57 protein-coding genes (1 of these 57 cut by a window edge) are annotated in these 56,026 nt (G+C 73.2%); 19 read left to right on the forward strand and 38 right to left on the reverse strand.

Annotated elements, in window-relative coordinates; translation table 11 throughout:
* Nucleotides 1-174: 174 nt before the first annotated feature.
* From ACFPFQ_RS28320 to ACFPFQ_RS28330, 3 genes are all read right to left on the reverse strand, one after another.
* A complete protein-coding gene (locus tag ACFPFQ_RS28320; protein ID WP_379624177.1) occupies nucleotides 175-1,764 on the reverse strand; it encodes a molybdopterin-dependent oxidoreductase in 1,590 nt (529 codons plus the stop codon).
* An 82-nt stretch (nucleotides 1,765-1,846) separates the two neighbouring features.
* A complete protein-coding gene (locus ACFPFQ_RS28325) occupies nucleotides 1,847-2,086 on the reverse strand; it encodes a glutaredoxin family protein (RefSeq protein WP_379624179.1) in 240 nt (79 codons plus the stop codon).
* Nucleotides 2,083-3,657, reverse strand: coding sequence for an AMP-binding protein (locus ACFPFQ_RS28330; protein ID WP_379624181.1), 1,575 nt, complete (start codon nucleotides 3,655-3,657; stop codon nucleotides 2,083-2,085). Before ACFPFQ_RS28330 ends, ACFPFQ_RS28325 begins: the two co-directional genes overlap by 4 nt.
* 710 nt (nucleotides 3,658-4,367) lie before the next feature.
* Between ACFPFQ_RS28330 and ACFPFQ_RS28335 the strand changes: the two genes are divergently transcribed.
* From ACFPFQ_RS28335 to ACFPFQ_RS28345, 3 genes are all read left to right on the forward strand, one after another.
* Nucleotides 4,368-4,958, forward strand: coding sequence for a sigma-70 family RNA polymerase sigma factor (locus ACFPFQ_RS28335; protein ID WP_379624365.1), 591 nt, complete (start codon nucleotides 4,368-4,370; stop codon nucleotides 4,956-4,958).
* A gap of 196 nt (nucleotides 4,959-5,154) precedes the next feature.
* Nucleotides 5,155-6,639: a DUF5667 domain-containing protein gene (locus tag ACFPFQ_RS28340; RefSeq protein ID WP_379624183.1), complete on the forward strand. Its 1,485-nt coding sequence runs from the start codon at nucleotides 5,155-5,157 to the stop codon at nucleotides 6,637-6,639.
* 159 nt (nucleotides 6,640-6,798) lie between these two features.
* Nucleotides 6,799-7,728, forward strand: coding sequence for an HAD family hydrolase (locus ACFPFQ_RS28345; RefSeq protein WP_379624185.1), 930 nt, complete (start codon nucleotides 6,799-6,801; stop codon nucleotides 7,726-7,728).
* A 91-nt stretch (nucleotides 7,729-7,819) separates the two neighbouring features.
* On the opposite strand, the gene ACFPFQ_RS28350 is transcribed toward ACFPFQ_RS28345, so the two are convergent.
* Nucleotides 7,820-8,827: a lysophospholipid acyltransferase family protein gene (locus tag ACFPFQ_RS28350; RefSeq protein WP_379624187.1), complete on the reverse strand. Its 1,008-nt coding sequence runs from the start codon at nucleotides 8,825-8,827 to the stop codon at nucleotides 7,820-7,822.
* Here ACFPFQ_RS28350 and ACFPFQ_RS28355 point away from each other — a divergent pair.
* Nucleotides 8,808-8,999 carry a hypothetical protein gene (locus ACFPFQ_RS28355; protein ID WP_379624189.1) on the forward strand — a complete coding sequence of 64 codons (192 nt, stop codon included), beginning with the start codon at nucleotides 8,808-8,810 and terminating at the stop codon, nucleotides 8,997-8,999. The genes ACFPFQ_RS28350 and ACFPFQ_RS28355 overlap by 20 nt on opposite strands.
* On the opposite strand, the gene ACFPFQ_RS28360 is transcribed toward ACFPFQ_RS28355, so the two are convergent.
* From ACFPFQ_RS28360 to ACFPFQ_RS28420, 13 genes are all read right to left on the reverse strand, one after another.
* On the reverse strand, nucleotides 8,974-10,011 hold the full coding sequence (locus ACFPFQ_RS28360) for an NAD-dependent epimerase/dehydratase family protein (protein WP_379624191.1): 1,038 nt from the start codon (nucleotides 10,009-10,011) through the stop codon (nucleotides 8,974-8,976). The genes ACFPFQ_RS28355 and ACFPFQ_RS28360 overlap by 26 nt on opposite strands.
* Before the next feature lie 176 nt (nucleotides 10,012-10,187).
* A complete protein-coding gene (locus ACFPFQ_RS28365) occupies nucleotides 10,188-10,289 on the reverse strand; it encodes a 30S ribosomal protein bS22 (protein ID WP_010241351.1) in 102 nt (33 codons plus the stop codon).
* A 179-nt stretch (nucleotides 10,290-10,468) separates the two neighbouring features.
* Nucleotides 10,469-10,678 carry a helix-turn-helix domain-containing protein gene (locus ACFPFQ_RS28370; protein ID WP_379624193.1) on the reverse strand — a complete coding sequence of 70 codons (210 nt, stop codon included), beginning with the start codon at nucleotides 10,676-10,678 and terminating at the stop codon, nucleotides 10,469-10,471.
* A 160-nt stretch (nucleotides 10,679-10,838) separates the two neighbouring features.
* Nucleotides 10,839-11,651 (reverse strand): pyrroline-5-carboxylate reductase, encoded by an 813-nt coding sequence (gene proC, locus ACFPFQ_RS28375; protein WP_379624195.1) that lies wholly within the window; start codon nucleotides 11,649-11,651, stop codon nucleotides 10,839-10,841.
* A gap of 178 nt (nucleotides 11,652-11,829) precedes the next feature.
* A complete protein-coding gene (locus ACFPFQ_RS28380) occupies nucleotides 11,830-12,663 on the reverse strand; it encodes a thioesterase family protein (RefSeq protein WP_379624197.1) in 834 nt (277 codons plus the stop codon).
* 89 nt (nucleotides 12,664-12,752) lie between these two features.
* Complete coding sequence (locus tag ACFPFQ_RS28385) at nucleotides 12,753-13,607, reverse strand: sugar phosphate isomerase/epimerase family protein (protein WP_379624199.1); 855 nt, start codon at nucleotides 13,605-13,607, stop codon at nucleotides 12,753-12,755.
* Nucleotides 13,604-15,136: a hypothetical protein gene (locus tag ACFPFQ_RS28390; RefSeq protein ID WP_379624201.1), complete on the reverse strand. Its 1,533-nt coding sequence runs from the start codon at nucleotides 15,134-15,136 to the stop codon at nucleotides 13,604-13,606. The genes ACFPFQ_RS28385 and ACFPFQ_RS28390 overlap by 4 nt, the downstream gene beginning before the upstream one ends.
* Nucleotides 15,133-16,143, reverse strand: coding sequence for a hypothetical protein (locus ACFPFQ_RS28395; RefSeq protein WP_379624203.1), 1,011 nt, complete (start codon nucleotides 16,141-16,143; stop codon nucleotides 15,133-15,135). The genes ACFPFQ_RS28390 and ACFPFQ_RS28395 overlap by 4 nt, the downstream gene beginning before the upstream one ends.
* 172 nt (nucleotides 16,144-16,315) lie before the next feature.
* A complete protein-coding gene (locus ACFPFQ_RS28400; protein WP_379624205.1) occupies nucleotides 16,316-17,005 on the reverse strand; it encodes a response regulator transcription factor in 690 nt (229 codons plus the stop codon).
* Between the two features lie 29 nt (nucleotides 17,006-17,034).
* Nucleotides 17,035-18,285, reverse strand: a complete 1,251-nt coding sequence (locus ACFPFQ_RS28405; RefSeq protein WP_379624207.1) for a sensor histidine kinase — start codon at nucleotides 18,283-18,285, stop codon at nucleotides 17,035-17,037.
* Between the two features lie 133 nt (nucleotides 18,286-18,418).
* Entirely contained in the window at nucleotides 18,419-19,168 is a 750-nt protein-coding gene (locus ACFPFQ_RS28410) for a phosphoglyceromutase (RefSeq protein ID WP_379624209.1), read from the reverse strand.
* A gap of 29 nt (nucleotides 19,169-19,197) precedes the next feature.
* Entirely contained in the window at nucleotides 19,198-19,791 is a 594-nt protein-coding gene (locus tag ACFPFQ_RS28415; RefSeq protein ID WP_379624211.1) for a hypothetical protein, read from the reverse strand.
* A gap of 39 nt (nucleotides 19,792-19,830) precedes the next feature.
* On the reverse strand, nucleotides 19,831-20,349 hold the full coding sequence (locus ACFPFQ_RS28420) for a MarR family winged helix-turn-helix transcriptional regulator (protein ID WP_379624213.1): 519 nt from the start codon (nucleotides 20,347-20,349) through the stop codon (nucleotides 19,831-19,833).
* 77 nt (nucleotides 20,350-20,426) lie between these two features.
* Here ACFPFQ_RS28420 and ACFPFQ_RS28425 point away from each other — a divergent pair, with 77 nt between their 5' ends.
* Nucleotides 20,427-20,933 (forward strand): VOC family protein, encoded by a 507-nt coding sequence (locus ACFPFQ_RS28425; RefSeq protein ID WP_379624215.1) that lies wholly within the window; start codon nucleotides 20,427-20,429, stop codon nucleotides 20,931-20,933.
* A gap of 15 nt (nucleotides 20,934-20,948) precedes the next feature.
* Here the strand turns inward: ACFPFQ_RS28425 and ACFPFQ_RS28430 are convergent, their stop codons facing one another.
* From ACFPFQ_RS28430 to mshA, 7 genes are all read right to left on the reverse strand, one after another.
* Entirely contained in the window at nucleotides 20,949-21,707 is a 759-nt protein-coding gene (locus ACFPFQ_RS28430; protein WP_379624216.1) for a GntR family transcriptional regulator, read from the reverse strand.
* A gap of 75 nt (nucleotides 21,708-21,782) precedes the next feature.
* Nucleotides 21,783-22,229: a MarR family winged helix-turn-helix transcriptional regulator gene (locus ACFPFQ_RS28435; RefSeq protein WP_379624218.1), complete on the reverse strand. Its 447-nt coding sequence runs from the start codon at nucleotides 22,227-22,229 to the stop codon at nucleotides 21,783-21,785.
* Nucleotides 22,230-22,429: 200 nt separating this feature from the next.
* On the reverse strand, nucleotides 22,430-22,918 hold the full coding sequence (locus ACFPFQ_RS28440) for a GNAT family N-acetyltransferase (RefSeq protein WP_379624367.1): 489 nt from the start codon (nucleotides 22,916-22,918) through the stop codon (nucleotides 22,430-22,432).
* Nucleotides 22,915-24,489: an AMP-binding protein gene (locus ACFPFQ_RS28445; protein WP_379624220.1), complete on the reverse strand. Its 1,575-nt coding sequence runs from the start codon at nucleotides 24,487-24,489 to the stop codon at nucleotides 22,915-22,917. The genes ACFPFQ_RS28440 and ACFPFQ_RS28445 overlap by 4 nt, the downstream gene beginning before the upstream one ends.
* Nucleotides 24,490-24,837: 348 nt before the next feature.
* Nucleotides 24,838-25,827 carry a DUF4349 domain-containing protein gene (locus tag ACFPFQ_RS28450; protein ID WP_379624222.1) on the reverse strand — a complete coding sequence of 330 codons (990 nt, stop codon included), beginning with the start codon at nucleotides 25,825-25,827 and terminating at the stop codon, nucleotides 24,838-24,840.
* 140 nt (nucleotides 25,828-25,967) lie between these two features.
* Entirely contained in the window at nucleotides 25,968-26,456 is a 489-nt protein-coding gene (locus ACFPFQ_RS28455) for a YbjN domain-containing protein (RefSeq protein WP_379624224.1), read from the reverse strand.
* Complete coding sequence (gene mshA / locus ACFPFQ_RS28460) at nucleotides 26,453-27,781, reverse strand: D-inositol-3-phosphate glycosyltransferase (RefSeq protein WP_379624226.1); 1,329 nt, start codon at nucleotides 27,779-27,781, stop codon at nucleotides 26,453-26,455. The genes ACFPFQ_RS28455 and mshA overlap by 4 nt, the downstream gene beginning before the upstream one ends.
* 64 nt (nucleotides 27,782-27,845) lie before the next feature.
* Between mshA and ACFPFQ_RS28465 the strand changes: the two genes are divergently transcribed.
* Nucleotides 27,846-28,697: an alkaline phosphatase family protein gene (locus tag ACFPFQ_RS28465; RefSeq protein ID WP_379624228.1), complete on the forward strand. Its 852-nt coding sequence runs from the start codon at nucleotides 27,846-27,848 to the stop codon at nucleotides 28,695-28,697.
* A 41-nt stretch (nucleotides 28,698-28,738) separates the two neighbouring features.
* Here ACFPFQ_RS28465 and ACFPFQ_RS28470 read toward each other — a convergent pair whose 3' ends face one another.
* Both ACFPFQ_RS28470 and ACFPFQ_RS28475 read right to left on the reverse strand, forming a co-directional pair.
* Nucleotides 28,739-31,606: a sacsin N-terminal ATP-binding-like domain-containing protein gene (locus ACFPFQ_RS28470; RefSeq protein ID WP_379624230.1), complete on the reverse strand. Its 2,868-nt coding sequence runs from the start codon at nucleotides 31,604-31,606 to the stop codon at nucleotides 28,739-28,741.
* Nucleotides 31,607-31,651: 45 nt separating this feature from the next.
* The gene (locus ACFPFQ_RS28475; RefSeq protein ID WP_379624232.1) at nucleotides 31,652-32,425 is read right to left on the reverse strand and encodes a DUF3027 domain-containing protein; all 774 of its coding nucleotides are present in this window, start codon (nucleotides 32,423-32,425) and stop codon (nucleotides 31,652-31,654) included.
* A gap of 27 nt (nucleotides 32,426-32,452) precedes the next feature.
* On the opposite strand from ACFPFQ_RS28475, the gene ACFPFQ_RS28480 reads away from it, so the two are divergent.
* From ACFPFQ_RS28480 to ACFPFQ_RS28490, 3 genes are all read left to right on the forward strand, one after another.
* Complete coding sequence (locus ACFPFQ_RS28480) at nucleotides 32,453-33,232, forward strand: glutaminyl-peptide cyclotransferase (RefSeq protein WP_379624234.1); 780 nt, start codon at nucleotides 32,453-32,455, stop codon at nucleotides 33,230-33,232.
* 77 nt (nucleotides 33,233-33,309) lie between these two features.
* Nucleotides 33,310-35,085, forward strand: a complete 1,776-nt coding sequence (locus ACFPFQ_RS28485) for an MFS transporter (protein WP_379624236.1) — start codon at nucleotides 33,310-33,312, stop codon at nucleotides 35,083-35,085.
* 24 nt (nucleotides 35,086-35,109) lie between these two features.
* Nucleotides 35,110-35,586: a DUF2771 family protein gene (locus ACFPFQ_RS28490; protein ID WP_379624238.1), complete on the forward strand. Its 477-nt coding sequence runs from the start codon at nucleotides 35,110-35,112 to the stop codon at nucleotides 35,584-35,586.
* A 27-nt stretch (nucleotides 35,587-35,613) separates the two neighbouring features.
* Here ACFPFQ_RS28490 and ACFPFQ_RS28495 read toward each other — a convergent pair whose 3' ends face one another.
* Together ACFPFQ_RS28495 and ACFPFQ_RS28500 are read right to left on the reverse strand one after the other, a co-directional pair.
* Nucleotides 35,614-36,000 (reverse strand): cold-shock protein, encoded by a 387-nt coding sequence (locus ACFPFQ_RS28495; protein ID WP_379624369.1) that lies wholly within the window; start codon nucleotides 35,998-36,000, stop codon nucleotides 35,614-35,616.
* 200 nt (nucleotides 36,001-36,200) lie between these two features.
* Nucleotides 36,201-37,856, reverse strand: a complete 1,656-nt coding sequence (locus tag ACFPFQ_RS28500; protein WP_379624240.1) for an AMP-binding protein — start codon at nucleotides 37,854-37,856, stop codon at nucleotides 36,201-36,203.
* A 121-nt stretch (nucleotides 37,857-37,977) separates the two neighbouring features.
* Here ACFPFQ_RS28500 and serS point away from each other — a divergent pair, with 121 nt between their 5' ends.
* Entirely contained in the window at nucleotides 37,978-39,246 is a 1,269-nt protein-coding gene (gene serS / locus ACFPFQ_RS28505) for a serine--tRNA ligase (RefSeq protein ID WP_379624242.1), read from the forward strand.
* A 78-nt stretch (nucleotides 39,247-39,324) separates the two neighbouring features.
* Here the strand turns inward: serS and ACFPFQ_RS28510 are convergent, their stop codons facing one another.
* From ACFPFQ_RS28510 to ACFPFQ_RS28530, 5 genes are all read right to left on the reverse strand, one after another.
* Nucleotides 39,325-40,497: a S8 family peptidase gene (locus tag ACFPFQ_RS28510; protein WP_379624244.1), complete on the reverse strand. Its 1,173-nt coding sequence runs from the start codon at nucleotides 40,495-40,497 to the stop codon at nucleotides 39,325-39,327.
* A gap of 279 nt (nucleotides 40,498-40,776) precedes the next feature.
* Nucleotides 40,777-41,874 carry a sulfate/molybdate ABC transporter ATP-binding protein gene (locus ACFPFQ_RS28515; protein WP_379624246.1) on the reverse strand — a complete coding sequence of 366 codons (1,098 nt, stop codon included), beginning with the start codon at nucleotides 41,872-41,874 and terminating at the stop codon, nucleotides 40,777-40,779.
* Nucleotides 41,871-42,644 (reverse strand): ABC transporter permease, encoded by a 774-nt coding sequence (locus ACFPFQ_RS28520; protein WP_379624371.1) that lies wholly within the window; start codon nucleotides 42,642-42,644, stop codon nucleotides 41,871-41,873. Before ACFPFQ_RS28520 ends, ACFPFQ_RS28515 begins: the two co-directional genes overlap by 4 nt.
* Before the next feature lie 79 nt (nucleotides 42,645-42,723).
* On the reverse strand, nucleotides 42,724-43,512 hold the full coding sequence (gene modA / locus ACFPFQ_RS28525) for a molybdate ABC transporter substrate-binding protein (RefSeq protein ID WP_379624247.1): 789 nt from the start codon (nucleotides 43,510-43,512) through the stop codon (nucleotides 42,724-42,726).
* The gene (locus tag ACFPFQ_RS28530; protein ID WP_379624249.1) at nucleotides 43,509-43,913 is read right to left on the reverse strand and encodes a TOBE domain-containing protein; all 405 of its coding nucleotides are present in this window, start codon (nucleotides 43,911-43,913) and stop codon (nucleotides 43,509-43,511) included. Before ACFPFQ_RS28530 ends, modA begins: the two co-directional genes overlap by 4 nt.
* Before the next feature lie 363 nt (nucleotides 43,914-44,276).
* Between ACFPFQ_RS28530 and moaA the strand changes: the two genes are divergently transcribed.
* Nucleotides 44,277-45,338: a GTP 3',8-cyclase MoaA gene (moaA, locus tag ACFPFQ_RS28535; RefSeq protein ID WP_379624251.1), complete on the forward strand. Its 1,062-nt coding sequence runs from the start codon at nucleotides 44,277-44,279 to the stop codon at nucleotides 45,336-45,338.
* A 13-nt stretch (nucleotides 45,339-45,351) separates the two neighbouring features.
* Nucleotides 45,352-45,630 carry a MoaD/ThiS family protein gene (locus ACFPFQ_RS28540; protein ID WP_379624253.1) on the forward strand — a complete coding sequence of 93 codons (279 nt, stop codon included), beginning with the start codon at nucleotides 45,352-45,354 and terminating at the stop codon, nucleotides 45,628-45,630.
* Between the two features lie 76 nt (nucleotides 45,631-45,706).
* Here the strand turns inward: ACFPFQ_RS28540 and ACFPFQ_RS28545 are convergent, their stop codons facing one another.
* Nucleotides 45,707-46,714 carry a P1 family peptidase gene (locus ACFPFQ_RS28545; protein WP_379624255.1) on the reverse strand — a complete coding sequence of 336 codons (1,008 nt, stop codon included), beginning with the start codon at nucleotides 46,712-46,714 and terminating at the stop codon, nucleotides 45,707-45,709.
* 74 nt (nucleotides 46,715-46,788) lie between these two features.
* On the opposite strand from ACFPFQ_RS28545, the gene ACFPFQ_RS28550 reads away from it, so the two are divergent.
* The gene (locus ACFPFQ_RS28550; RefSeq protein ID WP_379624256.1) at nucleotides 46,789-47,502 is read left to right on the forward strand and encodes a 2OG-Fe(II) oxygenase; all 714 of its coding nucleotides are present in this window, start codon (nucleotides 46,789-46,791) and stop codon (nucleotides 47,500-47,502) included.
* 108 nt (nucleotides 47,503-47,610) lie between these two features.
* On the opposite strand, the gene ACFPFQ_RS28555 is transcribed toward ACFPFQ_RS28550, so the two are convergent.
* Both ACFPFQ_RS28555 and ACFPFQ_RS28560 read right to left on the reverse strand, forming a co-directional pair.
* Entirely contained in the window at nucleotides 47,611-48,612 is a 1,002-nt protein-coding gene (locus ACFPFQ_RS28555; protein ID WP_379624258.1) for a pyridoxal-phosphate dependent enzyme, read from the reverse strand.
* Nucleotides 48,609-49,742, reverse strand: coding sequence for a M20/M25/M40 family metallo-hydrolase (locus ACFPFQ_RS28560; protein WP_379624260.1), 1,134 nt, complete (start codon nucleotides 49,740-49,742; stop codon nucleotides 48,609-48,611). The genes ACFPFQ_RS28555 and ACFPFQ_RS28560 overlap by 4 nt, the downstream gene beginning before the upstream one ends.
* A 38-nt stretch (nucleotides 49,743-49,780) precedes the next feature.
* Between ACFPFQ_RS28560 and ACFPFQ_RS28565 the strand changes: the two genes are divergently transcribed.
* Nucleotides 49,781-50,710, forward strand: a complete 930-nt coding sequence (locus ACFPFQ_RS28565) for a LysR family transcriptional regulator (RefSeq protein ID WP_379624262.1) — start codon at nucleotides 49,781-49,783, stop codon at nucleotides 50,708-50,710.
* Between the two features lie 3 nt (nucleotides 50,711-50,713).
* Here the strand turns inward: ACFPFQ_RS28565 and ACFPFQ_RS28570 are convergent, their stop codons facing one another.
* Entirely contained in the window at nucleotides 50,714-51,196 is a 483-nt protein-coding gene (locus tag ACFPFQ_RS28570; RefSeq protein ID WP_379624264.1) for a hypothetical protein, read from the reverse strand.
* 112 nt (nucleotides 51,197-51,308) lie between these two features.
* On the opposite strand from ACFPFQ_RS28570, the gene ACFPFQ_RS28575 reads away from it, so the two are divergent.
* The 3 genes from ACFPFQ_RS28575 to ACFPFQ_RS28585 are packed head-to-tail and all read left to right on the forward strand — an operon-like array spanning nucleotide 51,309 to nucleotide 53,843.
* Nucleotides 51,309-51,992: a response regulator transcription factor gene (locus ACFPFQ_RS28575; protein ID WP_379624266.1), complete on the forward strand. Its 684-nt coding sequence runs from the start codon at nucleotides 51,309-51,311 to the stop codon at nucleotides 51,990-51,992.
* A gap of 6 nt (nucleotides 51,993-51,998) precedes the next feature.
* Nucleotides 51,999-53,297 carry a sensor histidine kinase gene (locus tag ACFPFQ_RS28580; RefSeq protein ID WP_379624268.1) on the forward strand — a complete coding sequence of 433 codons (1,299 nt, stop codon included), beginning with the start codon at nucleotides 51,999-52,001 and terminating at the stop codon, nucleotides 53,295-53,297.
* Nucleotides 53,298-53,354: 57 nt separating this feature from the next.
* Nucleotides 53,355-53,843 carry a PepSY domain-containing protein gene (locus ACFPFQ_RS28585; RefSeq protein WP_379624269.1) on the forward strand — a complete coding sequence of 163 codons (489 nt, stop codon included), beginning with the start codon at nucleotides 53,355-53,357 and terminating at the stop codon, nucleotides 53,841-53,843.
* Between the two features lie 5 nt (nucleotides 53,844-53,848).
* On the opposite strand, the gene ACFPFQ_RS28590 is transcribed toward ACFPFQ_RS28585, so the two are convergent.
* Entirely contained in the window at nucleotides 53,849-55,003 is a 1,155-nt protein-coding gene (locus tag ACFPFQ_RS28590) for a cytochrome P450 (RefSeq protein WP_379624271.1), read from the reverse strand.
* 26 nt (nucleotides 55,004-55,029) lie between these two features.
* Here ACFPFQ_RS28590 and ACFPFQ_RS28595 point away from each other — a divergent pair, with 26 nt between their 5' ends.
* The gene (locus ACFPFQ_RS28595; protein ID WP_379624273.1) at nucleotides 55,030-55,683 is read left to right on the forward strand and encodes an alpha-ketoglutarate-dependent dioxygenase AlkB family protein; all 654 of its coding nucleotides are present in this window, start codon (nucleotides 55,030-55,032) and stop codon (nucleotides 55,681-55,683) included.
* Nucleotides 55,684-55,830: 147 nt separating this feature from the next.
* Nucleotides 55,831-56,026 carry the 5' end (the start) of a CGNR zinc finger domain-containing protein gene (locus ACFPFQ_RS28600; protein ID WP_379624275.1) on the forward strand. The gene runs 344 nt beyond the window's last position, so only the first 196 of its 540 coding nucleotides appear in the window; its start codon is at nucleotides 55,831-55,833; its stop codon lies off the right edge, out of view.

The following is a 56,026-nucleotide window of genomic DNA, read 5'->3' on the forward strand; positions in this document are numbered from 1 at the left end:
GCCGCTGCAGGCGCTGAGTGCGACGGTCAGGGCGGCCATGGCACCGACGGCGGCGAGTCGCTGGATCTTTCGCACGGGTGTTCCTCCTCGAGTGAGCCCGGCAGATCCGGACCAGTCACCGGAACCTTCGCCCGCCACGGCCGAACGGTTCGATCAGATGGAGGAACGGCGTGATCAGGCGACGGTGAAGAGGGTGGCAGGCCAGCCGGTGGCACCGTCGGGCACCACGTCGGCGGCCTCCTCGGTCTGGGTCACACCCTTGTGGTCGGTGGCGCGGGTCTGCACGGTGTGGCTGCCGGGCGCGAGGGTGAACTCGCGGCGCCACATCCGCCACGTCGACGTGCTGACCTCGGTGGACAGGTCAGCGACCTGCCACGGGCCGCCGTCCATCCGGACCTCGACCTTGCTGATGCCGGTGGGCTGCGACCAGGCGATGCCGGCCACCGTGACCCGGCCCGCCGGCACGGTGGCCCGGTCCGATGGCAGGTCGATCCGCGCCTCGGTCTTGACCGGGCCCCGCGCCGACCAGCCGCGGTCGATCCAGTAGCCGCTCCTCGCGGCGAACGTCGTGAGCTCCATGTCGGTGATCCACTTGGTGCCCGAGACGTAGCCGTAGAGACCGGGCACCACCATCCGGACCGGGAAGCCGTGCTCGGGTGGGAGCGCCTCCCCGTTCATGCCGACCACGAGCAGCGCACCACGCCCCGGCTCCATGACGACGTCGGTGGGCGTGCCCGCCGTCCAGCCGTCGACGCTCGTGGTGAGGATCTGGTCGGCCCCCGGCCGGACGCCCGCCTCCAGCAGGATGTCGCGCAGCTCGACGCCGATGAAGTTGGCCGTGGAGATCAGGTCGCCGCCGACGGGGTTGGACACGCAGGTCATCGTGATCGGCCGCTCCACGAGCCGGCGGGCCAGCAGGTCGTCGAACGTGAGCGAGATCTCCTTGCCGACCATGCCGTGGATCCGCAGCTTCCACGACTCCGCTGCCTGGCTCGGGATCCGCAGCGCGACGTCGATCCGGTAGAAGTCCGCGTTCGCCGTGAGGAACGTCGGCGTGCCCGACTCGGGGAACGCCGCGCCCGCCGGGAGCGCCGGGGCCCGCTCCGCGAGCGGCAGCTGGGCCAGTCGGGCGGTGACGGCGGCCCGCGAGTCGACGAGCCCGCGGCCGAGCAGCTCCCCGGCGGCCCCGGCCCCGAGGCCCAGCACGCCGACCGCGGCCGAGGAGGACAGCAGCACCGTGCGCCGGGACACCCCGCCCGCCGCCGGTGCCCCCGGTCCCTCGACGTGGACGGCCAGCGCCCTGCGGTGCAGCTGACGGAAGGCCAGCACGCCGGCGCCGAGCGCCACAGCGGGCGCGATGAGGTCGAGCGGGCTGAACGTGGGGGCGAGCACCACGGCGAGGAACCCGATCACGCCGAGCCCCATGATGATCCGCGTCGCCGGCTCGGGGCGGTGCCTGCCGAGGATCCCCGCGACGGCCGCGACCACGACGAGCACGACCGCGACACCGATCTTGAGCAGCAGCTTGTCCCATACCGGGCCGAGCGACTTGCCGAACTCGGTGAGCCACGACGGCGACAGCCGCACCACCGCGTCGGCCACCGAGATGAAGGGTGACGACCCGGGCGAGACGATCCCGGCCACCAGGTGCGCCACGCCGAGTGCCGCGCCCACCGACAGCAAGCCGAGTCCGGCGGCGACCGCCCAGTGGATGCCGGATCGACGGGGGGCGGTCGGACGGGGCGGTGCGACGGTGGTGCTCACGGCGCCAGCGTCGTCCTGCGGTGCCGGGCTCGCCAACTGCCGTCCCGAGTTCGTAAGACTCCGTCGAGGGCGTGGCGACACCTCAGCGGGCGAGCGCGGCGCGGAAGCGCTCCTCCTCGACCCGGAAGAAGCCGTGCTGCCTGTCGTCGATCATGATGACCGGCACCTGGTCGCCGTACTCCGCACGCAGCTCCGGGTCGGAGTCGACGTCGACGGCCGTCCAGGTCTCACCCAGCTCACCGCAGATCCGGGCCACCACGTCCTCGGCCTTGGTGCACAGCGAGCAGTTGACGCGCGTGTAGACCGTGACGCGGGCACTCATTCGGGGGCCTGCCCGGCCAGCTGGCGGCGCGCGACCTTGCCGGTGGGGGTGCGCGGCAGCACGTCCACGAACTCGAACACCGCGGGCACCTTGAACCGGGCCAGCCGGATGACGCAGTGCTCGCGCACCTGCTCCTCGGTCAGCTCGGCGCCAGCGGCCCGCACCAGCACCGCCTTGACCGCCTCGCCCGCCCGCTCGTCGGGCACCCCGACGACGGCGGCCTCCGCGATCCCCGGCAGCTCGGCGAGCACCTGCTCCACCTCGCGCGGGTAGACGTTGAAACCGTTCACGATGACCAGGTCCGAGGACCGGTCCACCAGGTGCAGGTCGCCGTCGGCATCGAGGAAGCCGACATCGGCCGTGCGGAACCAGCCGTCGGCGTCCGGGCCGCCCGCACCGTCGGGCCAGTACCCGGAGAACAGGTTGGGGCCGCGCACCGAGACGAGCCCGGTGTCGTGGGCCGGATCGGAGACGTACTCGTCGATGTCGTCGGGGTCCGGATCGGCGCCCGCGTCGAGGGGGCGGCCGTCGGCGTCCACCAGCCGCAGCTCGACCCCCGGCAGTGGCCTGCCGACCGAGCCCGGCTTCGGTTCGCTGCCGTACGGGTTGGTGGTGAGCACCGGGCCGCATTCGGTGAGCCCGTATCCCTCGAAGACCGACAGCCCGGTGGCCTCCCGGAACCCCGCGAGCCACTGCCGGGGCAGCGGCGCCCCGCCCGAGGTGCACAGCCGCACGCCCGCGGTGGCCTCGCGCAGCCTCGCGGCCGGCAGGTCGAGCAACGACCGGAACATCGTCGGCACCCCGGCCAGCCCGCTCACCCGGTGCTCGACGAGCACGTCGGCGATGTGGTCGGCGTCGAACCGGTCGGTGAGCACGACGGTGGCGCCCGCCCAGCACACCTGCAGGAACCCGGCGGCCAGCCCGAAGACGTGGAACAGCGGCAGCGACAACAGCACCCGGTCGACCGGCGTGATCGGCGCCGGCCGGAGCGCGGCCGTCTGCTCGCGGTTGGCCAGCACCGCCCGGTGCGAGAGGCGCACGCCGCGCGGGGTGCCCGTGGTGCCGGAGGTGTAGACGAGCAGAGCGATGTCCTCCGGGTCACCCGTCGGGGTGATCGTCGCCGCGTCCGGGGCGCCGGCCGTGACGTCCGGCGAGGTCAGCACGGTCGCCCCGGCAGCGGCCGCGGCCTCCACCGCCGCCCGGTCACCCTCCGCAGCCACCACGACCGACGGGGCGCAGTCGGCGAACACGATCTGCAGCTCACGCAGCACGGCGATCGGCCCGTACGGGACGGCGACGGCTCCGGCCCGCAGCGCACCCAGCACGGCCACGCAGAACGCGGCCCCGTTGGCCAGCCTGATCACCACTCGATCACCGTTGACAACGCCTGCGGAACGCAGCCGTGCGACCTCCGCGGAGACCGCCCCGTCGAGCATCGCCCACGTGAGCGTGTTTCCGCTGGTCACGTCCACGATTGCGGGGTGCTCCGGGATGCGGGTGGCGGCCCGCGTCACAAGATCGGCCACGTGCGACGGCGGCCGTTCCGCGGGGCGGATGGTCGAGCTGTCCACGGCACTCCTGGGTCTGATCGACGGGCGGGGGCCTCGATGCCTGAGTTTGGCATGGACCGAGCGGCGCGAGCGCCACGACGCTCAGCGCGCCCGCCACGGTGTCAGCGCGCTGACACGCCCGATCCCATGACGTTGACCGCGCGTAGTCAGCCGCTCACCGGAACGAACCGACGCCGAGCGGCGGTGCGTGCTTCGACACACCTCCGCGGTCGTATGCTCCGCCGCTACAGCCAACTCAACGCGTCACCGCACATGTTCGTCGCGAGACTCACCCAAGGGAGTGGCATGCAGCCTGTTGACAGCGCACCGCGGGCCGTCCCGCGGCGAGGTGTCCGACACGGTGCAACGGCCAGCCCGAACCGATGACCCGCCCGATGCGATCGCCCCGGTTGCTCCGCACCGACACCGCCCGTTCCCCAGCGGGTGGGGAGGTTTCGATGCCCCCGACGTCCGCTCCCCCGGTCGGAGCGCCCCCAGGTAGCCCTCCGGGCAGCCACCAGGGCAGCACCGGCCTGCAGGCACCCGACACCGACGCGGCGGTCCCCCGGCCGCGCCAGCAGAGCGCTGCCGAGTCGGCCCGCGCCGGATCCGCTTCCGCCGGGCCGGCCCAGGTCGGATCGGCCCAGGTCGGCCACATCGACCATCCGGCCGGGGCACCTGCGCCGGTCCCCCACGACAGCCGCGCACCGCACGCCGGCCCGGACGAGGCATTGACAGCAACGACCGTTACCGCGCAGATCGGCGACCACGAGGACGAGACCGGCGCATGGGCGCTGGTGAAGTCCGCGCAGGCCGGGGACATGTCCGCGTTCGGCGAGCTCTTCGACCGGTACTACGACGTGGTGTTCCGCTACGTGCTCTTCCGCATGGGCGATCGCACCCTGGCCGAGGACATCACCCAGGAGACGTTCGTCCGGGCGCTGCGTCGGATCACGTCGGTGAGCTACCAGGGTCGCGACATCGGGGCGTGGTTCGTCACGATCGCCCGCAACCTGATCTTCGACCACGTGAAGTCGAGCCGCTACCGGCTCGAGCAGACCACGAGCGAGATCGCCGACCACTCGCCGATCACCAACGGCCCCGAGCAGCAGGTGCTCGACGGCGCCACCAACGACGAGCTGATCCGGTGCGTCCGCAAGCTCAACCCCGACCAGCAGGAGTGCATCCAGCTCCGGTTCCTGCAGGGCCTGTCCGTCGCGGAGACCGCGCGGATCATGGACCGGAACGAGGGCGCCGTGAAGGCGCTCCAGCACCGCGCGGTGCGCAGGCTGGCCCAGCTGCTCCCGGAGGGCCTCCGATGAGTGCGCGACTTATCGGCGGTTGCCCCCCGAGCGTTACGGGTGCGACGAATGAACGACTCGATGCGGTGAACGGTCTCCGACCCGTAACTCGGCGCTCCACGGCTCGTTGTGTGGGTGAACGTCGAAAGAGCAGTGCCCTGTGCGAGCAGGACACGACGACTTCGTACAGCGCAGGGATGCAGTGAGGACGGCCAACATGCCCGCCGAACAGGGCAAGGACGCAGAGCGGTTCGCCGCGGCTGTGGAACAGGGGCGAACCCCCGGTTCCACCGACGCCGAGCTGCAGCGGGACCTGGAGATCGTGGCGATGCTGCGATCCCGGACTGCGGAGTTCGCGCCGCACCCGGACGCCAAGGCACGCGCCAAGCAACGGCTGATGGCCGTGCTGGCCGCCGAGCAGGCCGGACCAGGTACCGGCAACCGGCCGCCGTCGGGTCCGCCTGCCGTCCCCCATGCCCTGTCCTCCCGCGCCATGTTCGCCCGGCCCACCGTCGAGGAGCAGACGGCCCCGATGGGTCGGCTGGCAGGCGGCCCCGTCCCGGCCGACGCCAACTCCGTCACCACGCAGATGCCGGCGGTGCCGGTCGTCACCAACGAGCTCGGCTCCGAGCCGGAGGCTCCCGACGGCGAGGGCGGCATCACGATCGTCCGCTCCGGACGACGCGGGCGCCACACCATGCCCAACCGGCCGGCACGCGGTGGCGGCAGCCAGCGCCCGGCCCGACCGAGCATCCGCAGGCGTGCGGTGCTCGTCGGTTCGGCCGCGCTGGTGATGCTCGTCGCACTCACCGGCGGCGGGATCTTCGCCAGCCGCAACGCGTTGCCCGGCGACAGCCTCTACGGCGTCAAGCGCGCCGCCGAGTCGGCAGGCCTCGCCCTCACCTTCGACGATGCCGCCAAGGCGCGCCGCCAGCTCGAGCTCGCCACCACGCGCCTCGACGAGATCGAGAAGATGTCGGCCGCGAAGCCGCAGACCGCAGCCGACCCGGCGCTCTACCGGTCGGCGATCGAGGACTTCGACGCCGCCACCGGTGAGGGCTCGCGCATGCTGCTCGCCATCAACAACGACGGCAGCGCCAACGCGCTCGGCGACCTGCGCAAGTGGGCGGCCGAGCAGTCCGCCCGACTCTCCTCGCTCAGTGCGGCCCTGCCGTCCGGTGCCGGCGCCAAGGACTCGATCCAGCTGCTGGACCGGCTGCTCGGCCGGGCCAAGGCGCTGCAGGCCCGTGCGGACTGCACCGAGATCACCTCGGGCGCCGTCGACGACCTCGGACCGCTTCCCGCCGAGGGTGCCTGCACGCCGCGCCCGATCGACCCGGGCGCGGTGCCCGGCCTCGCGGGCGGCAAGACCAACAGCGGTTCCGGCAAGACCGGCCAGACCCCGGGCACCACGCAGCCGGACTCCATCTCCGGTTCGGGCTCGCCCGACGCCGGTCCGGGCACCACCACGCCGGAGGGCGAGCCGACGACGGGTGGCAACGGGCTGCTGCCGGGCATCGACACCCCGGATCTGGGACTGCCCGACAAGGTCGGTACCAGCGCCGACGCGGGGACCCCGACGAGCTCCACGGCCCCCACCGGCGGGCCGGGCAACGTCTCCATCCCGTTGCCGCTGCCCCTGCTGCCGCCGATCACGCTGCCGCCGCTGCTCCCCGGGCTGCCCGGCATCACCATCGGCTGACACCTGCCGCACGTCGACCCCACCGAGGCCGTCGCGGGATTCCCGCGGCGGCCTCGGTGTCGTTGGACCCATCGGCGGGATCGTCGGCAGTCTCGTCGGCATCCGCCAGTAGGCTGCACGGACAAGACCCCTGACCGGAGGCCGCGCGTGCTTGGAGATGTGGACCCCGCCACGGACGGGAACCACGAGCCCGTCGCAACCGTCGACACGGCAACCGTCGACACGGCAACCACCGATACAGCCGACACCGGCGCGGCCGACACCGAGCTGGTGGCGGGTGCCGCCATCGACATCGACGCAGGCCCGGCCGATGCGCCGGAGGTCGATCTGACGGCCGCCGCGTTCTTCGACGTCGACAACACGATGATGGTCGGCGCGTCGATCTTCCACTTCGCCCGCGGGCTCGCCGCCCGCAAGTTCTTCACCACCGCCGATCTCGCCGGGTTCGCCTGGCAGCAGTTCAAGTTCCGGATCGGCGGGCGGGAGACGAAGTACTCCACCACCACCGGCCGCGACACGGCGCTGTCGTTCGTCGCGGGCCGCCCGGTCGCCGAGATCAACGCGCTCGGCGAGGAGATCTACGACGAGCTGATGGCCGACCGGATCTGGGCGGGCACCCGCGCGCTCGCCCAGATGCACCTCGACGCCGGCCAGCGGGTCTGGCTGGTCACCGCCACGCCCGTGGAGCTGGCGCTGATCATCGCGCGCCGGCTGGGGCTCACCGGGGCGCTCGGCACGGTCGCGGAGAGCGTCGACGGCCACTACACCGGCCGGCTCGTCGGCGAGATCCTGCACGGGCCCGCCAAGGCCCACGCCGTGCGTCAGCTCGCCGTGTCCGAGGGGCTCGACCTGCGCCGCTGCACGGCCTACTCCGACTCCGTCAACGACGTGCCGATGCTCTCGGCCGTGGGCACTGCGGTGGCCGTCAATCCCGATGCCGAGCTGCGCGACGTCGCCAAGGAGCGCGGCTGGCAGATCCGCGACTTCCGCACCGGGCGCAAGGCCGCACGCATCGGTGTACCCACGGTGCTGGGCGCGGGGGCGCTGGCCGGTGCCGTCGCCGCCGGGGTGGCGTACCGCAAGCGCTGACGCACTTCGCACACCGTCACCAGTCCTCGCACACGTTCCACGGTGTGCGACAACGGGAGAACCTGTGCGACGTCGGGATGGTGGTGCTAGGTCAGCCCAGGAACGCGTTGCGGCGCTGGCTGAGCAGCCGGTAGAGGGTGTGCTGGATGGTCTCGCGCACCTGGTCGGTCAGGTTGAACACCGTCATGGGGTCCTCGGCCTCCGACGCGCCGAGCTGGTCGGTGCGGATCGGCTCGCCGAACTCGATGTACCACTTCGACGGCAGCGGGACGAGTCCCAGCGGCCCCAGCAGCGGGAACGTGGGCGTGACGGGGAAGTAGGGCGCCCCGAACAGGCGGGCGAGCGGCTTGATGTCGCCGATCTTGGGGTAGATCTCCTCGGCGCCCACGATCGAGCACGGGACGATCGGCACCCCGGTGCGCAGCGCCGCCGAGACGAACCCGCCCCGGCCGAACCGCTGCAGCTTGTAGCGATCGCGGAACGGCTTGCCGATGCCCTTGAACCCCTCCGGCCACACGCCGACCAGCTCGCCGGAGGTCATCAGGCGCTCCGCATCCGGCGTGCAGGCCAGCGTGCTGCCCTGCTTGCGCGCGAGCGCGCCCACCCCCGGCAGCCGGAACATCAGGTCGGCGCCGAGCATGCGCAGGTGGCGCTGGGCCGGGTGGTCGTCGTGCAGTGCGACGGCCGTCATCAGCGAGTCCAGCGGCAGCGTGCCGGAGTGGTTGGCGACGATCAGCGCGCCGCCCTCTGACGGCACGTTGTGCATGCCGATCGTCTCGGTGCGGAACCACTTCCCGTAGAGCGGGCGCAGCACCGGGAGGATGACGTTGTCGGTGAGATCGACGTCGAAGCCGAAGTCGTCGACCGCGTACTCGCCTTCCAGCCTGCGGCGCACGAACGCCAGCGTCTGTGCCAGCGTCTCCTCCCAGGCGGCCGCGGACTGCTCGGCGCCCGGCTCGGCATCGGCGGGCCGGTCGAGGTCCGTGGGGGGCTCGGGGGCGGCCGGAGCGGGCTCCGGCGAGACGGACGGACCGAGGCGCCACTTCGTTCGGGCCCCGGTGCCGTCGGCGTGCAGCGGGATGACACGGGCTTCCGGCACGGCGGCTCCCTTCCTCGCGCTCGCGTTGTCGGCGGCGCCCGATCCGGCGGGCACCGCCCTCGTCCGAGCAGCGCCGGTCCGCGTCGTCCGGCGCAGCTCGCGTGGTGCGGGGGCGGCTGCCACCCGCCGCGGTGTCTTCGGCGGCGTCATCGCAGCGCCCGCGCCGCAGTGAGCACACCGCGCTCCACCTGCGCGATCCGTTCCGAGGGCACCACCCGGTGCAGCGCCGTGCCCCGCACGTAGTCGTCGAAGGCCTGCGTGGTGGTCCAGCGCGGCGTGAACCCGAACTGGCGGCGCAACCTGCCGTTGTCGACCACCCGGCCGAAGTTGAGCAGGCGCATCTGCTCCGGGGAGAAGTCGACGATCCGGGCGCTGCGGAACAGCCTGCCGACCGGGCCGACGGCCATCTGCGGCACCGGCAGCGTCAACCGGCCGGCGCGGCGGATGGCCTGCGACAGCATCAGCACGCCGTCGGCCGCCACGTTGAACGTGCCGGGGATGTCGTGGCTGGCCGCGCGTTCGAGCACCGCCAACGCGTCCTCCTCGTGCAGCAGCTGCACGCGGGCGTCATAGCCGAGGACGGTGGGCACCACCGGCAGCGCGAAGTAGCGGGTGAAGATGGAGTCGATGCGCGGGCCGATGAAGTTGGCGAAGCGCAGCACCGTGACCGAGACGTCCGGGCGGCGCCGGGCGAACCCGCGCAGGTAGCCCTCGATCTCGGCGGCGTCCTTCGCGTAGCCGCCGGAAGGCAGCTCCTTCGGCATCATCGTCTCGTCGAACAGCGCCGGATCGCGGGGGCTGGCGCCGTACACGACGGTGGTGGACTTGAGCACCACGCGCCGCACGGTCGGTGCCTTCTGGCACGCCGCGAGCAGCTGCATCGTGCCGATGACGTTCATCTCCTTCGTCGCCGCGCGGTTGCCCGAGTTACCGGGATTGGCCGACAGCGAGGCGTGGACGACGGTGTCGACCGACGCCTGGGAGATGACCTTGGCGATGAGCGGGTTGCGGATGTCGGCGCGCACGAACTCGGCACGACCCATCCGGCGCAGCAGATCACGCGGCGGGGGCACGGTGTCGACCCCGAGCACCCGCTCGATGTCCGGGTTGGCGGCGAGGCGAGCGGCCAGGTGACCCCCGAGGAACCCGCTGACACCGGTCACGAGCACAACGGACGGGGTCACGGCACAACCTCTGCGGATACGTGTGGATGCGGCGGGTGACGATGCTAGCCCGCGTTGCCGACGCGTGGGGCCAGGCACGGCACATCGTGAGCGGACGCACCCCCGCACGTGTCGAAAGGCGGCGAAACGGCAACGGCCGGCGAGATACTCGCCGGCCGTTGCTCGAGCTTCGACTACTACTTACCCAACTTGCGACGCTGCACGCGGGTCTTGCGAAGCAGCTTGCGGTGCTTCTTCTTCGACATCCGCTTGCGGCGCTTCTTGATGACTGAGCCCATGCGTCGGCCCTTCCTGATCGTGGCGCGACCACGAGGGCCGCAGGGTGCGGTGGAGAGGCCCGACCGTACGTCCGGCAATCGGCGACGGAGCGTCGACTGCGGGCGTAGTCAGGCACGACCGATTGCCCATCCTACCGGCGGCTTCGCAGACCGACCGCGCGGGAGTGCGCCCGCGGGCGTCAGCCTGCGTCGAAGTAGGCGCTGCGGAGGTAGTCCTCCACGGCGCGCTTGGGTACGCGGAACGATCGACCCACGCGAGCGGCCGGCAGATCACCGCCGTGGACGAGGCGGTACACCGTCATCTTCGACACGCGCATCATCGCCGCGACCTCGGCCACCGTCAGGAACTGCACCTGGGCGAGGTGGATCTCGGGCTGCTCGGTAGCCATCCGATCACCGCTTTCGTTCCTCCACCGGATGCCGGCCCCACGGACGGTCCTGGTGTACCTGGTGAGCTTAGCGGTGCCGGTGTGACGACTTCGACACCCCACTGCACTCATGTGTGGAATTGAGGTTCGCGTCAGGGTGAGAGTGAGTAGTCCGATCGGGTCAAAGCTGTTCGGCCAGCCGTCCCAGTTCCACCGAACGGTCGCGGGCGGCCTCGATCGCGGCGATCAGCGCGGCGCGCACGCCGTGCTTCTCCAGCTCGCGCACCGCGGCGATCGTCGTGCCGGCGGGTGAGGTGACGGCCTCCCGCAGGATGACGGGGTGGTCACCGGACTCCTGCATCATCCGGGCCGCACCGAAGGCCGACTGCACGATCAGGTCGGCCGCGACCGTGCGCGGCAGCCCGAGCAGGATGCCGGCGTCGATCATCGCCTCGACCAGGAAGAAGAAGTAGGCCGGCCCGGATCCCGACAGCGCGGTGACCGCGTCCTGCTGCGACTCCGGCACCCGCACGACCCGACCGACGGAGGCCAGCAGCTTCTCGACGGTCCCGAGCTGGTCGTCGGTGGCGTGGGTGCCGGGCGAGATGGCGCTCATGGCCTCCCCGACGAGCATCGGGGTGTTGGGCATGACCCGCACCACCGCCGTGCCGGCGGGCAGCGCCTTCTCGAACAGCGACGTGGGCAACCCCGCGCACAGCGAGACCACGAGCGTGCCGGTGCGCAGCACCGGCGCGAGCTCGGCCAGCACCGGCCGGATGTCCTGGGGCTTCACGGCCACCACGATGATGTCGCCGTGCGCCGCGGCGGCCGCGACGTCCACCGCGGCGACGCCGTGGCGCGCGGTCAGCTCGGCGGCCCGTCCCTCGTGGCGTTCGGTGAAGACCAGCTCGTCGGCGGGCCAGCCGGCAGCCAGCAGCCCGGCCAGCAGGGCCTCGCCGATCTTCCCGGCGCCGAGCACCGCGATCCGTGTCATGCGGGAGACGGTAGCCGCCGCGGTGGGCCGCGCGCCTCCCCCTTTGCCGCTACCCGCCCGGCCCGCCCCCGCCGACCTGCAGCATGGTGGCCATCCAAGCGTTGGATCGCAGGATGGCCACCATGCTGCGATCCGGGACGGCAGCGGGACGGCAGCGGGACGGCAGCGTGGGCAGCTGTCAGGGGCGCTTCGTCGGCGCCAGTGCCAGCTGGCGGGCCTGGCAGATCAACCGGCCGGCGGCGTCGATCACCGTGACGTCCTCGTCGAACCAGCCGCCCCCGATCATCGTCGAGCGGGACTCCAGCCGCAGCCAGCCGGGGGCGGGCCGTCCGCGCAGCAGCGCCGTGAGCTGCACGGTGGGCGCCCAGCCGAAACGGCCGCTCAGGTTGAAGACCGTGGGGGGCAGCGCATCACCCGCCAGCAGCGCGAACAGGACGTCCACGGGCTCGTCACGGGGCCGTACCCAGCCCTGCAGCACCGGCGGACCCTGCTCGCCACGCGAGAACGCGAACGTCTCCGGGTCGCAGCGCAGCTCGCAGGCCTTCGCGAGGCCGAAGGTCGCGGCGCCCACGCCGGGGTCGACGGCGTCCGGGGTCGGCTCGGCCGGCATGTTCGGCAGATCGGCGTAGAGCGGCTCGTCGTCGGCGAGCCGGCCCGCCGTGATCGTCGCGGTGATCATCAGCTTGCCGCCCTGCTCCATCCGCGTGGAGACGACCGACGCGGTGCGACCCAGCTTGAGCACCTCGGTACTGATCTCCACGCTGCCGAGGTCGGGCGCGCGCAGGAAGTCGGCCGAGACGGCCAGTGGATCGGGGGCGGCACCAGGGGCATCGGCATCGAGGCGGGCGAGCCCGGCCTTCGCCAGCAGCACGAGCAGTAGCCCGCCGTGCGCCTTGGGCCCGACGGCCCACAGCGGGCCCAGCTCGGCGCGGTAACGGCCCTCGCCGAGCGGGTGGACCTCGATCGCGGCGCTGAACGGGGGCACGGTCGCCGGGACGACCCCCGCTGTCATCGGACGGCCCGTGCCGGAGCGGGGCGACAAGTTCGCATTCCTCACCTTTATCACCGTGAGACGCGGCGCCCTAACGCATGTGACGCGGTCTACTGGGCAGTAGCCGCAACGTGCGGCTGCCGGTCGCCCGGCCCCGCGGTGGGCTGCAGGTGCAGGCGCGCGAACAGGAGCGACTCCGCCAGCAGCGCGACCCGCTCGTAGCGGGTGCGGCACCGCCGGGTGCTGATCTCGATGACCACGACGCCGGAGTAGTTGCTGTCGGCCAGTCGCTCGCACACCTCGGCGCAGGGCTGGTTGCCCCGTCCCGGCACCAGGTGCTCGTCGCGGGGTGCACCGCTGCCGTCGGTGAGGTGGACGTGGGCCAGCCCGTCGCCCATCCGGTCGAGCATCGCGAGCGCGTCGGAACCCGCGGCGGCGGTGTGGGACAGGTCGAGCGTGTAGTGCGCGTGGCCGACCTCGGTGGGGTCGATGCCGGGGCTGTAGGGCACCGTGCGCACCCCGCCGCGCACCACCGGGAACATGTTCTCCACCGCGAGCGCGACACCGGCGTGCTCACCGGCGCGGGCCACCTCGGCGGCGAACTCGGCCGCGTAGCGGCGCTGCCAGCGAAACGGCGGGTGCAGGACGACGGTACGGGCGCCGAGGTCGGCTGCAGCGGTGACGGAGCGGCGGATGCGACCGATCGGATCGGCACCCCAGACGCGCTGGGTGACGGCGAGGCAGGGCGCGTGGACGGCGAGCACCGGCACCCCGTAGCGCTCGGCCAGCCGCGAGACGGCGCTGACGTTCTGGCTCACCGGGTCGGTCCACACCATCAGCTCGACGCCGTCGTAGCCCAGCTCGGCGGCCAGCTCGAAGGCCGCACGGGCGGGCTCGGGGTACACCGAAGCCGTGGAGAGCGCCACGAGGGGCGCCGGCCGGATCTCCGGCTGCACGCGTGTCATCTCCCCAGGAGTACCAGAATCGCGGGTGACACGGTCAGGAGCAGCCCGACGCCCACCGCGAACAGCGTGGTGCGCATGTCGTTGTTGCGCAGCAGTGCCCGCACGACCACCACGAGCCCGATGGTGACCAGCACTGCAGCGGCCAGCGCCACCACCGGGAGCTCGCGCCACAGGAAGCGGAAGCCGACCCAGAGCGCGGCGCCACCGATCGCGCCGATGATCCACTGTGCGACGACGGCGGCCCAGGCCTGCCCCGGGGACGACTCGCCGGCCCCGCGGCCCAGCCGGCGCCGCTGCGGCGCGTCGAGCTCGTCGTCGTCGTACTCGTCGTCGTCGAGATCGGAACCCAGCCCGGCCGGGTGGTCGAAGTCCATCGGCGTGGACGCCTGCGTGGGCGGGCCCCCCTCGTCGTCGGCATTGGCGCGCCGTCCCGTGCGCTTGCGGTGCCACGACTCCGCGCCGGTCGGTGCGGCGCCGACCATCGTGGCCGGGCCGCCGTCGGCGTCGGCCGCCCACTCGCCACCGTCGTCGAGATCCTGACGACCGGCCTCGCGGGCCTTCTCGGCACGCGCGGACTCGGCCCATTCCGACGCCGGACCGGCCGGTGCCGGAGCGGAGGCGGCGGGTGAGAGTCGCTGGACATCGATCGGCCCGGTGAGCCCGGGATCGATGGTGCCGCCACGGGCGCCCTCGCGGGCACCGTCGCGGACGCGCGGCAGCTGCTCGGTGGCGTGATCGACGGCGGGCCGCTCGGCCGGGGGCGCATAGGCCTCGGCCGGGCTGCCGGTCACGGGCACGCCGCTGGTGGGCACGCCGTTCGCGGGAGCGCCGTTCGTCGGAGCACCGTTCGGGGGAGCACCGTTCGGGGAAGCTCCGATGAGCGGGCCACCGTTGACCGGAGCACCGTTGAGCGGGCTGCTGGTGAGCGGGCTGCCGTTGGCCGGAGCGCCGTTGGCCGGGCCCCCGTTCGACGGCGGCGGCCCGTAACCCCGGTCGAGTGCCTGGCTGCCCGTGGCCTGCTGCGGCGGGAACTGGCCGGTGGGCTGCGCGTAGGGACGCTCGGCCCGGTCCCGCCGATCGACGCGGCGGGCGGGCGGCGGCGCAACCGGGCGCGGCGCGTCGAGCACCGGCTCGGGCGCCATCGCGCGCTGCTGCGGCGGGGCGGGCTCGTGTGGCACCGGCTCGCGGAGCACGGCCCGGTCGGGAACCGGCTCGCGCGGCACCGGTTCACGCAGGACCGCGCGGTCGGGACCGCCCGGCGGGGCAGCGCGACGGCCCGGCGCGGCGTTGCCGCCGAAGCCACCATCACGCGTGGCCGCGTCCTTGAACGACGCGGCGCCGAAGGTGTCCTCGGTGATGAGGTCACCACCGAACGCGGGGCCGCCTGCTTGCTCGGGGGGTGAACCACCGTCGTCAGGGGCCTCGGGCGCGCGCCGGCGATGCCGGCGACCGGTTGCACCGGTTTCGCCGTGCGCAGCCAGCAGCTCAGCGACCGTGCGCTGGCGGGGGTGGTCGGTCTCGGAACTCATCCCGTACACCGTGCCTCGTACGTCGTCAAGCGTCCAAGACCACCCGGCGAGTCCTGCGCCGAGCGGTCTATCTGGGCCGTCCCATCGAGCGTGTCGAGCCTCCGGAGGATCACTCCTTCGCGCAATGCCCATGGGCAGATCTCGAGCTGCGTGACCCGCAGCGCCCGCATCGCGGCCTCCGCGACGAGCGCTCCGGCCACGAGCTGGTGCGATCGGCTGGCGCTGACGCCCTCGAGTTCTGCGAGGTCGTCGGACGACATCCGGGTGATGAAGGCGGCGAGCTGGCGCAGCCCCACATCGGTGAGCCGGCGACGGGTGCGGGGCCCCGCGCTCGACGGGGCGGCGCCGGTGAGGCGCGCGAGCGAGCGGAACGTCTTGGACGTGCCGACGGCGAGCTCCGGCGTGCCGACGCGGCGCAGCCTGCGGCCGACGGGCTCCAGCACGGTGTCGAGGTGCTCGCGCAGGCCTTCGATCTCGCGCCGCGACGGTGGGTCGGACTTGAACCACTCGCGGGTGAGCCGACCGGCGCCGAGCGGGAGCGACGCGGCTGCGGCCGGGTGCTCGTCGTGTCCGGCGGCGAGCTCGAGGGAGCCACCGCCGATGTCGAGCACCAGCAACCGGCCTGCCGACCAGCCGTACCAGCGGCGGACGGCGAGGAACGTGTAGCGGGCCTCGTCCTCACCGGGCAGTACCTGCAGACCGACGCCGGTCTCGTCGCGCACGCGGGCGAGCACGGCTGCCGAGTTGGTGGCGTCGCGCAGTGCGGACGTGGCGAAGGCCAGCAGGTCGGTGCAGCCGGCAGCGGCGGCGGACGCGTTGGCCTTGACGACCGTGCGGACCAGCGCATCGGCGCCCGCGGCGGTGAGCGCGCCGCTCTTGTCGAGGTTCTCGGCGAGGCGCAGCTCGGCCTTCTCCGACGTCATCGGCGTCGGGTGCCCGCCACGGTGCGCGTCCACCACGAGGAGGTGGACGGTGTTGGATCCGACGTCGAGGACACCCAGCCGCACGGGGCAAGGCTACGCGACCCCGTCATGGGGTCGTGACCGATCGCGTCACAGACAGCGACGACGCCGATCCGTTCCGCTCTTCACGGCGCCCCGCTCCGGTTGCAGGAAGGCCACCTTCCCGCAAGATTCCTGCGGGAAGGTGGCCTTCCTGACCACGGTGCGGGGCCTGTTGTCAGCCTTCGAACTTGTAGCCGAGACCACGGACCGTGACGAGGTGCTTGGGCACGCTCGGGTCGTTCTCCACCTTCGAGCGCAGCCGCTTGACGTGCACGTCGAGGGTCTTGGTGTCGCCGACGTAGTCGGCGCCCCACACCCGGTCGATGAGCTGTCCGCGGGTGAGCACCCGGCCGACGTTGCGCAGCAGGTACTCCAGCAGGTCGAACTCCTTGAGCGGGAGCGCGACATCAGCCCCGTTGACGCTCACGACGTGCCGTTCGACGTCCATCCGCACGGGTCCGGCCTCGAGCACGCCCGGGACGCCGTCGATGTCCGACCCACCCTCGCCGCCGCGCCGCAACACCGCGCGCACCCGCGCGATCAGCTCGCGGGCCGAGTACGGCTTGGTGACGTAGTCGTCGGCGCCGAGCTCCAGCCCGACGACCTTGTCGATCTCGCTGTCCCGGGCGGTCACCATGATCACCGGCACGGCGGAGCGCGTGCGCAGCGCCTTGCAGACGTCGGTACCGCTCATCCCGGGCAGCATCAGGTCGAGCAGGACGATGTCGGCGCCGTTGCGGTCGAACTCCTCCAGCGCGTCCTGGCCGGTGCCCGCGATGGCCGTGGTGAAGCCCTCCTTGCGCAGCAGGAACGCCAGCGGGTCGGCGAAGGACTCCTCGTCCTCCACGATCAGCACCCTGGTCATGTCACGTCCTCCATGGATTGGCCTGCTGCTCACCCGACGCGGTCGGGCAGCTCGCCGGCACGTCGGCTGATGGCGGCGGCGGGCGCCGCACCGGCCATCGCGGTGTGGTCGGTCTCGGCGGGGTCGCTCTCGGCGGGGTCGCTCTCGGCGGGGTCGATCTCGGTGGGCTGCACCGGCAGCCGCACGGTGAAGGTGGAACCGGTGCCCGGGCTGCTCCACAGCCGGACCTCACCACCGTGGTTGACCAGCACGTGCTTGACGATCGCCAGCCCGAGGCCGGTGCCGCCGGTGGCCCGCGAGCGGGCCGGGTCGACCCGGAAGAACCGCTCGAATACCCGCTTCTGGTGCTCGGGGGCGATCCCGATGCCGCGATCGGTCACGGCGATCTCCACCCAGTCACCTGCTCGCCGGCGCGAGACCGAGACCGACGCCTCGGCGGGCGAGTACGCGATCGCGTTCTCGATGAGGTTGGACAGCGCGGTGACCAGCAGCGTCAGGTCGCCCTCCACCTCGAGCCCGGTGGGACGGTCGACGATGATCTCGATGTTCGCCGCCTCCGCGGACAGGCGCGAGCGCGACATCGCCTCGCTGACCATCTCGTCGACGTCGACGATGGTCATCTCCGGCAGGCGCTCGGCGCCGGTGAGCCGCGACAGCGCGATCAGCTCGGTGACGAGGTTGCCCAGCCGGGTGGCCTCGTTGAGGATCTTGGTGCTGAACCGGCGGACCTCGACGGGATCGTCGGCCGCGTCGAGGACGGCCTCCGCGAGCAGGCCAACCGCGCCCACGGGCGTCTTCAGCTCGTGGCTGACGTTGGCCACGAAGTCGCGACGGGTGGCCTCCAGGCGCACGGCGTCGGACGTGTCGTCCGCCTCGACCATCGTGTACCCGTCGCCGAGCGGGCTGACGTGGGCGAGCACGGCAGCGGGCTGCCGTCCCCGATGATCGAGCGGCGAAAGGTCCACCGAGGTGGGCGCGCCGGTGCGCAGCACCTTCTGGCACGCCGCGGCGGCGCGGGCGTCCGGACGGCCAGCCCGCACCACGCCCAGCTCCTCGGCGCGTGCGTTGAACAGCTCGACGTCGCCCGCGCGGTTGAGGACGACCAGCCCCTCGTCGGTCGAGAGGAACACCCGCTGCAGCAGATCGGCCTTCGGCGGAGCGCTGGGCGGCGCGATCGGCACCGGGACGGTGGTGGTGCGCCGGCTACCCAGCCGGTGCCCCACCACGAATCCCAGCACCAGTGTCCCGGCTGCGATCAGCGCCCAGACCAGTGTGGTCATGCGCGCATCGTAGGCAGGTGCACCGCCCTCAGTGCCAGCTCACAGGCTCCCGCGTGATGCTGGCGACGTCACGGAACGGCACATTTCCGCCGCCGTTCACGTCGCGTTCACCCTGCCGGGCAAATGCGACCGCTCAACGTCCCTGTGCGGCAACCGCGGCGACGGCCTCGGCTGCCGCATCCGGGTCGAGGTACGTGCCCCCGGGGTTCTTCGGGCGCAGGTCGTCGTCGAGGTCGTAGCGCAGCGGGATTCCGGTGGGGATGTTGAGCCCGGCGATGTCGGCGTCGGAGATCCCGTCGAGGTGCTTGACGAGAGCGCGCAGCGAGTTGCCGTGCGCCGCGAGCAGCACGACCTTGCCGGCCCGCAGGTCCGGCACCACGGCCGACTCCCAGTACGGCAGGAACCGGGCGACGACGTCGGCGAGGCACTCGGTGAGCGGGGTGGCGGCGCCGAGGTCCGCGTAGCGCGGGTCGGCGTCCTGGGAGAACTCCGAGCCGGGCTCGATGGGCGGCGGAGGCACGTCGTAGGAGCGGCGCCAGAGCATGAACTGCTCCTCGCCGAACTCCTCGAGCGTCTGCTTCTTGTTCTTGCCCTGCAGCGCCCCGTAGTGGCGCTCGTTGAGCCGCCAGTCGCGGCGGACCGGGATCCAGTGCCGATCACAGGCGTCCAGCGCCAGGTTGGCCGTGGAGATCGCGCGTCGCATCAGGGACGTGTGCACGACGTCGGGCAGCAGGCCCTCGGCGCGCAGCAGCTCCCCGCCCCGGCGGGCTTCCTGCTCCCCGGTCTCCGACAGCGGGACGTCCACCCAGCCGGTGAACAGATTCTCGGCGTTCCACACGCTCTGGCCGTGTCGCAGCAGCACCAGGGTTCCCATGGCTGCCACTGTGCCAGCCGCCCTGCGCGGCGCTCGGATCAGGGCGTGACGGCGAGCGTGCGCAGGGACGCGTCGAACGTGTTGCCGTAGTCGTCCCAGCCGTCGGCGAGCGCGGTGCCGGCGACGGCGACCGCCATGCCGCCGTGGACGGTGAACAGCTGCAGGTTGCGCAGCTCCAGCCCGGACGCCGGATCGGTGAACGTGCCGCCGAGCTGGTGGGCGGGCGTGCCGTCGGACAGGACGACGTCGAGGTCACTGTCCCGGTGGTAGGCGTTGACGGCCGCCATGTCCTGCCGGGCGCCCGCAACGGTGGTGGCCAGGTCGTCGGGTGAGGCCACCACGTACACGTTGATGTTGGGGCTGAACGGGCCGGCCGCCGAGGCCTGGGGCCGCGGGGCCCGGAACCGCACCGTGATCCCCGTCCCCGGCGTGGGATCGGCCGTCCACCCGACGGGCGGTCTCAGCCGGAACCGGGACTGCGGATCGGTGTACCGGTCGGCGAGCGGCGCCGCGGGGGCTCCGGCGGGCGCGACTGCCGGCACCGGGGCCGGGGTGCCGGCAACGGGCGACGCACAGCCGGCGAGCGCGACCGTGGCCACCCCCAGTGCCAGCGCGGCGGTGGCCATGCGCATCGCGGGTCCCCTCCCTGTGCTCGGGCCCGCAATGATCGCCTACGGCTGAGCGGCGCGACCCGTCGGCCGCACGTCAGGGCCTGGGCAGGGGGCCGCGTCACCGCGCAGGCCCTCGAGCATGGCGCCGCAGATCGCACGCAGCTGCGCCACCTGCTCGCAGGTGAGCCGATCGAACATCCGGCCCCGGACCTCGTCGACATGGCCGGGAGCGGCGCTCTCGAGCGCGCGGAAGCCGGCGTCGGTGAGCCGGGCGAAGGTGCTGCGGCGGTCGTCGGGGCACGGTTCGCGACGGACCCAGCCGTTGCGCTCGAGGCGGCTCACGGCATGGGACAGGCGGCTCTGTGAGCTCTGCGTGATGGCGGCGAGGTCACTCATCCGCAGCGTGCGGCCCGGAACCTCGGAGAGCATGGCCAGTATCTGGTAGTAGGCGTGCGGCATGCCGGAGTCGCGCTGGAGCTGGCGATCGAGCGCGGCTTCCAGCAGGGTGGACGCGGCGACGTAGGCCAGCCACGCGTCCAGCTCGCCGGAGCTGAGCCACCTGTTGTTCGCTTCGTCCACATCCGACAGAGTACGTGAAGACAGTTGAACTTTCATGTACGCTTGTGGTTGAACTTTAAACTATCTGGAGGAACGCCATGCCGATCCAGCGCCTGAACCACGCCGTCCTCTACGTCCGCGACGTCGACCGCGCCGTCGAGTTCTACTCCGCTGCGCTGGGCTTCCGCACCGTCGCCGGCATGCCGGGCCGGGCCGCGTTCCTGCAGGCCGAAGGCTCCAGCAACGACCACGACCTCGGCCTGTTCGCGATGGGCCCCGACGCCGCCCCCTCGGGCGCCGGACGCACGACCGTGGGCCTCTACCACCTGGCGTGGGAGGTGGACACGCTCAGCGAGCTGCAGCGCATCCGCGACGTGCTCACCGCCCGCGGCGCGCTCGTCGGGGCGTCGGATCACGGCTCCACCAAGGCCCTCTACGCGAAGGACCCCGACGGCATCGAGTTCGAGGTCAGCTGGCTGGTGCCGGCCGCGCTGCTCACCCCCGACATCACGATGCAGACCGCACCGCTGGACATCGACGCCACGATCGCCCGCTACGGCGCGCAGACCCGCGGCGGCGTCGGCGTCTCGGTTCCGGTGGGCTGACCGCTCCCGGGAGCCTCAGGCGCTCCCGTCGAGCCGGTAGCCGTCGCGTGCCGACATGCGGGCCGTCACGCTGAACCGGTCTGCCCGCACCAGCGTCTGGCGCCACTCGACGGGCCGGTCACCCGCGCACCCGAGCCGGTCGATCGCGAACGCCGCCACGTCCGGTCCGATGCCCAGCAGCCTGCGCTCGGACTCGCCCGGCACGACCGCGCGGATCCGCTCGCTGCCACCGGTGACGCGCACGCCGCAGCGCTCCGCGTACACCGTGTAGAGCCCGGTCCGGCTGAAGTCGACGTCCAGCAGCGGCGCGGCGAGCTTCTCGGGCAACCAGACGCGGTCGACGGCCAGCGGATCCGCATCGGCGAGCCGCAGGCGCTCCAGGTGCACCAGCGGCGTGGACTCCTCGAGCCCGAGCCGGGCCGCCACCACCCCGTCGGCCCGCACGTCCAGGGTGCGCACGACGCTGCGCTGCACCTGCCCGGTGGCCTCGACGGCCGTGAACAGGCTGTAGATCTCGCCGAGCGGCTGCTCGATGCCGGCCGGTTCGGCCCGGCGCGGGGTGCGGCCGCGGCCGGCGACCACCACGCCCTCGTCACGCAGCCTGCGCACGGCCTCCCGGACGGTATGTCTGCTCACGCCGTACTCGGCGACGAGCGCCAGCTCGCCGGGGAACGCCACCGTGAACTCGTCCACGTCGAGACGTCGGCGCAGGTCGGTGAGCAGTTGTTCCCAGAGCGGGCGTTCGCCCGTCCGGTCGAGCGTCCGCGCAACCACGACAAGTCCCCCAACATCCGCCCGAATGTTGAGAAATGTACGAACAACCGCGCTGTCACCGCAAGGCGACGGATGTCACGAGCGGACGGCGCCCCGCAACCGGTCGGTGAGTTGGTGCAACGTCTCGCGCAGCTCGCTCATCTCGGCCCACGTCATGCCGGCCGCCTCGCCGATGCCCGTCTGCACCGCATGGCCGCGGTCCTCCAGCGCCCGGCCCTCGACCGTGAGCGCCACCAGCACGGAACGCTCGTCGTCGGCCTGGCGCGTGCGGGTGACCAGCCCCATCGCCTCCAGCCGCTTGAGCAGCGGCGAGAGCGTGCCCGTCTCGAGCTGCAGGGCCTGGCCGATGCCGGTGACCGGGGTGTCGCCGCGCTCCCAGAGCACCAGCAGCACCAGGTACTGCGGGTAGGTGATGCCCAGCTCGTCCAGCAGCGGGCGGTAACAGCTCGTCATCGCCCGCGACGCGGTGTAGAGCGCGAAGCACAGCTGATCATCGATGCCGAGGGGCCGCGCCGGTGCCATGACCCCACCGTATGCCGGGTATCGGCGGGATGCACCAAGCATGCCGGTATCGCCGACCCGGTCACGTGGCGTGGGCGCCGGGCCAGGGACCGGTGTGATCGCGGCCGCCGCCTCCTCGTCCACCGTCCGTTCGACCAGCGGATCGTCCGGGAACAGATGAGCGCGGGAGTTGTCCACAGGCGACATCCACCTGTGGACAGTCAGCGGCCACCGAAGTCCACCCGCATCACGACCCGGCGCAGCGTCGGCTTGCTGACCTGGACGAAGCCGGCGTCCTCGAAGACCTGGCGGGCGCCGACGTTCAGCTCATCCCAGGTGATCTCCTTGCCCGGCTCGGTGATCAGCGGGTACGCCTCGAGCGCGCGAGCGCCGCGCTCGCGGGCGTGCCCGATCGTGGCGCGGGCCAGCGCGTAGGTGAGGCCGCGGCGCCGGTGGCCCTTGCGGACGATCAGGCAGGTGACGGCCCAGACGTCCGCGCCGTCCTTGTCCTCGGTGCGTCCCGACCACGGCACCCGGGTACCGCGCAGCTTCGGATAGGCCGTGCGCGGCTCGACCGCGACCCACCCGGCGGGCTCGCCGTCGACGTAGGCGATCAGCCCGCTGGTGGGGCCGGCGCCCGGGGTGTCGCAACCCGTCTGCGACCGCAGGCTCGCGCGGCGCTGGTCGAGCGTGGAGCGGGGAACGTTCAGCTCCTGGTGGTCTCCCGAGCGCGGAGGTCCTTGCGCAGGATCTTGCCGGAGGCCGACTTCGGGATCTGGTCGATAAACTCGACCACCCGCACCTTCTTGTGCGGGGCGATCCGCTCGGCGACGAACGCCATCACGTCGTCGGCGCTGAGCTCGGCGCCCGACTCCTGCCGCACGACGAACGCCTTGGGCACCTCCTCGCCCTCGTCGTCCTTCACGCCGATGACGGCGGCGTCGGCGATCTGCGGGTGGGTCAGCAGCAGCGCCTCCAGCTCGGCGGGCGGCACCTGGTAACCCTTGTACTTGATCAGTTCCTTGACGCGGTCGACGATGGTGAAGACACCCTCGTCGGTGACCGTGGCGACGTCGCCGGTGTGCAGGTAGCCGTCGGCGTCGAGCGTGATGGCGGTGGCCTCGGGGTTGTTCAGGTAACCGACCATCACGTTGGGGCCCTTGACCCACAGCTCGCCGCGGCCACCGGGCCCGGCCTCCTCGCCGGTGTCGGGGTCGACGAGCTTGCACTCGACGTTGGGGATCGCGACGCCGACGCTGTTGAGGTCCATCTCCGGCCGGTCGGCCGGGATCACGTGGCTCACCGGCGACAGCTCGGTCATCCCGTAGCCCTGCAGCACCTGGCAGCCCAGCCGCTTCGCCACGGCGTTGCCCAGCTCGGCGTCCAGCGGCGCCGCGCCGGAGAAGATCGTGTCGATGCAGGAGAGGTCGTACTGGTCGACCAGCGGGTGCTTGGCGAGCGCGACCGCGACCGGCGGGGCGATGTAGACGTTGCCGATCTCGTACTCGGAGATGACGCGCAGGAACTCGGGGAGCTCGAACCGGGGCATCGTGACGACGGTGGACCGGTTGTGCAGCCCGTTGTTCATCATCACGGTCATGCCGTAGATGTGGAAGAACGGCAGGACCGCGAGCAGCTTGGTGTCCGCGGTCACGTCGAAGACCGGCCCGACCTGGCACAGGTTGGCCACGAGGTTGCGGTGGGTCAGGATCACACCCTTCGCCAGGCCGGTGGTGCCCGACGAGTACGGCAGCACGGCCACGTCGCCGGCGCCCACCTCCTGTGCGGGCGGCGCTGCCGTGGTGGCGAGCAGATCCGCCAGCGAGGTGTGGCCCTCTGCCGGGTCGAGCGTGATGATCGCGTCGGCACCGAGGCCCACCTCGGCCAGCGCCGCGGTGGCGCGTTCGAGGAACGGCGAGATCGTGACGAGCAGCTTGGCCCCGGAGTCGCGCAGCTGGTGCGCGAGCTCGGACGGCGTGTAGAGCGAGTTTGCGCTCGTGACCGTGGCGTTGGCGCGCAGGATGCCGTGGAACGCGGCCACCCAGTAGGGGTTGTTCGGCGCGAAGATCCCGACGACGTCACCCTTGCCGATACCACGCTCGGCGAGCGCGGCCGCGATCGTGACGACCATGCCCTGCAGCTGCTCGAACGAGATCGACGCCCCGGAGCTGCCGTCGATCAGTGCCGGCGCACCGGCCCGGTCGCCGAAGTCGTCGAAGAGGAAGTCGAACAGCGAGACCTCGGGGATCTCAACATCCTGGTACGGGCTGCGGATCGACAACTCGGGCGCTCCCTTGCGTACGTGCGGCACCGGCGTGCGGGGGGACCGGAGCCGATCGGAGGCACATGTTAGATCGGTGGGCGCACAGTTTGCCCCAGGCAAATGAAACACCCGAAAAGGGTAGTCCGAAAGGGTTGCACGGGCAGTTACCCAGTGTCATCGTGACCTTCCGTCCACCGCGAGCCCCACTCGCCGGACGGGCCGGGAAGGGCGTCCCCTCGCCTGCTCCCGGTGCCCGCGAGCACACGGTGCCCCCGATCGTGTGGTCGTCGTGGCGGTTGCAACGGAGTGGCCCGAGTTCATGACTCCCCCTCAGATCCCGGGCCACTCCGCCCCGCCACCGGAGGCCTACGGCTGATCCGGACCCGCGCCCGTCCCGCCCGCTGCACCGGACGTGGCGGCCGCCGGCACCCGTCGCGCCCGCACCAGCCGGCGGATCAGCCACCCGATGCCGAACAGCACCGCGAACACCGGCACGAACGGCAGCAGGAAGCCCACCACCACGCCGACGCCGGCGCCGAGCTTCATCAGCCCGTCCCAGCCCCCGGCCAGCCCGTCGAGGAAGCCGCCGGTCCCGGGGTCCTCGGTGGTCGCCGCCGAGCCCGGGGCCCGCATGTCGACCGTGAGGCTCGAGAGCGCCACCTTGTCCTTGAGCGCCGAGAGCCGCCGGGTCAGCGAGTCGAGGTCGGCCTCGCGGCGCGAGAGCTCCGACTCGATCGACACGACGTCACCGATCGAGGTGGCCTGGCCCAGCAGCGCGCGCACCCGCGCGACGCTGGCCTGCTGGGTGGAGACCCGGGCGTCGAGGTCCACGACCTGCTCGGTGGCGTCCACCACCTGGGCGTTGCGGCCGGTCACCTTGCCCAGCGGGGCGATCGCGTCGATGAGCGCATCCAGCTTGTCCGACGGCACCCGCAGCACCACCCAGCTCCCGCTCGTGCCCGACTTCTCCTCCGTGACGAACCCCCCGTTCGCCGCGGCGGCCGTGCGGACCTGCCGGGTCGCCGCATCGAGGTCCTTGACCTCGACCGACAGCTGCGCGGTGCGCACCAACGACCGGCCGACGTCACCGACGGGAACGCCCTGCGCCGGTGCCTGGGCGGGCGCGGGCGCTGCGGCGCCACCCTTCGCCGTCAGACCGGTCGAACTGCTCTGGTCCAGCTCACCGGATGCTGCCGACGAAGCGGTCCCGGACCCGCCCGACGCGAAGTCCGGCATCGACGGCGCCACCATGGGCGTCGCCATCGAACCGGAGTCCATCCGGGCCCGCCCCATCGACATGGAGACCGCGAACCCGGCCACCAGCACCGCCACCAGCGCGGCGACGACGATCAGCACAGTCCGTCGATTCCGGTACCGCACAAGCCGTTCCATCGCCATCGCCTCCTCGATCCCGGCACGTCCGGGGTCGCGGCAAGGACGGTGGGTGACGATCGGGGAGTTGGGCCGCTCAGGTCACGATCAGGTAAAGACGCGCGCTACGCGAAGAGGTGCTCGAACGCCTTCAGGTTGGCCGTGGACTCGCCGCGGTCGGTGCGCCAGGCGTACTCGCGGCGGATCGACGACGCGAACCCGAGTTCGAGCAGGGTGTTGAAATCGCCGTCGGCGGCCTCGAGCACCTGGCCGAGCACGCGGTCCAGCTCCGGCGCCGTGATGGCGTGCAGGCCGATCCGGCCGATGAGGTGGATGTCGCCGATGCGGTCCAGCGCGTAGTGCACGCCGTAGAGCCGGGAGTTGCGCTGCAGCAGGAACCGGTAGACCGACTCATGCTCCTCGTCGGGCCTGCGGCAGACGAACGCCTGCACGAACAGGGCGTGCCGCTGCACCAGCAACCAGCAGGCCGTCTGCAGCCGATTGGTTCCCGGCAAGGTGACGAGAAACTGTCCGGCCTCGCGCCGATGGTGGTCGACGTCGAGCTCAGCCAGTGCGGCCGCGACCGCGGCGTCGGGATCCGGTGTGCTGCTCACGGCCGGATCATGCCCGCTTCCACGCGGGTCTGCGGGATGGAGAACCCCTGCCGATGCGCGAACTCCTCGGCGGCACCGGCGTAGGTGTCGAGCAGCGCCGTGGCGGTGCGGTCCCACGAGAAGTCCTGCGCGTGGGCAACGGCTCCGGCACCGAGCCGCTCGCGCAGCGCCGGGTCGAGCGCGACCGCAGCGAGCGCGTCGGCCCACTGCCCGGCCCCGTGTCCGGGAACCAGCAGCCCGGAGCGGCCCTCGGCCACCGCAACCGGCAGGCCACCGACGCGAGCGGCCACCACGGGCGTTCCGCACGCCTGTGCCTCGAGCGCCACCAACCCGAACGACTCGTTGTGGCTCGGCACGGCCACCACGTCGGCGGCGCGGTAGACAGCGGCAAGACCGGCACCGGAGCGGGGCGGCAGGAACCGCACGACGTCGGAGATGCCGAGCGAGACGGCCAGCGCCTGCAGCGCGGTGGGTGCGGCCATCCCGCTGCCGGACGGGCCGCCGACCACGAGCACGACCAGCCGCGACCGCAGCCCCGGGTCGACCGCCAACATCTCGGCGGCGGCGTGCAGCAGCACGTCCGGTGCCTTCAGCGGCTGGATCCGGCCGACGAAGGCGAGCACGACCGCATCCGGGGCGAGATCCAGCGCGGCGCGCGCGGCGGCCCGGTCACCCGGGCGGAACGTGGTGAGGTCGACACCCGGCGGGATCGTGACCGTGCGTCGCGGGTCGGCCCCGTACAGCTCGACGAGCTGGCGCGACTCCTCGTCGGTGTTGCCGATCAGCCGGTCGGCCTCGGCGACGACCTGGTCCTCGCCGATCACCCGGACCATCGGCTCGGGAGCGTCGCCGTCGGCGAGCGCGGCGTTCTTGACCCGGGCGAGCGTGTGGGCGCTGTGCACGAGCGGGACGCCCCACCGGTCACGAGCCAGCCAGCCGACCTGACCGGAAAGCCAGTAGTGGGAGTGCACGGCGTCGTAGTGGCCGGGCTCGTGGCGGGCCTCGGTACGCAGCACCCCCGCGGTGAACGCGCAGAGCTGGCTCGGCAGATCGTCCTTGCCCAGCCCCTCGAACGGGCCGGCGGCGATGTGGCGCACGAGCACGCCGGGCGCGAGTTCCACCACAGGGGGGTGCTCCGACGACGTCGCACGGGTGAAGATCTCGACCTGGACGCCCCGCTCGGCCATCCGGGTGGCCGTCTGCACGACGTAGACGTTCATGCCGCCGGCGTCGCCGGTGCCCGGTTGTTCCAGCGGGGAGGTGTGCACGGACAGCACGCAGACCCGTCGGGGCCACCACCGCGCCCCGTTGCCGTCGACAGTCACGCTTGTTGTGTAGCACGGTCGTCCGTTCCGGCGAACGTCCCGGCCATCGAGAGGAGCCAGCACCGTGAGCGACGACGCCCATGTCGTGGTGTTCGGGATCGACGGACTGCGCCACGACATGATCCGTGCGCACGCGCCGCACCTGACCCGGCTGATCGACACCGGCTACTACGCCACCTCGACGCTGCCGTACCTGCCGACCGTGTCGGGGCCGGGCTGGGCGAGCACGGTCACCGGGGTCTGGCCGGAGAAGCACGGGATCTGGGGCAACGACTTCACCGGCCACCGCCTCGTCGACTACCCGGACTTCCTCACCCGGCTGGAGTCGGTCGACCCGGGTGCCCGCACCTACGCGGCGGTGGACTGGGATCCGCTGGGCGCCGCCGCGTGCGGCGGCCCGATGATCACCAACTCCGGCCGGCGGTTCGTGCTCGCCGACTGCTTCGACACCGGGGATCGCCAGGTCGCCGCGGATGCGGCCTCGCACCTGCGCTCGGAGTCTCCCGACGCGTCGTTCGTGTACTTCGGGCAGATCGACGAGGCCGGGCACGCGTTCGACTCCGTCGGGCCGCAGTACACCGGCGCGATCACCACGGTCGACGGCTACGTCGAGCAGGTGCTGGCAGCGGTCCGCTCCCGGCCCCGCTACGACGCGGAGGGCTGGCTGTTCCTGCTGGTCACCGACCACGGCCACCGTCCGGAGGGCGACCACGGCGGTGACTCGCTGCTGGAGCGCTCCACGTTCGTGAGCGCGTGGGGCGAGGGGATCACCCGCACCCGCCCCGCCATGCAGCCGCACAACGTCGACGTGGCGGTGACGGCGCTGACGCACCTCGGCGTCCCCATCGACCCGTCCTGGCACCTGGACGGCCACCCACTCCCCCTCGGAGGCCCGTCGAGAACGACGTTACCGTGATCAACAGGCCCTTTTGATCATGACAACGTCGTTCTCGACGGTTAGGCCAGGAGCCCCAGCAGGGCGCGGAGGGGGTCCTCGGCATGCCAGCGGCCGGTCGCGTCCGGCCAGGCGGGAACGCGGGTCCGCTGATTCGTCGGGCGGGCGAGGGTGATCCACAGCTCGTCGTGCAGCTCCAGCTCGCCGTCGGGCACCGGCACTCCGAACGTGTGGCAGGCCACCACCACCTCCGCGAGCGCCGACCAGCGCACCGCCGTTCCCGTGCCCTCGACGGTGGCGGCCACCACCTCGCCGGCCAGCGGCAGGTCGAGCAGCTCGGCCAGCGCTGCCGGGTCCCCGCCGATCACCAGCTCTCCCGGCGGCAGGACCGCGGCGAGCCACGGCGCGTCCAGCACCACCGCGACGTCGACGTCGACGACCGAGCCGTCCAGCGCGCGGACGCGCTCGGGCAGTGCCAGGTCGTCGGCCCGGACCCGGCCGGCGGCAACGGCCTCGGACAGCTCCTCGTGCGCGTCCGACACCAGCGCGGCATCGGGACGGCGCTGCGGGTCGGCGAGCCGGTCGAGCAGGTCGTCAGCGGCGCGGTTGTCGTCGATGCGCAGCTGCGCCCGCACCCCGACGGCGGTGAGGAACGCCTCGTCGACGGCCGGGTCGCCCGGCACGGCGTCGTAGAGCGCCGCGATCGTCGCTGCCGAGGCCAGTCGCCAGTGGCCGGGCCGGCGCCCGCCCAGCCGGGCGTGGCGGGCCAGCCACCACGCCGTGTACGAACCGCGCGCCATGACGGCCTCCCGGGTCGCGCGGTCCCCCGCCAGCAGCGCGAGCGCGGCGGGCCAGGCGTCGTCGTCGACCAGGTCGAGGTCGCGGACGGCCACCAGCCGCACCGGCGGCTCGTCGAGGCCGTCCCACCAGCGCTCCTCGTCGTCGAGGTCGTGATCGGGCCGCACCGGGTCCTCGTCGACGACGAGCGCGAAGCCGTCGAGCACCCCCGCGGCGACGAGCGCGGACCGCGGCACCCGCTCCGCCCATCCCGCGTCCAGCACGTCGAGCGGGACGTCGTCGGCCAGCAGCGGGCGCAGCGCCGCGTCGGGCAGCAGCAGCTCGTCGGCACGGGTCGGGCGCCCGTCCGACGCCGGCAGCGCCAGTGCCCCCAGCTCGGCGCGCGGCCCGCCGCCGACCTCCGCCACCAGGCCCAGCACGGCCGTGGCCAGCGGTTCCTGGTCCAGCCCAGCGTCGGCCTCGTCCACAGAGCGTTCGACGGCCTCGGCCAGCGCGGGATGGCCGAGCAGCTCGGCCGGGTCGGCCGGGGCCGCACCGAGCCGGGCGAGCAGCGGGTGCACGGCTGCGGGATCGGCGATGTGCAGGCCGGGCAGCCCGAGGGCGGCGATGCCCGCGACGGCCTCGGCGGGCGGATCCGCCGGCAGCAGCACGGTGGCGGGACCGGCCGCGGTGCGCCCGTCGGCGAGGGGGACGGGCAACGCGCGCAGCTCGTCGAGCAGGCCCGGCACGGTCTCGGCGAGCGGGGAGAACGCGTCGTAGAGCGTGCGCCACCACGACGGCGGGCGCTCGATGCCGAACAGCCGCGTCACCAGTTCGGTGGCGCCCAGCCGGTGCACGCCCAGCTCGCCGAGCACGGTGGCGGGCCCGGCGAGTAGCCGATCGAAGCCCGCGGTGTCGACGAGCCGGTCGAAGCCCGCATCGGCGAGCTGCGCGCTCAGCGCAGGCTCCGCGCCCGGCAGGTCCAGCCACTCGGCACGGCCGGGGGCCAGCTCGCCACCACCGGCGGCGGGCAACCACACCGCGCCGCGCAGCGCGGTGAGCACCAGCTCGTGCAGCTGCGCGTCCAGCTCGGAGCGGGGGAACCCGGGCTCGGGCACCAGCGCGAGCCGGTAGTTCGGCGCCACGGCGGCCACCAGGTCCAGGTAGGCCGCGGCAGCGGCATCGAGCACCTGGTCGGTGACCGGGCCCTTGCGCACCCGGCGCCGGTCGGGCTCCAGCGGCAGCGTCGCGAGCAGGCGCGCGGGCAGCGCGAGGCGCTCCAGCGTGGCCGTCGGGGCGTGTGCGACGTCGTCGGCGAGCGGGGCGGGCTCGTCGTCACCCGTCAGCGGCAGCGCCCACGCCACCGACCAGTCCCGGCGTTCGCGCTGCTCGACGGCAGCGTCCAGCACGTCGTCGGCGAGCGTCCCGGTCCGGCGGGCGAGCAGCCAGACCCGGTCCCCGATCGTCACCAGCCCCGGTGCCGGCCCGTCGGTGCGACGCAGGACGGTGCCGGCGACGTCGATCTCGACGAGCCCCGGCAGCGCCAGCAGCAGGTCCGCGGCCGTCGCGCGGGCGTGCTCCAGCAGCGCGGCGGGGTCGACCCCCGGCCGCAGCGGCAGCCGCACCTCGGTGGCGAACCCCGCGGGCGGTTGCTCGTCGGTGGGCCACACCAGCCGCAGCACCGGCGGCTCATCACGGCGGGCGAGCTCGGCGGCCGGGCCGGCCAGCCCGGCGACGGCCTCGGCGGTGCGCGCGGCGGAGAAGGCGATCCCGCCGCTCGTGCTGATCACGCGGGGGGCGTCGGACACCGTCAGCACCGCGGCGAAGCCGACCCCGAAGCGACCGACGGAGCCGGCGTCGTCGCGCTTGGCCGACGCGCGCAGCGAGGCGAGCGCGGCGACACCGGCAGCGGTCAGCGGATCACCGGTGTTGGCGACGCGCAGCTCACCGTCGACGATCGCGACGGCGAGGCGGCCGGCGCCCTGACCGGCATCGGCCGCGTTCTGCGCCAGCTCGACGAACCAGGCGTCGGCGTAGCCGCCGAGGCGCAGGTCCTCCTCGGCGTTGGCGTCCTCCCGGAACCGGGTGGGTGAGGACGCCCATGAGTCGAGGACGGCGGAACGGAGCGCGGCGGTGTCGAACGGGTCAGGCACCCGCGGATCATCCACCGCGCCCGGAGCTCAAGGGGCGGCCGGGCCTCAGGAGTTGACCGGCTCCAGGTCGACGCCGTCGTCGTAGACGAGCTCGGCGACGGCCACCGGTGACACCTGCTCCACCTGGACATCGGAGTGGGCCCCACAGCCGAAGCCGACCTCGACGACGGCGCCGTCGGCCGGGGCGTACTCGTTGCCGCAGACCCCGAAGGCCGACCGCAACGAGCCGGCGAGCGGCAGGAAGAAGCCACAGGTGCCGCAGTGTGCCGGTGCCGCGCGCGCCATGTCGGATCCTGGCCCGTGCGGGCCGTCGTGCCAGCGCTGCGCGGCGAACTCGCGGCCGGGGCGCGACAGCACCCGGGTACGGCCCAGCCCGATCTCGACCGCGACCTCCTCGATCGCCGGATCGTCGCTCGCGACGTAGCTCGGTACGAGCCGCTCGTCGTCGTCGGGCGGCGGCAGCAGGTCGCCGATGCCGAGATCACCGGGGCGGATGCGCTCGTGCCACGGCACCCAGGTGGGTGCGACCAGAGCCTGCGGGCCGGGCAGCAGCTCGACCTCGCTGACCGTGATCGGCGCGTCGTCACCGGCGGTGGCGAGCGTGACCGACCAGCGCCAGCCGCGGTAGCCGCCCTGCTCGGCGGTGAAGTAGTGGGTGACGGCGTCGGGGGCCTCGGCGACGGCGGCCTGGTGCTCACCGACGGCGGTGGCCGCGATGTCGGCACCGAGATCTGCCGTGGCCTCGGCGACAGCGGCGGCCCGGGCCTCTGCCACCGCGTCCACGAGCCGGGTGGAGTCGAGGATCGGGAGGGCGTTCACCCGCGGCATTGTGCCACTCTCCTCCCCGTGGGTCTCGGGCGAGCGCTGGTCGGCGCAATGCTGCTGTTGATGGCCGGGTGCGCCGCGGCCGCGCCGGCACCGTCCACGCTGCCCGTGTGGCACCCCCAGGTGCTGGCCCAGCTGCCGCACGACCGGGGTGCGTTCACCGAGGGGCTCGAGGTGGTGCCCGGCTCGGCGGGTGCCCAGCTGTACGAGAGCACCGGCCTGGCAGGGCAGTCCCAGCTGCGCGAGGTGGACACGGCGACGGGCACCGTCACCCGCTCGGTGCCGCTGCCCGGCGACGTGTTCGGCGAGGGCCTGACGGTCGTCGGACCGCGGATCTGGCAGCTGACCTGGCGCGACGGTGTCGCGCTCGAGTGGGACCGGGCCTCGTTCACCCTCCTGCGCCAGGTGCCGATCACCGGCGAGGGCTGGGGCCTGTGCCTCGACGGGAACCGGCTGGTGCGCAGCGACGGCACCGACACGCTGCACTTCCACGACCCGGCGACGTTCGCCGAGACCGGCACCGTCGCCGTCACGCTCGACGGCGCGCCGGTGCCCGAGCTGAACGAGCTCGAGTGCGTCGCGGGCCAGGTCTGGGCGAACGTGTGGAAGACCGAGCGGCTGGTGCGCATCGACCCGGCCACCGGGCACGTCACGGCCGTCGTCGACGCCACGGGGCTGCTCGACCCGGCGCAGCGGGCCGGCACCGACGTCATGAACGGCATCGCGGCGCTCGGTGGCGACGAGTACCTGCTGACGGGCAAGTACTGGCCGGTGACGTTCCGGGTGCGGCTGGGCGGGTGATCGGGGGTTCGGGCCGTCCAGCACCGCGCCCGGCCCGATTCCCGACGGACCGACCACCGATACGTCAGAATGGTCGGGTGCCCCGATCCGAGTCCTCCCCGCCCCGGCGCGGTCGCCGGACCTGGGTGCAGGCCGACGGATCCCAGTCGGCCGAGCAGCCGCCGGCCACGCCGCCCCAGCAGCCAGCCCAGCAGCCCGATCCGTACGCCCCGCAGCGGCGCTACCCATGGCACGACGACCCCGACTACGACCCCGCTGTCCACCGCCGCACCCCGCCGGCCCGCACGTGGACACCGCCGCCGGCACCGCCGCCCGTGCAGCCGCCACCGGCCCGCCCACCCGCACCTCAACCCCCCGCGTACCCGCCAACGGGATACCAGCAACAACCACCGGCCGCGCCGCCGCGCACCGCTCAGTACGAGCAGCCCTCGTACCAGCAGCCCTCGCAGGAACAGCCGGGCATCGACGAGCCCACCGTCGACGAGCGGCCCGGTCCGAAGGTGCCGCGCAAGCTCACGGTCACGCGCGTAGCAGCGATGCGCAGCAGGCAGATCACGCAGAACGGGATCAGGGCGTTCCAGCGGGCGGCGACGGCCGACGGCGCCGACCGCTCGGGTCTCACCGCGCTGACCTACGCCACGATGATGACCTACGCCGTCGACGCGGCGGTGGCCGTGGCGCTGGCCAACACCCTGTTCTTCGCGGCCGCCACTGCCGAGAGCATCACCAACGTCGCGCTGTACCTGGCCATCACCGTGGCGCCGTTCGCGGTGGTCGCGCCCGTGATCGGGCCGCTACTGGACCGGATGCAGCGCGGCCGCCGCGCCGCGCTCGCCATCTCGTTCGCCGGACGCGCGGTGCTCGCGGTCGTGATGGCGTTCAACTACAACTCGTGGCTGCTCTACCCGGCCGCGCTGGGCGTGCTGGTGCTGAGCAAGTCGTTCGTCGTGCTCAAGGCGGCGGTCACCCCGCGGGTGCTGCCCAGCGCCATCACCCTGATCACCACCAACTCGCGGCTCACCACCTTCGGCCTGGTCGCCGGTGGTGTCTTCGGGGCGATCGCGGCGGGTGTCTCGGCCCTGTTCGGCTCCCCGGGCGCGCTGATCTACACGGCGCTGCTCGCCGCCGCCGGCACGTGGCTGTGCCTGCGCATCCCGCGCTGGGTCGAGGTCACCGCCGGTGAGGTGCCCGCGGCCCTGCGCACCACCAAGCGCGGCAAGCGGCCCCCGATGGGCCGCGGCATCGTCGTGGCGCTGTGGGGCAACGCCACCATCCGCGTGCTCACCGGGTTCCTCACCCTGTTCGTTGCGTTCGTGGTGAAGAGCCACGTCGAGGCCAACAGCACCCAGCAGCTCGCCCTGATCGGTGTGGTCGGCGCCGCGCTGGGCATCGGCAACTTCATCGGCAACGGGGTCGGCGCCCGCCTGCAGTTCAACCGCGCCGACGCCGTGCTGCTGGGCTGCATCGGGGCGGCCGTCGCCGTCGCGGTGCTCGCGGCGGTGGTACCGGGCATCGTCACGGCCGCGATCGTGGCGCTCGTCGCGTCGATCGCGAGCGCGCTGGCCAAGGTCAGCCTGGACGCGGTGATCCAGCGGGACCTGGCGGAGGAGTCGTCGGCGTCGGCCTTCGGCCGCTCGGAGACGGTGCTGCAGATCGCGTGGGTCTTCGGTGGCGCGCTTGGCGTGTTGCTGCCCCACCAGAACTACTGGCTCGGGTTCACCGTGGTGGCCGCCGTCGTCGCCGTCACGGGCATCCAGACGGCCATGGTCAGCCGCGGCCGCAGCCTGCTGCCGTTCCTCGGCCACCGCGACCCGGGCGCGGCCGCGGGGCAGCCCACCCGCACCGTCACCTGACATCCGCGTCCGTAGGGTGAAGCGGTGATCCGCCGCGCACTCCCGCTGCTGGCCGCCGCGCTGTTCGTGGCGGGCTGCAGCTCCAGCGATACCCCGCCGCAGGTCACGTTCACCGCCGGCGCAGCCGACGCCGTCGCGCGTCCCACGCAGTACTGCGACATCGCTTTCAAGGACTGCACCAACGACGCCACCGCACCCGTCACGCTGGCGGTGCCGGCGGGCACCAAGCTGCAGATCGATGTGCCGGACGGCATCTCCTCGACGCCGTGGCACGTGATCTTCGGGTATCGGGACGCCACCGGCCAGCAGGTGGACGGGCGCAGCCCGGTGTTCGCACCCGGCAAGCAGACCCACTACGAGCTGGAGCTGCCCGACCCCGCCGATCGGCTGCTGACGGCGCAGGTGCAGCAGTTCGGGCCGCCACCGCAGGCCAACACGGCCACCGGCGAGCTGGAGTTCCCCATCCGGGCGAGCTGGGTGCTCACCGCCGCGGCCGTGTGAGCGGCGGCTGTATGAGCGACGGCGCGATCAGCCATCGAGATCGCGGGCGACCGCGCGCACGACCTCGGCCGCCAGCTTGGACGACTTGCGGTCGGGGTAGCGGCCCCGGCGCAGGTCGGGCTGCACCTTCGTCTCGAGCAGCCGGATCATGTCCTCGATGAGGCTGTGCAGATCCTCGGCCGGGCGGCGGGTGGACTCGACGACCGACGGGAGCGAGTCGACCAGCCGGACCGAGAGCGCCTGCGGCCCGCGGCGGCCCTCGGCCATCCCGAACTCGACCCGCTGCCCGGGCTTGAGCGCCTCCACCCCGGCCGGCAGGGCGGCCTTGCGGACGTAGACGTCCTCACCACCGTCCTGAGCGAGGAAACCGAAACCCTTGTCGGCGTCGTACCACTTGACCCTGCCGCTCGGCACCTTGCTCACCCGTTCCTCGATCGTCACTGCGTCATGCGGCGCCCCGGAGCGGAAGACCCGGTGGACCGGACGACGAACGCGCCCCGGGCGGGGCGGCCGTCGAGCCCGCCGAGCGACACCGGGACGCGTCACATCACCCTACTGTGCCGCTCCGGCCAGGCACAGCGATTCAGCCGCAGCCGCCTTCGCAGGCGGGCCCGTCAGGCGTTGCGGACCGCCGCCGCTTCGCCGAGATCGAGCAGGCCGACGCTCTTCTCCCGCATCTCGACCTTGCGCACCTTGCCCGTGACGGTCATGGGGAACTCGTCCACCACGACGACGTAGCGGGGGATCTTGTAGTGCGCGAGCTTGCCGGTGGCGAAGGCTCGCACCGACTCCGCCGTGAGCGGCTCCGCACCCTCGCGCACGGTGACCCACGCGCAGAGCTCCTCGCCGTACTTCGCGTCCGGGACGCCGATGACCTGCGCGTCGAGCACGTCGGGATGGGTGTAGAGGAACTCCTCGATCTCGCGCGGGTAGATGTTCTCGCCGCCGCGGATCACCATGTCCTTGATCCGGCCGGTGATGTTGACGTAGCCCTCGGAGTCCATGATCCCGATGTCGCCCGTGTGCATCCAGCGAGCCGCGTCGATGGCCTCGGCCGTCTTGTCCGGCTCGTTCCAGTAGCCCAGCATCACCGAGTAGCCGCGGGTGCACAGCTCGCCGGGCTCGCCGCGCGGCAGGGTGAGGCCGCTCTCGGGATCGACGACCTTGACCTCGACGTGCGGGTGCACCTGTCCGACGCTCGACACGCGCAGCTCGAGCGAGTCGTCGGCGCGGGTCTGCGTGGACACCGGTGAGGTCTCGGTCATGCCGTAGCAGATCGTCACCTCCGTCATGCCCATCCGGTCGACGACCTGCTTCATCACCTCCACCGGGCACGGTGAGCCCGCCATGATCCCGGTGCGCAGCGAGCTCAGGTCATAGTTCCCGAAGTCGGGGTCGTTGAGCTCGGCGATGAACATCGTGGGCACGCCGTAGAGCGACGTGCAGCGCTCCGAGGCGACGGCGTGCAGCGTCGCCTTCGGGTCGAACCCGGGCCCCGGGATCACCATCGTGGCGCCGTTGGTGGTGCAGCCGAGATTGCCCATGACCATGCCGAAGCAGTGGTAGAAGGGCACCGGGATGCAGACGCGGTCGGCCGGGGTGTACCCGCAGATCCGGCCGACGAAGTAGCCGTTGTTGAGGATGTTGTGGTGGCTCAGCGTCGCGCCCTTGGGGAAGCCCGTGGTGCCCGACGTGTACTGGATGTTGATCGGGTCGTCCGGGCTCAGCGCGGACTGGCGCTCGGCGAGTGCCGCGCGGTCGCCACCGACGCCCGCCGCCACGAGCTCGTCCCAGCCGGGGGTGCCGATGAGGATCACCCGGCGCAGGGCCGGGCAGTTCGGCCGCACCTGCTCGATCATCCCGGCGTAGTCGGAGGTCTTGAAGCTCACGGCGGCCACCAGCACGGCGATGCCCGCCTGGTTGAGCACGTACTCCAGCTCGTGCGTGCGGTAGGACGGGTTGATGTTGACCAGCACCACGCCGATCTTCGCGGTGGCGTACTGCACCAGCGTCCACTCGGCGAGGTTCGGTGCCCAGATGCCGACGCGATCGCCCTTGCCCAGCCCCGCGGCGACGAGCCCGAGCGCGACGGTGTCGATCTCCTCCCGCAGCTGCCCGTAGGTCCAGCGGCGGCCCGTCTGGACCTCGACGAGCGCCTCGACATCGGGCTGCGCGGCGGCCGTCCGGTCGAAGTTGTCGCCGATGGTGTCGCCGAGCAGCGGCACGTCCGAGACACCGGAGGCGTAGGAGGGAACGACGGGTGCGGACACGGGTGGGCCTTTCGTCAACGTGTGGTGCCGCCCACATCCTGCGACCGACCGCACACCGCCACCACCTCCGGATGGGGAGTCACCCGAAAACCGGCTGGCCGTGCGGCGATACCCTCGGACGATGCACGATCCTCGCATCCTGCTCGATCCCGCCACCGACGCCGTCCGCAAGCTGTCGCGCCGGGGCTTCGCCCTCGACGTCGCCTCGCTGGAGACGCTGCTGTCCGGACGCAACTCGGCGATCCAGCGCGGTGACGAGGCGCGGGCGGAGTCCAAGCGCCTGGCCACCTCGGTGAAGGGCGCGAGCCCCGACGAGCGCCCGGCTCTGGTGGAGCGCGCCCGCGAGCTCAAGGGCGTGGTCGCCGCCGCCGATGAGGAGCACAAGGCGCTCGAGGAGCAGCTGCAGGAGTTGCTGCTGGGCATCCCGAACCTGCCCAGCGACGAGCTGCCCGACGGCGCGTCCGACGCCGATGCCGAGCTGGTGCGCAGCTGGGGGGTGGTGCCGGAGTTCGGCTTCGCCCCGCTGGATCACGTCGACATCGGCGAGAAGCTGGGCATCATCGACCTGCAGCGCGCCACGAAGCTGTCGGGCCCGCGGTTCGCGGTGCTGCGCGGCCGGGGCGCGAAGCTGGAGCGGGCGCTCGCGCGCTACTTCCTCGACGTCGCCGAGCAGCACGGCTACACCGAGTTCTCGGTGCCCACGCTCGTCAACCGCGCCGCGGTCACGGGCACCGGCCAGCTGCCGAAGTTCGAGCAGGACCTGTTCAAGACCGGCGTCGACGCGCGCGAGCTGTACCTCATCCCCACCGCCGAGGTGCCGCTCACCAACCTGCACGCGAAGGAGACCCTCAACACCGAGGACCTCCCGCTGGCCTACACCGCCCACACGCAGTGCTACCGCTCGGAGGCCGGCTCCTACGGGCGCGACACCCGGGGCCTGGTGCGCGTGCACGAGTTCTCCAAGGTCGAGCTCGTGCGCATCGTCGAGCCGGAGCGCTCGCGCGAGGAGCTCGAGCTGCTGCTCACCCATGCCGAGGCCGTGCTGCAGGGGCTGGGCCTCGCCTACCGCGTGGTGAAGCTCGCCGCGGGCGACATCGGCTTCTCCTCGGAGTTCACCTACGACATCGAGGTGTGGCTGCCCGGGCAGCAGGCGTTCCGGGAGATCGCGTCGGCGTCGGACTTCGGCACGTTCCAGGCCCGCCGGGCGTCGATCCGCACCAAGAGCAAGGACGGCAGGCGCGGGTTCGCCGCCACGCTCAACAGCTCGGGGCTGCCGATCGGGCGCACGCTCGTCGCGGTGCTGGAGCAGGGGCAGCAGTCCGACGGCTCGGTGAAGATGCCGGAGGCGCTCGTGCCCTACACCGGCTTCGCGGAGATCAACCGCGAGTAGCGCTCCCCCACCCCGTCGAGAACGACGTTGCCATGATCAACGAGCCCTTTCGATCATGACAACGTCGTTCTCGACGGTTCAGAGGCCGCCGGTGTAGAGCAGCAGGTCGGGGGTGCCGCCCTCGGTGCCGCCCGCGATCACGTTGGGGGTGGCGTTGTCGATGATCCATTTCTTGACGGTGGCGGCGGGCGCGTCCCCGAACGTCTGCTTGTAGAGCGCCGCCACCCCCGCGACGAACGGCGCCGCCATCGACGTGCCCGTGTAGGACGCCGTGCCGCCGCCGGGCACGGGCGAGACGATCCCGGAGCCCGGCGCGTAGAGGTTCACGCAGCTGCCGGTGGACGAGGTGGCGGCGCGCTGGTCGTCGATCGTCGAGTTGGCCACCACCAGCACGTCCGACGCCGCCCGCGGCGCCACCTGGCAGTCGTTGGCACCGGTGTTGCCGGCCGAGCTGGCCACGAACACGCCCTTGCCGACCAGCGCCGTCACGGCCGAGACCAGCACGTCGGACGGGCCGTAGCTCCACGACATGACCGCCACCGACGGGCCGGTCGCCGTGCGCGCCACCCAGTCGATGCCCGCGAGCAGCGACGACAGCGTGCCGGAGCCTGCGCAGTCGAGCACCTTGACCGAGCGCACCTTCGCGCGCTTGGCGACGCCGTAGTCGGTGGACGCCGCGATCCCGGCGACGACGGTGCCGTGCCCGTCGCAGTCGCCCGCGATCGTGTCGACGGTGTTGGTGCCGATCGACGCGCGGTCCCCGAACTCCGGATGCGTGACGTCGACGCCGGTGTCGAGCACGTAGACGGTGACACCGGAACCCGTGGCCCGGGTGGTGAACGTGCCGTCGAGCGGCAGGTTGCGCTGGTCGATGCGGTCCAGCCCCCAGTTGGGCGGGTTGTCCTGCGTCGCCTCGGTCATGCCCGGCTGCGCCTGCGCGCGGGGTTCGAGCGGGGTGATCTTGCGGTCCTCCTCGACGCCGAGCACGCCGGGCCGCGCGCGCAGCCGGTCGACCTGGGTGCGCGTGAGCCGGGCGGCGAAGCCGGAGAAGGCCTGGTCGAAGGTGACGGTGGGCCGGGCCCCGATCTCCTGCGCGGCCGACGCGGAGTCGGCCGTGGTGCTGGTGTGCACCACGTAGGCCGACGGCACCGACGCGAGGTCGGCGGCGTCGGCTCGCCCGTTGCCCGTCAGCAGCACGACGAGCTGCAGCACTATCGCCACGGGGGCGAATCGGATCAGCAGCCGGGTCACAGGGAGCGACGCTACGTCGCTGCGGCAGGAGGGGACAGAGACACGATAGGGGTTGGTGTGACGTCTGAGCCCGATGGTGTGACAGTGGGTGGCGAAGGGTTCAGGCCACGCGAACGACCTTCAGCTCGACGAGGTCCGCGACGTAGCGACCGCCCTTGCTGGCGGGCGAGGGGTACGCGGAGGCGGCCTTCGACGATGGCGACGTGGAGTTCGGCCTGCAGCGGCTGCTGGACGGGATCGCGGTGCTGATCGCGAAGCGGGCGGCGGGTTGATCCCGCCTCAGCGCGCCCCGTGGATCTGCACCTCGGTGGCCTTCACCGAGAACCAGAGCTCGGCCCCCGGCTCGGCGGCCAGGTCGGCCACCGCGGCGGGCGTCACGTCGGCGGCGAGCCCGTCCACCCACACCGGACCGCCCGGTCGGGCCCCGGCCCGCAGCCGGACGGTGTCCCCGCGCGGTTCGATGGCCGCGAGCACCACGGGCACGACGTTGCGGGGGCTCCCGTCGGGTCGCGACGCGTAGACCGATACCGCCGACGGGGGGAAGACGGCGACCGCGGGCTCACCTTCGGCCACTCCCTCGGCGCGTCCCGCCACCACCAGCCCGTCGGCGGTGCGCAGCCCCTCGGCCACCACCACGCCCGGCACCAGGTCCAGCCCGGCGATGCGCGCGGTGAACGCGCTGCGCGGCCGCGCCAGCACCTCCCGGACCGGGCCCTCCTCGACGACCTGGCCCGCGGTCAGCACGACGACCCGGTCGGCCAGCACCAGCGCGTCGAGCGCGGAGTGGGTGACCAGCAGCGCCGTCTGCTTGCGGTCGCGCACGATCCGGCGCAGCAGCGACCGCATCGCGGGCGCGGCGTCGACGTCCAACGCGGCCAGCGGCTCGTCGAGCAGCAGCAGGCCCGGCTCGGCCGCGAGCGCGCGGGCGAGCGCCACGCGCTGCTGCTGCCCGCCCGACATCCGGTCCGGCTTGCGGTCGGCCAGCTCCGCGGTGTCGACGGCGCCCAGCAGGCTGCGCGCCGTGCTCTCGGCCTCGCGGCGTGCCACCCCGCGGGCGCGCGGCCCGAACTCGACGTTGCCCAGCGCCGTGAGGTGCGGGAACAGCAGCGCCTGCTGCGCCAGCAGGCCGACCCCGCGCTGGTGCGGGGGCACGTGCAGCCCGGCCTCGGCGTCGGTGACGCGGGTGTCACCCACGTCGACCCAGCCCTCGTCCGGGCGCAGCAGGCCGGCGAGCACGCTGAGCAGCGTCGACTTGCCCGCTCCGTTGGGACCGAGCACGGCCAGCACCTCGCCGGGCGCCGCCGTCAACCTGACGTCGAGGGTGAAGGCCGGGCGGCGCACGACGACGCGCGCGTCGACCCCGGTGCCGGAGCTCAACGCTCGCTGCCGATCTCGCGCGGGCGGGCGATCGCGATCACGGCGATGGCGACGACCACGAGCAGCAACGACAGCGCGACGGCGGCGTCCACGTCGGTCTCGCGCTCGAGGTAGACCAGCAGCGGCAGGGTGCGGGTGGTGCCCTGCAGGCTGCCGGCGAACGCGGTGGTGGCACCGAACTCACCCAGGCAGCGGGCGAACGCCAGCACCGAGCCCGAGATCAACCCCGGGAGCACCAGCGGCACCGTGACCCGGCGGAAGGCCAGCCCCGGCGACGCGCCGAGCGTGGCGGCCACCGCCTCGTACCGGCGGCCGGCGGTGCGTAACGCGCCCTCCATGCTGACCACGAGGAACGGGAGCGCCACGAACGTCTGCGCCAGCACCACCGCGGCGGTGGTGAACGGGATGGTGATGCCGAACCAGAGGTCGAGCCCTCGGCCCAGCAGCCCGGTGCGGCCGAGCAGGAACAGCAGCGCGAGGCCGCCGACCACCGGCGGCAGCACCAGCGGCAGCAGCACCACCGAGCGCAGCATCCGCAGCCCGCGCAGCCGGCCCCTGGCCAGCACGGTGGCCAGTGGCCCGCCGAGCACGATGCACAGCGCGGTGGAGATGGCGGCCGTCTCGAGCGACAGCCACAGCGCGTCGAGCGCCGAGTCGCTCACCAGCAGCGACGGGAGCCGGGGCCAGTCCGCGCGGATCACGAGCCCGAGCACGGGCAGCGCGATCAGCGCGAACGCGACCCCGGCCGGGATCCAGAGCCACCGCGGCAGCCCCACGCCGCTGACGTGGTCGTCGGTGCCCCTGGGACGCGCCTGTGTCGGCCCCGGGATCACGCGGTGTACCGGACGATCACGGGGTGCCGAACCCGACCGCCCCCAGCGTCTTCTTGCCGATGTCGCTGTTGACCAGCGTGATGAACGCGTTGGCGAGGTCGGCCTGCTTCGCGTTCTTCACGACCGCGATCGGGTAGTTCGTCTTGGCCTGGGCCGACTCGGCGAAGTCGACGCCCTGCACGGTGCCCTTCGCCGACGCGACGTCGGTGACGTAGACGAGCCCGGCATCGGCGTCACCGGAGGCGACCTTCGAGAGCACCGACTTGACGTCGCTCTCCTGGCTGACCGGCTTGAGCGTGACGCCGGTGGCCTTCTCGACCTTCTGCTCGGCGGCGCCGCACGGCACGGCCGGGGCGCAGACGACGACCTTGAGGTCGGGCTTCGCGAGGTCGGCGAAGGTGGCGATCCCCTTCGGGTTGCCCTTCACCGTGGCGATCTGCAGCACGTTCGTCGCGAAGACCTTGGGCGCGGCTGCGGTCATGCTCGCGTCGGTGACGGTCTTCATCGTGGCGTCGCTCGCGGCCGCGAACAGGTCGGCGGGTGCGCCGTTGACGATCTGCTGCGCGAGGTCGGACGAGCCTGCGAAGCTGAACGTGACCGTGACACCGGGGTTGTCGGTCTGGAACCGGTTGCCCACCTCGGTGAAGGTGTCCTTGAGCGACGCGGCGGCGAACACCGTCAGCGTCCGGGCCGCGGGAGCGGGCGTTGCCGCCGCACCGGAGGATGCGGCTGGCGTTGCGCCGCCACATCCGGCGAGCAGCAGCGCCGCACCGGCGGCGACCACGGCGAGTGCGCGGATCTTCATGGGTTCGCTCCAGGTGTTTCCACGACGACGTTCGTCGACTTGATCACGGCGACGGCCAGCACCCCGGGCTCGAGCCCCAGGTCCCGCACCGCCTCGGTGGACATCAGCGACACCACCCGGTGCGGCCCGCACTGGATCTCGACCTGCGACATCACCTTGTCGCTGACCACCGACGTCACGAGCCCGACGAGCCGGTTGCGCGCCGAGCGCTGCACGCCGGACGGATCGGGTGGGGCATGGGCGTTGTCCCGGGCGAACTCGGCCAGCGCGGCACCGTCGATGACCTTGCGGTTGGAGGCGTCCGGGCGCGCCGGCAACGTGCCTGCATCAACCCACCGGCGCACGGTGTCGTCGCTGACGCCCAGCAGGCGAGCGGCGTCGGCGATCCTGAACTGCGGCACGGCGCGGATCCTAGGTCCGTGCCTGCGCCTTTGACCAGGCGACCCACTCCTCCTCCACGACACTGTGACCTGACCTGGACGCAGCTCCCACGTGCGGTCCACGTACAGCGGGCGCGATCGCGTGACGGATATCACGATGTGCGAGGCGCAGCGGCCGCCGGCCGGCTCGACGGCGTCGACGCGTCGCACGTCCGGAGCCCTGCGGCCACCCCAGGTATCCCGCTGACCTTTCGGGGAGCCCCCGGGGGTACCGGAGGAGCACCTGCGGGCCACGGGATCACCTCGCTCCGCGGATGCGGAGTCTCACATTTCTGCAGCTACGGGGCACGCTGCGAGATCGTCAACGGCGGCTAGGCTCATGTTGTGACGGCAACCGAGCTCGGCCTTCCCGCAGTGCGGCGGGCTGCCCTCCCGGACCCCGCCCGCCCTGCCGACCCCCGCCTCATCGACACGTTCGGACGCGTCGCGACCGATCTGCGGATCTCGCTGACCGACCGCTGCAACCTGCGGTGCACCTACTGCATGCCCGCCGAGGGCCTGGACTGGATGCCCCGCGACGAGCAGCTCTCCGACGACGAGCTGATGCGGCTGATCACCATCGCCGTGCACCGGCTCGGCATCGAGGAACTGCGCTTCACCGGTGGCGAACCGCTGCTGCGCCGCGGGCTCGAGGGCCTCATCGCCGCATCGGCAGCACTGCAGCCGCGGCCCGACATCTCGCTCACCACCAACGCCGTCGGGCTGGCCCGGCGGGCCGAGTCGCTCGCTGCGGCGGGGGTGAACCGGCTCAACGTCTCGATGGACACGCTGCGCCCGGAGCGCTTCGCCACCATCACCCGCCGCGACCGCCTGCAGGACGTGCTCGACGGGCTCGCCGCGGCCCGGGCGGCAGGCCTCGACCCGATCAAGATCAATACGGTGCTGCTGCGCGGGATGAACGACGACGAGGCCGTCGACCTGCTGCGCTTCGCCGTCGAGGGCGGCTACGAGCTGCGGTTCATCGAGCAGATGCCGCTCGACGCGCAGCACGGCTGGGAACGCAAGGAGATGATCACTGCGGGCGAGATCCTGCAGTCGCTGCGCACCGGCTTCACCCTCACCCCCGACCCCACCGAGCGCGGCGGCGCCCCGGCCGAGCGCTGGCTCGTCGACGGCGGCCCGGCCGTCGTCGGCGTCATCGCTTCGGTCACGCGGCCGTTCTGCGGGGCGTGTGACCGCACGCGGCTCACCGCCGACGGCCAGGTCCGCTCGTGCCTGTTCGCGCGCACCGAGACCGACCTGCGCTCGCTGCTGCGCGGCGGCGCCACCGATCACGAGATCGCCGAGACCTGGCGCACCGCGATGTGGGGCAAGCTCGCCGGCCACGGCATCGACGACCCCGGATTCCTGCAACCCGACCGCCCGATGAGCGCGATCGGCGGCTGAGGAGGATGTGTTCGTGAGCACCCCCGCCACCACTGCCACCGCGCTGGTCACCGTGCGGTACTTCGCGGCGGCCCGGGCCGCGGCGGGCGTCGACACCGAACCGCTGGGCGTCCCGGGCGGCGGGAGCGTCGCCGATCTGCTGGAGTCGCTGCGCGCACGCCACGGCGCGGAGTTCGCCCGGGTCCTGGAGCGCTGCAGCTTCCTGCTCGACGAGGTGGCCGTGCGCGATCGCACCATCCCACTGCCCGACGGCGCCACCCTCGACGTCCTCCCGCCCTTCGCGGGCGGCTGACCGCTGACGCACACCCTCAGGGGGTGACGCACACCGTTGACCGTGTGCGTGAGCCCCGCACGGTGTGCGTGAGGCGTCAGTGGCCGGCCAGCACGTCGCGGTAGCTGCGCCAGGTGCCCGCCGGGGTGGCCACGGTGGTGGCCGCCAGCATGCCGCGCGCGATGGCGCGGGCCACGACGTCGGCCGCGGCGGCCTGCAGCAGCATCAGCTCGAGCGGGTCGGGCGCGGGGCGGTCTGCCGTGGAGAGCGCGAACACCGCGTCGCCGTCGAAGATCGTGTGGACGGGCGCGAGCGCGCGGGCCAGCCCGTCGTGGCCCATCGTGGCCAGCCGGGACGCGCCCGCCTTGTCCAGCGTGATGTCGGTGGCCACCAGCGCGAGCGTGGTGGCGGTGCCGAGCCGGGGCGGCTTGCGCCCGGCGAGCTCGCGCAGCTGCGCCAGCGCGGCCGGCGTGACGTCGACGGGCGGGAACTCGCCGGGCAGACCGAGCCGGGCGCCCAGCAGCGCACCGGTCGTCAGGTCCACCGCCGAGCCCGCGGCGTTGACGACCGCGAGCGCCGCCACCGTCGCCCCGCTCTCCAGCACGACGCTCGCCGTGCCGATGCCGCCCTTGAGCCCGCCCGCCTGCGCGCCGCGACCGGCCCCGACCACACCCTCCTCGATCGGGCCTGCGGCGGCGGCGTCGAACGCGGCCGCGCCCGTCCCGGCGTGGGGGCGAGCGGTGAAGTCGCCGCCGCGCCCGAGGTCGAACACGACCGCCGCGGGGACGATCGGCACGACGCCACCCGGCACCGGGACACCGATCCCCACCGCCTCCAACCGCGCCATCACCCCGTCCGCAGCGGCCAGCCCGTAGGCGCTCCCCCCGCTGAAGACGACCGCGTGCACGCGTTGCGCGTAGTTCTGCGGGTCGAGCAGGTCGGTCTCCCGGGTGCCCGGCGCCGCCCCGCGGACGTCGACACCGCCGACCGCGCCGTCCGGTGGCGCGAGCACCACGGTGGTGCCGGTCTGCCCCCTGCCGAGTGCGGCATGGCCCACCCGCAGGCCGGGTACGTCGGTGAGGGCGTTGTGGGGTCCGGCGCGCATGCCCCCCATCCTGCCCCCACGCCGTGTCCGATTCCGGCCAGCATCGCGCTCCCCACAGGACGAGTCTGGAGGCCATGAGCACGCTGGAGAGCGCACCCGCGCTGGACGCACTGGACTGGCCCGCGATCGCCGACCGCCTCGACACCGACGGCGTGGCCAGTACCCCACCCCTGCTCTCGCCGGACCAGTGCGCCGAGACGATCGCGATGTTCGACGACGACGCGCGCTTCCGCAGCACGGTGGTGATGGCGCGCCACGCGTTCGGCGAGGGCAGCTACCGCTACTTCGCCGACCCGCTCCCACCGCTGGTCCAGACGCTGCGCGAGCAGCTGTACCCACCGCTGGCACGGATCGCGAACGGGTGGGCCGCCCGGCTGGGCGAGCGCGAGTTCCCCGCCGATCTCGACACGCTGCTGGCCGAGTGCGCCACCGCCGGGCAGCACCGGCCCACGCCGCTCGTGCTGCGCTACGTGCCCGGCGGCTACAACTGCCTGCACCAGGACGTCTACGGTGACCTGACGTTCCCGCTGCAGTTCCTCGTCATGCTCAGCACACCCGACGTCGACTTCACCGGCGGCGAGAGCGTGTTCGTGGAGCAGCGACCGCGCCAGCAGTCCCGCCCGATGGTGCTGCGGCCGGGACTGGGCGAGGCCGTGATCTTCCCGGTGCACCACCGGCCGAAGGCGGGCACGCGCGGCGACCACCGGGTGCAGCTGCGGCACGGGGTGAGCCAGGTGCACACGGGTAGCCGTCACGTGCTCGGGGTGATCTTCCACAACGCGCGGTGAGGGGCCCCACCCCGTTGCAGGAAAGCCACTTTGCAGCAACGTCGTTGCGGGAAAGTGGCTTTCCTGCAACCGGTCACCGCGGGGGCGGCCCCGGGTGGACCCGAGCTCTCACCCCGCCAGCGCGTCGGCGTACCCGTCGGGGTCGGAGGCACCCTCCGTCGAGACGCAGACGACGCTCCCGGCCCGCTGTCGCGCGGGCAACCGGCGCAGCGCCGCCACCGTCGCCGCCCCGCAGTCCCCCGCCACGATCCCCAGGGCGGCGAGCTCCCGCATCACCTGCCGGGCCTCGGCGTCGGTCACCGCGACGGCCCCGGTGAGGCCGTGCCGCAGCGTCGGCCAGGCCGTTGCGGACGGGGTGGCGCAGTCCATCCCCGCCATCCGGGTGCCGGGCGTGGGCACGGTGGTGATCGCCCCGGCCGCCAGCGACGCGGCCACGCACGCCGCCATCGCCGGTTCGACCGCGATCACCGCAGCGCCCGGGTGCTGCTGCACCGCCCATCGCACGGCCGCCGCCGTGAACGACCCGACGCCCGCCGGCACGAGCACCAGCCCGACCGGCGCGGCGAGCTGCTCGTCGATCTCGGCGAACAGCGTGGAGTAGCCGTCGATCACCCACTCCGGCGGCCCGCCCGACGGCACGGCAGCCGTGTCGGCCACCAGGGCCGCACCCGGCTCACCGGCCTCCCGTTCGGCGTGCGCGACGGCGGCGTCGTAGTCGCCGTCGACGCGCACGACCTCGGCGCCCTCGCCCGCGATCAGCCGTGCCCGGCCCGCGCTCGCCGCAGCGGGCAGGTAGATCCGGCTCGCCAGCCCGCGCAGTGCTGCCACCCGCGCGACGGCCCGGCCGTGGTTGCCCGCGCTGGCCGCCACCAGCACGCGGGTGCCGGGCCGCTCCCGCACCGTCCGTTCCACCGCCCAGGACGCTCCGAGGATCTTGAAGGCCGGCAGCCCGAACCGGTCGGACTCGTCCTTGAGCCACACGTTCTCGTCGAGCTGCCGCAGCGGTGTGGGCGCGTAGCCGGGCAGGGCGGCGTGGAACTCCCGCACGCCTCCGGTCGCAGCGGCGGGGACGAGTTCCGGGCGGCGGTGGCTGTTGCCGACAACGGTCATCGGCAGAAGCGTGCCGCAGTCGCGGTGAGCACGCGAGCGCACGCCACCGTGCCCGCCACGCTCACCCACTCGACCTCGGCATGCGCACCGTCGCCGTCGGGGCCGAACAGGACGGTCGGGATCCCGGCGGCCGCGATGAAGGCCGAGTCGGCCCAGTAGCTCACCCCGGCGACCTCGGCCGGTCGCCCGAGCACGTCCTGCACGGCCGCCGACACCTCGGCGACGATCGGCTGGTCGGCCCCGGTCTCGAACGGCTCCCGCGCGAGCGTGACGCGGCTCGTGGCACGCAGTCCCGGCACGCCCGCGACGCAGCGGGCCAGCAGTTCGGTGACGTCGCGCTCGACGTCGGCCACGGTCTCGCCGGGCAGCGTGCGGCGCTCGAACGTCAGCACGCAGCGGTCGGGCACCGTCGACTCCTCGCGCCCGCCCGCGATCAGCGACGCGTGCAGCGTGCCCGGCCCGAGCAGCCGGTGCTCCACCTCCTGCAGCCGGACGCCGAGCTGCTCCAGCGCCATCAGGATCGGCCCGGTACCGGTGATGGCGTCGACGCCCAGGTGCGGCCGGGAGCCGTGCGCGGCGCGTCCGGTCACCTCGATCTCCACCCACACGAAGCCCTTGTGCGCGACGGCGACGGTCAGCTCGGTCGGCTCGGTGACGATCGCGGCGTCGGCCCGGACGTGGCGCAGCACGTCCTGCACGCCCACGCTCGAGTGCTCCTCGTCGGCAACGGCCGCGACGAGCACCTCGCCCGCGAGCCCCGCCCGGTGCGCCTCCTGGCAGGCGATCAGCGCGGCGGCGAGCCCCGCCTTCATGTCGTAGGCACCGCGCCCGTAGAGCCGGTCTCCCTCGATGAGCGGCGTCAGCGGCGCGGCCATCCCGCCGACGCCGACGGTGTCCAGGTGCCCGCAGAGCAGCAGGGTCCGCCCGCCACCGGTCCCCCCGGATCCGACGATGACGCTGGGGCGGCCGGGCACCTCCTCGACGACCTTCGCGGTGAGGCCCACACCGGTGGCCCAACTCGCCACGAAAGCGGCGATCCCCGATTCACCCGCGGCCCCGGGCACCAGTGCGGGGTTCACGGAGTCGATGGCCACGAGCTGCGCCAGCAGGTCCACCACGTCGCTGTCCATGCCCCGATCGTCGACACCTGCGCGGTTAAGGACAACGCATGGACGCTTCCCATCCGATAAGCGACGCTTACCTCGTGCACCTCGATCCCCGCCTGCTCGCCACCCTGGAGGCCGTCGCGCGGTCCGGGTCGTTCGCCGCGGCCGCCGCCGAGCTGGGATACAGCTCGCCTGCGGTGTCGCAGCAGGTGGCCGAGCTGGAGCGGCGCACCGGCCTGCGCGTGCTCGACCGCCGCCCGGTGCGCGTCACCGACGCCGGCCGCGTGCTGCTCGACGCCGAGCTCGCGCTGCGGTCGGTGCTGGCCACCGCCACCGTCGAGCTGGACGCGGTGCGCGGCGGCTCGGTGGGCGAACTGCGGCTGGGCGCGTTCGCCTCCGCCGCCGCCTGCCTCGTGCCGCCCGCGATCGCGCGGCTGCGCCGGACCCACGAGGGCGTCCGGATCCACCTGCGGCAGGCCGAGACCGACGCGTGCCACCTGGCGCTGGCCCGCGGCGACCTCGATCTGGCGGTCACCTTCGACTACGCCTTCGACCCGGTCGCGCCCGCACCCGCCGTGACGCGCAGCCGCATCTCGCGCGACCCGATCGTCGCCGTGCTGCCCGGCGACCACCCGCTGCGGTCGCGGTCGGCCGTCGACCTGGCCGACCTCGCCGACGAGACGTGGGTGGCCGCCCCGCAGGCCGGTGTCCGGCTCGACCACCTGCAGCGGCTCGCGGGCCGTCACGGCTTCACCCACCGCCTGCAGTTCGAGGGCGACGACGTCCACACCGTGCTCGGGCTCGTCGCGGCCGGGCTGTGCGTGACCCTGCTGCCGATGCTGGCGCTGCGCCACAGCGCCGCCGATGTGATCACGCGACCGCTGGCAGGCCCGCCGCTGGAGCGTGAGGTGTACGTCTCGCGGCTGCGCGCCCGGCGTACCCCACCGGTGGTGTTGGCGCTGGAGGAGCACCTGCGGGCCGCCGCCGGGTGAGGTTCATCCGTCGGCGCGGACGTCGGCGACGGCGTGCCCGTCGCGGCACGACAGGCGCAGCTCCACCCTCGTGTCGCCGGACTCGAAGCGGACCCGCCCGGCGTCCTCTCCCGGCTCGTCGTGCACCCGGAAGCCCTGTGCCGGGTTCGCCGACACGACCTCGACGGTCCCTGCCGAGCACCGGGCGAGGACCGTGCCGCCCCGGCTCGGGAGCACGTCCGGCGGGGCCACCGGCGGGGCGGGCGTCGGGGGCGACACCGCCGTCGGGAGCGCCGGCGCGGGGGTGGGTTGCGTGATCGGGGCCGCGAGCAGCCGGTCCACCTCGGCCGCGTCCAGCGGTCGCTGGCCGGGCCCGATGATCCCCACCCCGATCGCGGACACCGCCAACAGCCCGATCGCGGTCGCGACGACGACGGCCGCGAGCCAGGCCAGCGCGGCCGTGGCGGCGCGGCGCCTGCCCGGCGGCACCCGGAGGGGAGTAGGCACGTCGACAGCATGCCCGGCAGGCGACCCGATCGCCCTAAGACAGTCCTAACGCAGCCCCACGGTGCGGGTGGCAGGGATGTCACGGGGGCGCTCCCTGTCCTACCGTTCGCGCGTGGCCCAGGTGCTCCTCGTCGAGGACGATCCGACGATCCGGACCGCGCTGCTGCGCGGGCTCGGGGAACGCGGCCACGCCGTCGCCTCCGCTCCCACCGCGCTGGCCGGGCTCGAGCACGCGGTGACCCACCGGCCCGACATCGTGGTGCTCGACCTGGGCCTACCCGACCTCGACGGCACCACGATGCTGCGGATGCTGCGCGGCACGAGCCAGGTCCCGGTCATCGTCGCGACCGCCCGCGACGACGAGCGCGAGATCGTGGCCGTCCTCGACGCCGGCGCCGACGACTACCTCGTCAAACCGTTCAGCGCCGCCCAGCTCGATGCCCGCATCCGCGCGGTGCTGCGCCGCGGGACGGGCACCGCGGCGGACACCGAGGTCGTCGTGGGTGGGCTGCGGGTCGACCCGCGGTCGCGGCGGGCCAGCCTCGACGGCACCGAGCTCGACCTCACCCCGCGCGAGTTCGACCTGCTGCACCACCTCGCGGCCCGCGCCGACGAGGTCGTGAGCAAGCGGGAGCTGCTCACCGAGGTCTGGCAGCTGCCCTACGGCGGTGCCGACAAGACCGTCGACGTGCACCTGTCCTGGCTGCGCCGCAAGCTCGGCGAGACCGCGGCGCAGCCCCGCTACCTGCACGCGGTGCGCGGGGTCGGCGTGCGCATCTCGGCGCCGGGGAGCTGAGGCGCCGTGCGTCGACGGGTGCTGGTGCTGGTCGCGGCGACGACGTCGCTCGTCCTCGTGGCGTTCCTCGTCCCGCTCGCCCTGCTGCTGCGCACGGTGGCCGCGGACCGCGCGGTGCAGGGCGCGAGCGTGGAGGCGCAGGCGTTGAGCTCGCTGGTCGCCACCACCGACCGGGCCGGGCTCGCGCTGGCCGTCGCACAGGTCGACGCCAACTCCGCCGCCGACATCTCGGTGTTCCTGCGCGACGGGTCCGTGCTCGGCGCCCCGGCCGCGCGCACCCCGCTCGTCGAGCTGGCCGCCCGGGGTTCCAGCGCGTCCGGCGACGTCGACGGCGGCCGCGAGATCGTCTTCGCGGTCCGGGGAGCCGTCAACGGCGGCGTGATCCGCGCCTTCGTCCCCGCGGCCACCCTCACCGCGGGGGTGGCCGGGGCCTGGCTGCTGCTGGGCGCGCTCGGGATCGGGCTGCTCCTGATCAGCCTGCTGGTGGCCGACCGGCTCGCGCGTTCGCTGGTGCGATCGACCGCGGAGCTGGCGTCGGTCTCGCACCGGCTCGCGGCGGGCGACATCGACGCTCGCGCCGCCCCGGACGGCCCCGGCGAGCTCGCCGTCGTCGCCGGGGCGCTCAACGGGCTGGCCGGGCGGATCAGCGACCTGCTGCGCGAGGAGCGCGAGACCGTCGCCGATCTCGCCCACAGCGTCCGCACGCCCCTGACCGCGCTGCGCCTGGACGCGGAGGCGCTGACCGATCCCGCCGACGCCCTCCGGATCGGCACGGGCGTCGACGGCGTCCAGCGCGCCGTCAGCCACGCGATCGAGCAGGCCCGCCGCCGCGGCAGCGACCGCGCCGCCACCGATGCGGCGGGATGCGATGCCACGGCCGCGGTGCGGGAACGGATCGCCTTCTGGGCGGTGCTCGCCGAGGACACCGGCCGCACCACCACGGTCGACGTGCCGGGCGGGCCGGTGCCCGTCGCGCTGAGCCGGTCCGACCTGGACGCCGCTGTGGACGCCCTGCTGGGCAACGTCTTCGCCCACACCCCGGACGGCACGGCGCTCGCGCTGCGGCTCACCCCCTCGGCAGGCGGAGGTGCCGACCTGGCGATCTCCGACGCCGGCCCGGGGCTGCCCGCGGGCGTCGCGGTGCTGCAGCGGGGTGCGAGCAACGCCGGATCGACCGGCCTCGGGCTCGACATCGCCCGCCGGGCCGCCGAGCGCAGCGGGGGCGAGCTGCGCATGGGACGCTCCGCGCTCGGCGGGCTGGAGGTCGTGCTGCAGCTCGGCCCGACGGTCGGGCGCGGGGCATAGGGGCGCGTTAGGAGTCGCGCAGCGCGTCGCTAGCCGGATCGGCGCGACGGTGTGCCCATGACCACACCACGCACCCGCATCGCCACCACCGCCGCCGCTGTCGCCGTCACGCTGCTCGCACTCGGCGGCACCGCACTGGCGCTGGGCAACACCGTCCCCACGCCCACGGCACCCGCTGTCGCCACCCCGGCGGTCCCAGTGCCCGTCGCCCCGACGGTGCCCGCCCCGACCGTCACTGGGCCGACCGTCTTTGGGCCGACCCTCACCACACCTGCTCCGCCCGCTGTCGCCGGCGCCGAGGACGCCACCACCGCGGCACTGCGCGCCACCGGTGGCGGCCGGATCGTGTCGGTCGAGCGGGAGTTCGAGCACGGCCGGGCCGAGTGGAAGGTCGTGATCGACCGCGACGGGGTGCGCCGCGAGGTGCGGGTCGACGCGGCTACCGCGACCGTCACACGCACCGATGACGACGGGGGCAGCGATGCGAGCCGCAGCGGCGGGTCGTCGGGCCGCGGCGGTCACGACGACGGCCCGAACCACCGCTGAGACCGTCAGTGCCAGCGGGCGTGCAGCGCCTGCGGCTTGCGGAAGACCAACCCGGTCGGCGCGCTCGGCCGGGCCGCGTCCAGCGCCAGCCCGGGCAGCTCCGCCAGCAGCGTCCGGACACCCAGCCGCGTCTCGAGCCGGGCCAGGTCCATCCCCGGGCAGACGTGCGGGCCCTGCGCGAACGCGAGGTGCTGGCGCAGGTTGGGGCGGTGCAGGTCGAATGCGTCGGGACCGGGGAACGTGACAGGGTCGCGGTTGGCCCCGGCGAGCGAGACCGTGACGGGGTCGCCGCGGCGGATCGAGGCCCCGGCCAGCTCGACGTCGCGCGTGGCGTAGCGGTCCACGACGGCGGCCGCGGGTTCGAGGCGCAGCGATTCCTCGACGGCCGAGGCCAGCAGTCCGATATCCGCGAGCACCGCGGCGAGCTGTTCGGGAGACTCGAGCAGGTGGCGCAGCAGGTTGAGGATCATGCCCTCGGTGGTCTCGATGCCGCCGAACAGCAACACGGCTGCGTTGGACACCGTCTCGTCGCGCTGCAGGCCACCTGCCACCGCGTCGGCGAGCAGCGAGTCGTGGCCGTCGATGCCGCCCAGCACGTGCTCGGTCAGCGTCGCGAACGCGGCGACGGCCTCCGGGGGCACCACGGCACCTGCCGTCACGTCCGACACGGCCGTGACGAACGTGGTGTACCAGCCAAGGACCGTGGCCGGGTCGATGTCGGCCAGGCCCAACGTCGCGGCCACCACGCGCACCGCGAGCGGGCCGGCGAAGGCGGTGCGCAACTCGGCCCGACCGGCCGCGCGGAACCCGGTGACGAGCTCCTGCGCGTGCTCGACGATGCCGGCGGTGAACCGGTCGGCCACCCGCGCCGGGCGGAACGGCGCCACGAACGGCCTGCGCACCCGGCTGTGCGCCGCCCCGTCGAGCGACAACATGCTCGACCCGATCACCTGCGCGGTCGAGAACCGCGGGTCGTCGACGGTGAACGTGGCCGGCTCGCGCAGCACCGTGACGGCCTCGGCGCGGCTGGTGACCAGCCAGCAGCCCAGCTCCGGCAGCCACGAGACCGGCTCGGCGGCGCGCAGCCGGGCGAGCGCAGGATGGGGGTCGGCGGTGAGCTCGGCACGGGTCACCGCGGCCCCGATCGGGAACGTCTGCACCCGATCACGCTAACCGGAGGTGGGTCGTGGAGCTGATCCCGCGGGAGCGGCGCGTGCTCGCCCCCGGCGCGGTGCACGTGCCGGACTGGCTCGACCTCGAACGGCAGCGCGAGCTCGTCAGGGCCTGCCGGGCGTGGGCGGTCGAGGGCCCCGGCATCCGCGCGACGGTCCTGCCCAACGGCGGCGTCATGTCGGTGAAGAGCTTCGGTCTGGGCTGGCACTGGCTGCCCTACCGCTACTCCCGCACCCGCGACGACCAGGACGGTTCCCCCGTCACGGCGTTCCCGGAATGGCTCGGTGACCTCGGCCGCGAGGCGGTGGCCACGGCCTACGACGACGCCGAGCGGGCCGCGTCCTACCGGCCCGACATCGCGCTGGTCAACTACTACGACGCGGCCGCGAAGATGGGCCTGCACCAGGACAAGGACGAGAAGGTGCTCGACCCGGTGGTGTCGCTGTCGATCGGGGCGCCGTGCCTGTTCCGCCTCGGCGGCACCGCGAACCGCGGCAAGCCGTGGGCCGACGTGGAGCTGCGTTCAGGTGACCTGGTGGTGTTCGGTGACGAGAGCCGGCTGGCCTATCACGGGGTGCCGAAGCTGCTGCCCGCGCTCGACGTGCCCGACACCGGGCTCACGAGCGGGCGGCTCAACATCACGTTGCGGGTCTCCGGCCTGGCGTAGGCCACCACGGCCCCGGCCAGCCGGACCCGGTTGAGCCCGCAGTGGCAGGTCTCGTAGAGCAGCACCCCCTCGCTGGTCCAGTGGTGTGAGACGACCTCGTAGACGTGATCGGTGTCGGCCATGCCCTCACCATGATGTAATGGCATTGTGCATCTCAACCCTTACGGACGTGACGCCGTCGAGCTGGCGGTCGAGCTCGTGAACGCACCACCGCTCACCGCGCGCGAGCTGGCCGAGCGCTGCGTCGCGGCCGGCGTGGCCCTGGAGCAGCCGGCGGCCCCCGCCGATCTCGACGCCACCCGGGAGTTCCTGACGCGGTGGACCGCGGTGGTCGACGAGCCGG

Source organism: Pseudonocardia sp. GCM10023141 (genome assembly GCF_042653605.1).

What these genes read in the sequence shown, in the direction of transcription:
- ACFPFQ_RS28400 (WP_379624205.1), bottom strand. Translation starts at nt 17,005, where the DNA reads ATGACCAGGGTGCTGATCGTGGAGGACGAGGAGTCCTTCGCCGACCCG.
- ACFPFQ_RS28415 (WP_379624211.1), bottom strand. Translation starts at nt 19,791, where the DNA reads ATGCGCATGGCCACCGCCGCGCTGGCACTGGGGGTGGCCACGGTCGCG.
- ACFPFQ_RS28340 (WP_379624183.1), top strand. Translation starts at nt 5,155, where the DNA reads ATGCCCGCCGAACAGGGCAAGGACGCAGAGCGGTTCGCCGCGGCTGTG.
- ACFPFQ_RS28585 (WP_379624269.1), top strand. Translation starts at nt 53,355, where the DNA reads ATGACCACACCACGCACCCGCATCGCCACCACCGCCGCCGCTGTCGCC.
- proC (WP_379624195.1), bottom strand. Translation starts at nt 11,651, where the DNA reads ATGACACGGATCGCGGTGCTCGGCGCCGGGAAGATCGGCGAGGCCCTG.
- ACFPFQ_RS28385 (WP_379624199.1), bottom strand. Translation starts at nt 13,607, where the DNA reads ATGACACGCGTGCAGCCGGAGATCCGGCCGGCGCCCCTCGTGGCGCTC.
- ACFPFQ_RS28545 (WP_379624255.1), bottom strand. Translation starts at nt 46,714, where the DNA reads ATGCGCGCCGGACCCCACAACGCCCTCACCGACGTACCCGGCCTGCGG.
- ACFPFQ_RS28435 (WP_379624218.1), bottom strand. Translation starts at nt 22,229, where the DNA reads ATGGCACCGGCGCGGCCCCTCGGCATCGATGATCAGCTGTGCTTCGCG.
- ACFPFQ_RS28370 (WP_379624193.1), bottom strand. Translation starts at nt 10,678, where the DNA reads ATGGCTACCGAGCAGCCCGAGATCCACCTCGCCCAGGTGCAGTTCCTG.
- ACFPFQ_RS28550 (WP_379624256.1), top strand. Translation starts at nt 46,789, where the DNA reads ATGAGCACGCTGGAGAGCGCACCCGCGCTGGACGCACTGGACTGGCCC.
- ACFPFQ_RS28355 (WP_379624189.1), top strand. Translation starts at nt 8,808, where the DNA reads ATGACACGGGCTTCCGGCACGGCGGCTCCCTTCCTCGCGCTCGCGTTG.
- ACFPFQ_RS28380 (WP_379624197.1), bottom strand. Translation starts at nt 12,663, where the DNA reads ATGACAGCGGGGGTCGTCCCGGCGACCGTGCCCCCGTTCAGCGCCGCG.
- ACFPFQ_RS28425 (WP_379624215.1), top strand. Translation starts at nt 20,427, where the DNA reads ATGCCGATCCAGCGCCTGAACCACGCCGTCCTCTACGTCCGCGACGTC.
- ACFPFQ_RS28365 (WP_010241351.1), bottom strand. Translation starts at nt 10,289, where the DNA reads ATGGGCTCAGTCATCAAGAAGCGCCGCAAGCGGATGTCGAAGAAGAAG.
- ACFPFQ_RS28555 (WP_379624258.1), bottom strand. Translation starts at nt 48,612, where the DNA reads ATGACCGTTGTCGGCAACAGCCACCGCCGCCCGGAACTCGTCCCCGCC.
- modA (WP_379624247.1), bottom strand. Translation starts at nt 43,512, where the DNA reads ATGAAGATCCGCGCACTCGCCGTGGTCGCCGCCGGTGCGGCGCTGCTG.
- ACFPFQ_RS28390 (WP_379624201.1), bottom strand. Translation starts at nt 15,136, where the DNA reads ATGAGTTCCGAGACCGACCACCCCCGCCAGCGCACGGTCGCTGAGCTG.
- ACFPFQ_RS28560 (WP_379624260.1), bottom strand. Translation starts at nt 49,742, where the DNA reads ATGGACAGCGACGTGGTGGACCTGCTGGCGCAGCTCGTGGCCATCGAC.
- ACFPFQ_RS28405 (WP_379624207.1), bottom strand. Translation starts at nt 18,285, where the DNA reads ATGACCACACTGGTCTGGGCGCTGATCGCAGCCGGGACACTGGTGCTG.
- serS (WP_379624242.1), top strand. Translation starts at nt 37,978, where the DNA reads ATGCACGATCCTCGCATCCTGCTCGATCCCGCCACCGACGCCGTCCGC.
- ACFPFQ_RS28565 (WP_379624262.1), top strand. Translation starts at nt 49,781, where the DNA reads ATGGACGCTTCCCATCCGATAAGCGACGCTTACCTCGTGCACCTCGAT.
- ACFPFQ_RS28325 (WP_379624179.1), bottom strand. Translation starts at nt 2,086, where the DNA reads ATGAGTGCCCGCGTCACGGTCTACACGCGCGTCAACTGCTCGCTGTGC.